We start from the raw sequence: 57,671 nt of genomic DNA on the forward strand, positions 1-57,671 counted from the left end.
TATTTCTGGTGGTGCATAAAGAGAGTCAATTGTTTCATGGAAAGCTTCTTCTTTTTGGTGAATATTCTGTTTTGTTGAATTCTATGGCATTAAGCATACCTTTCAAAATGTTTAAAGCCAAATTTGATTTTATGAGTTTAAATAAATCTGAAGCAGAAATAAAATCGAATTCAGAATTAAAAAAGTATTTCAAATACCTGCTGTCCAATTCAAGTGCATTTGAGTCTGTTTTGAACTTATCGGATTTTGAAAAAGATATTAATTCAGGTTTAATTTTCAATTCCTCAATTCCAATAAGTTACGGAGTAGGTAGTTCAGGTGCATTATGTGCTGCAATCTATAAGCATTATGGGAAGAATAGTGGATCCAATGAAACAGATTTAACAGAATTGAAGCGAAAATTGTCATTGTTAGAATCAGGATTTCATGGTAAAAGTTCCGGACTGGATCCATTGATCTCTTATGTCAATAATCCAATATTGGTTTCAGGAGATGATAAACTTTCTCTTGTTAATTTGCAGTTGGATAATTTTTTTGAAAATGTTGCTGTATTTTTAATTGATACTCAACAAAAGGGAGATACGGCACCTTTGGTAAATGATTTTTTACTGAAATGTGAGTCGATAGATTTTCGAAATAGAATTGTAGAAGAACTCATACCTGTTACCCAACAATGTATTCATTGTTTTTGCAATAATGATATTGACAATTTCTTTGAATCAATACAAATTCTTTCGTCATTTCAATATCAAAATTTTACAAATAAAATCCCAAATGGTTATAGGGTATTGTGGAAAACTGGCCTCGATTCCAACAAATTTTGGTTGAAATTATGCGGTTCCGGAGGAGGAGGTTACCTTTTGGGTTTTACAAGAAACATGGAGGAAACTGAAAAATTCTTATCGAAAATGAAATTCTCATATCTGCAAATTTCTCCTACTTCGATGAGGTAAGTATTGGAATGCTATAGCTTACCTTGGTCCCTGATTTACTTGGGTTAATATTTTTCATATCTACAATTTCAAAATTCATCTTTTTGGATGATTTAAAATTGTAAATTTTTACTCTATCTAAAGCGATGGAAGTAGCCAATGATTTATGATTCTTTTTTGAGGATTGCTTTTTAGCTTCTTCTATCCCGATTCCATTGTCAATAATATCAAACTTTATGGATTGTTCATCTTCTGTTTTAGTCACTTGCACGTTTATACATGCTTCAGGATTATTTCTTAGTTTTCCATGAATAAGTGCATTCTCGATAAAAGGTTGTGCCAGCATTGGAGGAACCATTACTTCATCTTGATCCAAGGTGGCATCAATTTCGAAATGATAAGCGATGTCATTCTCGAATCTTAGTTTCTGCAGTCCAATATAATCCTCTAATGTTTGTAATTCTGTACGTAAAGAAACGAATTCCTCTCTTGAATTCTCCAAAATTCCACGTACCAAACTAGCCAATCTTGAAAGATAATTGTTGGCATCATCATTTTTTTCGTCTAAGATAAAACACTGAATTGCCGTTAAGGAGTTGAATAAAAAGTGCGGATTCATTTGTGTTAGCAATACTTTCTGACGTAGATCCATGATTTTATGATCTGCTCTCAAGCGGTTAATTCTAAGCGAAACCAAAACAGCTACAACACCAAGAATCATGACAGCCAATAAAACAATAATCCAGGCATTTTTCTGACCCAATTCAAGGTTTTGAATTTGAGTTCGTTGCTGCAACAGTTCAAATTCCTGTTTTTTCTTTTCATTTTCATAAGCAGCAGCTAATTCAGCAAATTTATTTTCAATGCTTATTGTATTTAAAGAATCTTTTAACTGAACTCCTTTAGATTGATAATCATAAGCTTGTTTAAATTGCTTTTTATCTTTATACAATGATGATAGCTGAAAAAGAATATCTGGTAATAGAAGATGACTTTCTAATTTTTTTGCAAGGTCAAATGCCTCCAATAAGTATTTTTCGCTTAGGGTATAATTCTTCAATTCGAAATAGGTAGAGCCAAGTTGTAACTTTACATTTACAAGACCAGAAAAATTCTCAAGTTCAGTTCGGAGTTTTTCTGACTTCTTTAAATACACTAAAGCCGAATCAAGCTGTTTATTGGATTGATACAAGTAACCAATGTTGAAATACAACTTAGAATCAAAAAGTTTATTGTCAATTTTCGCATTTTCCTTTAGTGCAAGATTGTAATAATCAAGCCCTTTTGAGTATTCTTTTTGTTTTTCATAAACTGCCCCCAAATTGCAATAAGCTTTGGCAATTTCTAATGAATTACTATGCTTTTGGAAGTTTTTTAAAGCCAACAGGTAGTAATCCTCTGCATATTCTAGGTTCTTAATTAATTGATGCAGATTACCTAAATTATTGTACACGCTACCTAAACCTTTGTCATATTTTGCCTCTCTGTATATTTGAAGGTTTTCAAGATAATACTCTAGAGCTTTATCATACTGTCCTTGACTTTTGTATAAGAGTCCAATATTCCCAATAACCTTTCCAACATCTACTTTAGAACCAATAGCTTCGAATTGAGGAATGGCTTTATTGTAATAATGAAAGGAGGAATCGATATTGCCTGAATAAAAATAGTTAATACCTTGACACTTATAAGCTTTTGATAAGTATACAGGGTCTTCTATTTTTTCGGCTAATAAAATCGCTTCGTTACAAACTTTTATGCTTTTAGTTAACGAATTATTCCTTAACAAAGATGATGATGAATCAAGGTAAGTTGTTATTCTTTCTTGCAAGTTTTTGCTGCTAGTCTTCTCATCGTTATTAACCGAACAAAATGATGTAAAGGATATCAGTAAAAATACAACTGTTGATATTGTTTTTTGCATGCTTAATTCTGGTTAAGTGATTAATGGAATAGAGTAGGTAACTTTGGTTCCAGTTTCACCAAGATTAATTAAATCAATGATTTCAAAATTCATCTTTTTCGAAGACTTAAAATTGTAAATCTTAACACGATCAAGAGCAATAGAAGTAGCCAATGATTTATGGCTTTTTTGTTTTGACTGTTTTTTTGCTTCTTCTATTCCAATTCCGTTGTCAATAATACTAAATCTTATCGACTCTTCATCATCTGTTTTAGAGACTTTTACATTAATACAAGCTTCAGGATTATTTCTAAGTTTTCCATGAATTAAAGCATTTTCGATAAATGGTTGTGCCAACATTGGAGGTACCATTACTTCGTCCTGATCCAAGGTCGCATCAATTTCGAAATTGTAAGCAATATCATTTTCAAATCTTAATTTCTGAAGTCCGATATAGTCTTCTAAAGTTCTTAATTCGGTTCGTAATGAAACAAATTCTTCTCTTGAATTCTCCAAAATTCCACGTACCAAACTGGCCAATCTGGAAAGATAATTGTTGGCATCATCATTTTTATCATCCAAAATGAAACTCTGAATTGCTGTTAAAGAATTGAACAGAAAGTGAGGATTCATTTGTGTCAATAATACTTTTTGACGCAGATCCATGATTTTATGATCTGCCCTCAAACGGTTAATTCTTAACGAAACCAAAACTGCCACAACTCCAAGGATCATGACAACCAATAAAACAATAATCCATGCATTTTTCTGACCTAACTCAAGTTTTTGAATTTGAGTTCGTTGTTCTAGTAGCTCAAATTCTTTCTTTTTCTGTTCCGATTCAAATTTTGCAGTTACTTCAGCTAATTGTTCATCTCTAACTATTCCTTGTAGGGAATCTGTAAGTGAGTAATATTTTTTCAGATACGAAATGACCATTTCTGGACGCTCTAATTTTTCAAGAAGGCCGGAATAGTAAAGGTATGTCACGCTTAAATCCTCAGATAAATTCTGTTTCTTGCAAAATGTTTCTGCTTTTTTAAAATAAGTTTCAGCATCTTTGAGTTGCCCCAACTCTTGTAGTACAATGGCTTTTTTGATATAAAGTTTCCCAATTCCCCAAATATCATTTAGTTGTAGTCTAATATCTTCACACTTATTAAAATACTCTAAAGCTTGTAGAGGTTTATTCAATTTTTGATAACATTCACCAATATTTAATTGAATAATTGCCTTGTGCTGCAACATTCCATCCTTCTCGTTCAGTCTTAAAGCTTTAAGCTGATAGCTTAAGGATTCTTCAAATAATCCTTGTTCGAATTTAATAACACCAATATTGGTTAATACTCTTGAATAACGCTGAGTTTCATTTATTTTGAAATAGATCTCTTTTGCTTTAAGATAAAACTTTAATGCTTTGTTAGAATTCCCAAGTGTTTGGTATACCCCTCCAATATTTGTGTAAGCGGCAGCAATTCCTTTGGTATAATTTAAAGCCTCATATATTTCAAGTGCATTTAAATATTGTTGTAGTGCTTTATCGTATTTATTTGTTCTTCGGTAAACTACTCCGATGTTTGAATTCAAAATGGCAACATTTAGGCTGTCATCGATCGAAGAAAATTCCTCTTTTGCTTTGTTGTAGTGATAGTAAGCGGAGTCGAATAAACCTTGGTAGAAAAATGTAATTCCTTGAGATTTATGAGCGATGGCTTTAATCTCGGCCTTGTCTGTTTTTTTTGCTAATTCTATTGCTTTTCTTCCTATATCTGTGCTTGTATCATATGAAGAATCTCTTAAAGCTTTAGCTTGATTTAGAAGCTGCTTAATTTGTTCTTCGGATTGAATCTGTGGATTATCATTGAAAATACCAACAGCGTATATAAAGTTTGTAAAAACAACTAAATGAAGTAGTAAGCCTATTCGTCTCATGTTTTAGAGTATATTAATAGAAAATCATTGCAAAATATGAATATTCAATGAAAAACAGACAACTACTTAGCAAAAAGTAGATTTATGGTAATAAAAAAGCCTGATCATTGATCAGGCTTTCAGTATCCAAATTTAAATGGAATTAAAAATTGTATGTAATACCAACACCTGGTAACCAAGCTCTGTATTTGTATTCTCCTGCAAAACCTGAGTTGCTATCCACTCTGTCCACTTTTTCTCCTTCATTGTATAGTAATGAAGCATCTAAGCTAAGCTTGTTGTTAAGTTTATAAGAAAAACCTAATGAAATGCCTACTTTGTTCGCTCCTGGAGTTTCAGGAGTATAGTACATATCATTTGTTGGTGTTTCGTCGAAATATAAACCAGCATAAAGATCTAATTTTTCATTAGCAGTGTATCTTGCACCAAATCTCCAAGTCATTGTATTGTCCCAGTCTCTTGTACTTTCAGAATCGGCAAGAACAGGAATCATTACATTAGGGATGCTAGGATGAGGAATAGAAGTATTTTTTTCAAAATCAAAATTCAATGATTTGTATGCATTCCATTTAATAAAGTTTGCATCAGCAGAAACCAACCATTTGTCGTTGATCTGATATGCAAAACCAATATTTAAACTTGCAGGAAGTGGTAATGATGCTGCAACTCCTCCATCAGGGAAAAGTGCAGAAATACCTTCAGGAACAGTAAAATCAGCATCTGCATCAGAATATTCAAGATCAACATCTACTTGCGATCTGTATGAAATACCAATGTTTAATTTTTCAGTAGGTTGCAAGAAAACTCCAAGGTTATAACCATACTGAATGTTGTTTCCTGAAATATTTACTGAGCCAAAAACCGGATCAGCTGATCTACAAGAGGTCCTACATTTACCGCTCTGTTTAAATCTTCTTCTCCGTAAACAATATTTAGTCCTGCACCAACACTTAACCAGTCATTTATTTTATAAGAAACTGTTGGTTGAATATAAATTGCTTTTAAGGTAATGTCTTGAATTAATTGATTCCCAGACCAGTCATTTCCCCAATCCATAGTGTTTCCAAATGGAGTATATACCCCAAGACCAACAGCAAGCTTTTCGCTTACTTTCATTGATCCATATAAATAGAACGGAGTATTTGTTGGGTTATCTGTAGATTCAGTACCATTTAATCCTGTATATTCTGCTTTAGTAAAAGTGCCAAATCCACCTAATGAGAAGCTATATTTGTTACTTAATGTTGCCAATGCACCTGGGTTCCATTGCATGCTGCTTGCGTCAAAGTTTAATGCAGTACCAACATGTCCCATCCCAGTTTGCTTAGCTCCCTGAAGATTAACAGCATAACCTTCTGCTTTTACATTGTATGCCATTGCAATTACAGCGATGGCTAAACAAATTCTTTTAATCATAAGTTGATGTTTTAAAATTTCGATCTGAATATAATTTAAAAACTTTGTCTTGCAAGTGTAATACAATTAAGATCAGGAGGTTGAGGTGTGTAAATATCAGTAAATCAAAATCATGCAAATATTTAGATTTATCGATAAGAAAAAGGATGGATAATTTTCAATGGTCTTTTATTAAATTTTAATACTTTTATCTTGAATAAGATATCTTTATTCAATGATATGGATAGAAACTTGAATAAAAAAACATCTGGAAATTATACTTATCAGAGTTTTAAAGAGGGGTATAGAAGCGTAACTCCTTCTTTAATTAATCGTTCTTTTGAATGGAAGGATAAACAGATTAATATTCTGTTAGAGAGTGCGATGTTGGAATTGGGGGAGCTGAATGCATTCTCTAAATTTTTTCCAAACATAAATCGTTACATTCCTTTATTTGTAGCACAAGAGGCTGTTGCTTCCAATATGATAGAAGGGAGCAAATGTAATTTATCACAAGCTTTTGTGCCTGAAAACTCGAAAAGTTTCAAACGCATATATGAGCAAAAGGAAATTAGCAATCATATCGAAGCAATAAAATGGGGAGTTAAGGAGTTAAAACGCTTTCCTTTGAGTATTCGATTGGTAAAAGAAGCTCATAAGATACTGTGCTCCGATCTTCCTCAGATGGAGGATTACGGTGGAAAAATCAGACCATATTATCATTCAAATGATAAAAAATTTGAGGATGGATTTGAATATACACCTCCCAATAAGCATGAATTAAAGATTTTGATTAATGATGGTAAAAAATTCTGGAGAAATGAATCTCTAGAATTGCCTCAGTTAATTAAAATGGCTATTTCATTATATCAATTCGAAAATATACTGCCATTTCTTGATGGTAATGGAAGAACTGCACGAACCCTTATCCTTTTCGAAATGATGGAGTTAAATTTTGTGCGCAAACCTGTCTTTTGTTTATCAGTGTTTTTTGAACGTAATAGGTTGGAATATTATCATCGACTAAATCTAATTCGATCGAAAAATGATATAGAGCAATGGATTCGTTTTTTCCTGACTGGAATCAAAGAGTCAGCTCTCTATAGTAAAGAGATTTTGAGTAATATCAACTCAATGGAGGAAAGAAATCAGAAGTTGATCGAGGAGCAAATGGGTAAGAAAAGACATCAATCTGCCAAACAATTGATTACAGAGTTCTATTCCAAGCCATTTTTATCGGTAAATGATATCAAAGAAAAGTTGGGACTGAGCTTTCAATCAGCCAATTTACTCATAAAAGAATTTGAGAATATTGGATTGGTTAAAGAGCTGGTTGGAGCTAGAAGGAATAGACTTTTTTATTTGTGGGAGTATTTGCAGCTATTTGAATTATAGAAAAGCCGATTCAGTAAAGAATCGGCTTTTTATTATTAATTGTGATTTACCCTAATACCTCTTTCATTTTCTTGCCTATATCTGCAGGTGATTCAACTACGTGAATTCCAGCTGCAGCGAGAGCCTTCATTTTTTCTTCGGCAGTACCTTTACCGCCAGCAATAATTGCTCCGGCATGTCCCATTCGTTTACCAGGAGGTGCTGTTTGACCTGCGATAAATGCAACAACAGGCTTGTCTACATTCTCTGCAATGTAAGCTGCAGCAGTTTCTTCATCCGAACCTCCAATTTCACCAATTAGTACGATGGCTTCTGTTTTTGGATCTTCATTCAGCAATTTCACTGCATCAATATGACGGGTTCCAATAATAGGGTCACCTCCAATACCAATGGCAGTTGACTGACCAAAACCAGCTTCACCCAATTGGTGCACCGCTTCGTAGGTTAATGTACCCGAACGTGAGACGATACCAATGGTTCCTGGCTTGTGAATAAATCCAGGCATGATGCCAATTTTTGCTTCACCAGGAGTAATAACACCCGGACAGTTTGGACCCACTAAAGTTGTATTTGGATATTTCTTTAAGTATTCGTGAACTTCCAGCATATCAAGTGCAGGAATTCCTTCCGTAATACAAATCACCAAAGCAACGCCAGCCTCAGCAGCTTCCATGATCGCATCGGCTGCGAATGGAGGTGGAACAAAAATTACAGATGCATTGGCGCCAGTTTTTTCAACCGCACCTTTCATGGTGTTGTAAATAGGTACTTTATCCATAAACATTTGGCCTCCTTTTCCTGGAGTTACACCTGCTACAACATTGGTTCCATATTCAATCATTTGTTGGGTGTGGAACGCACCTTCTGAACCAGTGATTCCCTGAACCACTAGTTTTGTATTTTTATCAACTAGTACACTCATTATGCTTCGATGGTTTTTAGGGTGGATACAACTTTTTCTGCAGCATCTCTTAATTCGGTAGCTGCAATAATATTCATGCCTGATTCTTCAAGTAGTTTTTTCCCTTCCTCGGCATTTGTTCCTTGTAAACGAACTACTATAGGAACTTCTGTATCGATATTTTTAATGGCTTCGATAACACCTTTGGCAACCCTGTCGCAACGAACAATACCACCAAAAATATTAATCAATACTGCCTTTACATTCTTATCTGACAGGATAATTCTAAAACCTTTTTCAACAGTTTCAGCAGAAGCTCCACCACCAACATCAAGGAAGTTTGCAGCTCGCCACCTGTTAGTTTAATAATATCCATAGTTCCCATTGCCAAACCAGCACCGTTCACCATACATCCTATATTTCCTTCCAACTTGATGTAGTTCAAACCAGATCTACCAGCCTCAATTTCCAAAGGCTCCTCTTCGTCTAAATCACGAAGTGCTATAATATCCTTATGACGATACAAAGCATTGTCATCGAAGTTGGCTTTTGCATCCAAAGCTAAAACATCTCCTTCTTTGGTAACCACCAAAGGGTTAATTTCAAACAATGAAGCATCGGTTCCCATATAGGCTTTGTAAAGTGCCATAAAGAATTTAACAGCATTTTTAAAAGCATCTCCTGTCATGTTCAAAGCAAAAGCCATTTGTCTTGCCTGGAATGGACGCAATCCAACAGCAGGATCAACAGCAACTTTTACAATTTTTTCTGGAGTTTCTTCTGCTACTTTTTCAATTTCCATCCCTCCTTCGGTTGATACCATAAAGGTTACCATTGAAGTGGCACGGTCAAGAACTATACCTGCGTACAATTCTCTGTCAATGTTGGAAGCGGCTTCGATAAGTACTTTCTTCACTAGTTTTCCTTCAGGACCAGTTTGATGAGTTACCAAAGTCATACCTAGGATGTCGTTGGCATATTGAGAAACATCTTGTGCCGTTGGAGCAAATTTAACTCCACCACCTTTTCCTCTACCTCCGGCGTGAATTTGGGCTTTAACAACTACCGGTAAGCCAATTTCGGCTGCGGCCTCTTCAGCTTCCTTTACCGAGAATGCGATTTTGCTTTCTGGAACAGGAACACCAAACGAGCGTAAAATTTCTTTTGCTTGATATTCGTGAATCTTCATTCTATAAAAATTTTTTGTTAGGCTTGGAATGACCTGCAAAAGTTCTGCTGGTATTGTTTTACTTGATTTTGAACAGATTTAGGCAAGTCGGTTAATAATGATACAAATGTTTAATTTTTAGATGAACCTAAATATATAAATATCTGCATGGAATAAAAAGGTGATTTATCAGAAATTTAAAGATTTTCGCATCTTTAATTTACATTTTTGTGTAAGTTGTTGGAATTCATTGATAATACAAGGTGTTATTCTTTTTCGATGGGTTTATAGATTGTGACAATAAGTTTTGATGGTGGTAAAACTTTCGATAATTTATAAATAATAGAGTAACTTCATGGCAAATTCAAATTTGCATGTACCCAGTTGAACTTCGCTTAGATATTTTTTCACTTCTGATCCTGTTGGGGATTTTTCAAGGATTTTTTCTAACCTATTTTTTCCTGAACAAAGAAAATCGTATGGTTTTATCCAATCGTGTTTACGGGTTTCTATTATTAAGTCTTTCCCTTTTGATTTTTGATCATTGGTTGAATTATACAGGCTACATGACTCGGGTAATTTTCATTGATAATTTTTCTGAGCCGTTGAATTTTGCCATTGCACCTATTTGCTATCTATATATAAGATATAGTTTGAAACCTAATTTCAAGAGACGGGATTATTGGCACTTTGCGTTTTTTGCCTTTTATATTTTCTACTCTTTCTTCTATTTTTTACAGACAGATGAATTCAAATTTAATTCGTTTGTTTGGGTGAATCACCCTGATTGGGAAAGAATTCAAGTCATACAAAAATTTAGTGATGATCCTTTACAACTGCGAGCCCATATTAATCAGTTAACACTTTTGCACTTTGTAGTTTATTTGGGATTTTGTATTCAGGAAATCTTGAAAGAGGCAAAAAGCAAAAAGCTGCAATTTTGGAAATTGAAAAATCAACAATTAAGATGGTTACGAAATTTATGCCTTCATTTTTTTGTTGTGATTGTCATTTTTGTACTTACCAAATCTACGCTCGGGCGCGATTTGGGTGATCATTTTATTGCATCCTATATTACCTTAATTATCTACTTGGCCAGTATTAAGGTAGTGAATGATTCTCTCTTTTTCAAGAAAAGTAATATTATAAAAGCAGCGGAGAAATATTCCAAATCTTCGTTGAGTGAATCACAAAAAGATGCGATCTTAGATCAGTTGTGCCGTGTGATGAAAGATGAGGAGTATTTTGCAAACAATATGGCATCGCTCCCACACCTTTCCAAAAAGGTTGGATATGTTTCGCATCATGTTTCGCAAGTGATTAATGAGCGATTGGGAAAAAGTTTCTTTGAATGGATGGCCGAGTTGAGAGTTGAAAAGGCCAAGGAACTGCTTTCACAAAATGAAAATCAAAATATCACCATTGAGGAATTGGCCGAAAGAGTGGGATACAATTCAAAATCTTCATTCAATAAGGCATTTAAGAAGCACACTTCACAAACGCCTACTCAATTTAAGAACTCGCTGTAAATCAACATTAGATGTACTAGTGTCAAGTGTTTCCTTATCGGGAAACACGGCTTGCCTATAATCGGATTCGTCATTTTGATTCCTTCTGTCAGATCTTTGTTTCAAAGCAAAAGACAAATTGTAAAAATCGAATCAAAATGGAAAAATCAGAAAGAAGATACGAAATTGATTGGTTAAGAATTGTACTTATCGCAAGTGTATTTCTTTTCCATATTGGGATGTTTTTTAATCCTTGGCACTGGCATGTGAAAAACAATGTTCAATATCCACAGTTGGTTGAACTAATGGGTTTCCTTCATTGTTGGAGAATGCCCCTCTTGTTTTTGGTTTCTGGAGCAGGAACTTTTTTGGCCCTGGGCAAAAGATCTATATTGGAATACGCGAAAGAAAGGAACAAGCGATTGATGTTACCCTTCTTCTTCGGATTATTTGCTCTGGTTCCCATACAGGTTTACCTCGAAAAATTTACCGAGTATCCATCTCTTTGGAATTTTTATACGCATGTGTTCGATGGCGTATACCCTGAGGGAAATATGAGCTGGCATCATTTGTGGTTTATTTTGTATCTCTTTTTTCTCTCCATGATTGCGATTCCAATTATTAAATGGCTACGAAGTAATCGATCTCAGAATTTTCTAAGTTTGATTAATCGAATCGCATGTAAAAAGGGAGGAATGCTTCTATTCGTCATTCCAATTCTCATTTCTCAATTAATATTGCGTCAATTCTGGCCCAATAGTACCCATGGGTTTATTGATGATTGGGCTTATATGTTCCTGTATTTTCTCTATTTTATTTATGGATATTTATTTGCAAACAGTAAAGAAATGACGAAAAGTGTTATCTCTCATCGATACCTGAATGTTTTGGTTGCCATCTCTGTTTATATTTGCTATAGAGTTGGAGGCGAATGGATTGTTAATGATACAGTATACCGATATTTTCATACCATAATGGATATCATGCTTGCTTGGTCTACAGGGATTGCAGTTTTGGGTTTTTTCTGTAGATACATGAGATTCAATTCCCCATTTCGTAAACATGCCAATGAGGCCATTTATCCTTTTTATTTGCTACACCAGCCAATTATTTTATTGATAGGTTTTTATATTAAAGATATGGAAATGAACATTGTTGTTAAAGCTCTTTATCTTACCATAGCTTCTTTTGCAACAAGTGTTGGTATTTATTTATTACTAATTCGGCCGTTTAATTTTATGAGAGTTTTATTTGGACTTAAAGCACGAAAGAAAGAACAATTACAATTAAAGAGAGTTTAAATAAAATAGAGCAATTAAAAAATCAGTATAAAGTTCATTTGTTGGGTGAACTTTTTCTTATATAGAATGATTTCTCTTTTAAAAAAGGGAAAACATGTAAAAACTCCCATTTATCGATTTTTTTGAATATTCTCCCGATTAAATGTCTGCTGAACGCATTCTATTTTGTAATTTCAAACTCAAACAGAAAAAATGAGAACCATTTTACCATTTAGTGGCCATAGGTGGTAAATTTATTTCAGAGTTTAAATACTATTCTGGATATTTCTCGGAGCCAATAAATTGTTCTAATTTTAATTAAATCAATTTTAAAAACAGATAAAAATGAGTGGATACTTTAACAAGGTAAAAGATTACCTATTGAACTTAGAATACAACATTGTACAGGAAAATTTAGCAGAAGAACTATTCGTAGTTGAGAATCCTGATGGTGGAATTGCAAACCTGATTGTTGATTGTGAAGATCCGATTTTGATTATTGAAGGATTACTTTTCGAAATTAATGGAGATACGAATGATATTTATAAATCATTACTAATGAAAAACAGGGAAATTGTACATGGTGCTTTTACTTTAGACGAAACAGGTACTAAGGTATTGTTCCGTGATACTCTTCAACTGGAAAATCTGGATCAGAATGAATTGGAAGCTACTTTAAATTCATTGGAATTATTGCTGAGTGAATACTCGGAGGAGATTATTTCATTTTCAAAATTGTAAACGATAAAACATTAAAAAAAATGGGAATTTTTAGCAGACTATTTAATGTGGGTAAAGCAGAAGCTCACGCAGCTATAGATAAATTAGAGGATCCTATTAAGATGACCGAACAAGGGATCAGAGATCTTAAAAAGGATTTGGACAAGAGCTTACAAGCTTTGGCGGAGGTGAAAGCTTTAGCGATCAGAAGCAAAAGAGAATTAAACGAACAAAAGTCGTTGGGACAGAATTACGAGCAAAAAGCGATTCTTCTATTACAAAAAGCAGAAAAGGGTGATTTAGATGTTGCAGAGGCAGAACGTTTGGCAACGGAAGCACTTGCAAGAAAAGAGGAGGCAGTTGCAAATGTAGCACGTGCTCAAGAAGAGGTGACCCGATTCGATCAAAACATCAGTCAGCTTGATGCCAATGTAAAGAAGTTGAAATCAACGATTACTCGCTACGAGAATGAATTGCGCACTTTAAAGGCTCGCGCTCGTGTAAGTTCTGCAACTCAAAAAATCAACAAACAACTTTCTGGAATTGATAGTTCTGGAACTGTGTCAATGTTGGAAAAAATGAAAGATAAAGTTGCTCAGCAAGAGGCTATGGCTGAAGCTTACGGAGAAATTTCTGTAGAAAACAGAAGTTTGGATGAGGAAATTGATGCAACTTTAAATGAAACAAACGTTAAAGCTTCGAATGCCTTGGAAGAGTTAAAGGCTAAGATGAAGAATAAAGAATAGTAGTTTTATTTGACTATAAATGCAAAACTAACGCAAATAATGCCGATAGATTGCTATAATGCAATCATGAACGAAGTGAAATGAGTGGATATTTGGCTACTAATCGGTATTACAAATTGAACGAAATTAAAAATGGGATTAGCCGATTTTTTTAAAAGAAAAAAACAGCCATCGTACGACAGCACCAATATCCGGGTAACCGACCTGGATGTTGGTTTTGTTTTTGAATACGATCTTGAAAGTTGGGAAGTACAAGCTTGCTTTGAATACGATTGGGGTGATAATTTCTATACTCAGGAATTCAAGATTTTTAATGGTGCAAAAACCATGTTTTTAGCTGTTGAGGACGATGATGAGGTGTACCTTTCCATATCAGAAAAGATTAAAACAAGGCAACTGGGCGAAGAGGTACACGAATCACTGTTAGGAAAACAAAAAGCTCCAGCATCATTTGAGTATCAAGGGAAAAAGTATTTTATGGATAAGGAATCTCCTGGTTTTTTTAATGATGTAGCCAAAGGAGATGAATGGATTGAATTTATTTCCTGGGACTATGAAGATGAGTCAGGTGAGTTTGTGATTTGCATTGAACAATGGGATGAACAAGAGTTTGAAGCCTCTGCAGGAAAACGAATCAAAGAATTCGAAATCTCTAATATCTTACCTAAAGAAATTACGAATTAATAATTCGGAATTACGAGTTCCACGATTTTTTAATTGTAACGGATCTTTCGTAATGCGTAATTAAAAACGAAGTTATAATGAATAGCACAGCAAAAGTTGTACTTGGGATCATCGTATTGTTTTTTATTGTGAAAACATGTGGAAGTTGCGATTCTTCCACATCTCGCCAACGATCATCAGGCTCTCAAGTATCAAAAACATGGCAAAAATCACCGGTTGATGAGTTGATTAAAGAATTGAATGGAGAGCAAAATTTTTCTATCATTCTATTCGATATGGATGCAAGTGAATCAGGAAAAGATTACAGACATCAGTACCAGGTATTGATAGAAAAACCAGATACCATTCTTGAGAAGAAAACCGGATGGAGAGAAGTGAGTGAGACTTTTTTCTCACAGCACATTAATGATATGGGAATGGAAATTGCCTCAAAAAAGGATGGCAAGCTCACCAAGCAAGCTGTTCCGGCAGGTTATAATCATTATGTGGGCAATGAGAAGTACGGACGATGGGAAAATCGAGGAGGATCTTCTTTCTGGGCATTCTATGGGCAATATGCATTTATGTCGTCGATGTTTAATATGATGACTTACCGTCGATCATATTGGGACGATTACAACCGAGGTGGTTATTATGGTGGATCAAGAGGATATTATGGACCACAAGGTGGAAGTCCGGTTTATGGCACCAAAAGTTATACATCCTCAACATCAGGAAAGAGTAGTACCTGGGCAAGCAAACCTAATACTTTTAAAGATCGCGTAAGAAGTAAGGTGAGTCGCTCGTCAAGTCAATCTAGCAGATTTAGCTCTACACGTTCAAAATCTTCAAGTACTGTTAATAAGAGGACAAGCAGAAGTTCTTCCAGATACAAGTCCAGTCGTTCTACACGCTCACGTAGTGGTGGATTTGGTAAATAATATTGGTGTATAACTCATAGATTTAAAAATATGATTTCATTATCAGAGATTTCTTATATCATTTACGATGCTGTGGTTTATATCGCTGTGGCATTTGCCATTTTCCTGATTGGAAAATTTGTATATCAGCTGCTTCATCCTTCATTTAAGGTAAAAGAAGAATTGGTAAAAAAAGACAACTTTGCTTTTGCCATTGCACATGTTGGTTACTATGTTGGCTTGTTATTGGCTATTGGTAGTGCCATTGTTGGTCCTTCAAATGGATTAGTTAACGACATTATTGATATTGCAGTTTACGGATTGTTGGCAATTGTTCTTTTAAACTGTTCCATCTTCCTTTCGGATTATTTAATGCTTCGTAATTTTTCTATCCGTAAGGAAATTATTGAAGATCAAAATGCAGGAACAGGAATTATTGAAGGTGCTGTTTCAGTTGCATCAGGTTTAATTATTTTTGGTGCAGTTTCAGGCGAAAGTGGTGATATGTTGTTCGGAATTCTAACTGCAGTGGTGTTTTGGGCATTTGGTCAGCTGGCTTTAATTCTTACCACACGTTTCTACAATTGGATTACTCCTTACAATATTCACGAACATATCGAAAAAGACAATGTTGCTGTAGGTATTGGTTTTGCTGGTGCAATTATTGCCATTGGTAACCTTATTCGTTTTGGATTGGTAGGTGATTTTGAAGGGTGGCTTCCTTCCTTTGCCGAGACGGGATTTGAATTGGTGGTAGGATTAATTCTTCTTCCGGTAATGCGTTTAATTACTGATAAAATTTTGCTTCCAGGAGAGAGATTAACCGATGAAATTATCAATCAGGAACGTCCAAATATAGGAGCTGCTTTGGTAGAAGCTTTTGCATATATTGGCGGGTCGGTATTGATTACTTGGTGCCTGTAAGAAAGTACGAATTTGGAATTACGAATTACGAGGTTGATTCCAAATGAGATTCTTAATAAAGAATGGCGTAAATCGTAATTTGAAATTCGTCATTCGTAATTAGAAAGTTTGTGTTTAAGAGTAAGTCAACATTATTAAAGGCAGCAATTTTTGCTACCGGATTTTCTGGTGTAGTAGCAGAGTATATTCTATCTACACTGGCAACCTATTTTCTTGGTGATTCTACCCTGCAATGGGTTATGACCATTTCGTTGATGTTATTTTCCATGGGGCTTGGTGCTCGTTTCAGTAAGATTTTCGAAAAAAACTTATTGAAAGTGTTTTTGCTTCTCGAGTTTATACTGTCAATTCTGGTTTCATTCGCCCCTTTATTGGTTTATACGGCATCAGCATATACGCAAGCAATTGGAATAATAATTTATTCGTTGGCAGTATTGGTTGGTTTGCTAATCGGAATGGAAATTCCTTTGGTAATTAGAATTAATGATGAGTACGAGAAATTAAGATTTAACATTTCGAATATTCTTGAGAACGATTATTACGGTAGCTTATTAGGTGGCATATTTTTCGCTTTTATTGGTCTGCCTTTCTTTGGTTTAATTTATACACCATTTATTCTTGGGTTTGTAAATTTTGCAGTTTCAATTGTTGTTATGATTTTCTTATGGGATCTTTTTAAAACAAGTGAACGAAGAAATTTATCAGGGATAGCAGTTTTTATACTGGTATTTCTTACTTCAGGAACAGCCATTGCTGATAGAGTGATTAGTTATGGAGAGCAACTAAAATATGCCGATAAGGTGGTTTATGCCGAACAAACCAAATATCAACGCATTGTTATTACCCAGTGGAAAAATGATTATTGGTTATATCTGAATGGAAACCAGCAGTTGTGTACCCGCGATGAGGTGATGTATCATGAACCTTTGGTGCATCCAGCCATGAGTTTGCATCCAAATCCTGTTAATGTTTTGGTACTGGGAGGTGGAGATGGATGTGCGGTACGTGAAATTCTAAAGTATTCGAAAGTTGAGAAGATTACTTTGGTTGATTTGGATCCAGCCATGACTGAACTTGGGAAGACACATCCGATGTTAACCAAGTTGAACGAAAATTCACTTCATCACGAAAAGGTAGTTGTAAAAAATGCTGATGGCTATACTTTTCTGCAAGAGAATGAAGACTATTATGACATTATCATTATTGATCTTCCTGATCCTCGATCGGTAGAATTGGGTCGATTGTATTCCTATGAGTTTTACAAGCAATGTTATCGACACATGCGACCAGGCGGTGTAATCGTTACTCAAGCAGGAAGTCCGTATTTTGCTACGCGTGCTTTTTCGTGTATTGTGGAAACCATGAAAAGTGCGGGATTCGAAACTGTTCCAATGCACAACCAGGTGATTACACTTGGCGAGTGGGGTTGGAGTTTAGGCGTAAAACAAGCCAATGGTGATGTGAAGAAGAATTTAAGAATGCTCGAATTTGAGATACCGACTCGATGGATCAATAATGAGGCAATGGCTTTGATCACCTCCTTTGGGAAGGATTATTATCCATGGAAAAAGGATACGGTTCATGTCAATAGAATACACGAGCCAGTACTTTATAAGTATTATTTAAAAGGAAATTGGGATCTGTATTAGCAATTGGTAATTAATAATTAGTAATGAATAATACAGTAAAAGAACTAGTCAATGGAAACAAAATTACTAGCAGCAAAAATACACAACCTTAGGTTTTGGGTTACCGATTGTGATCCTATGATTTTAAAGGTGAGATTTCAGAACTACCTGGAAAAGGTGGGTTTTGTGATTTTGAATTGTTCTGATCATCATTTTCCTGTTCAGGGATATACCGCTTTATGGATGTTGGCTGAATCGCATTTAGCCATTCATACTTTCCCAGATAAAGGATACACCTATGTGGAGCTGAGCTCTTGTAATCAAGGTAAATCGGAGCATTTTAAGAAATTCATTGAAGAGAGCGATTTGCAAGTGAATTGGAATGGTAAAGGCATAGAAATTTGTACACCAGATGTCAATTAGTAGTTTAATTAGCTCAGATTTTTAAAAACTATGCGTAAAAAACTAATATATCTGGCGGCATTTCTGGTCTATGTGATGGCTATTCTCTCCATTCAATGGTTCGAAAGTCAATCGCCTGATTCGAATATAAAGACGATTGGAGATGCATTTTGGTATGCAATTGTAACGCTTACCACGGTTGGTTATGGCGATTTTTATCCGGTAACACTGCCGGGTAAGATTATAGGTTTGCTTGTAATTATTGGGAGCTTAGGAATATTAGGGTTTTTAATTGGTGAAATAACGGTAAGATTTAATCAGTATATGGAAAGGAAAAAAAGTGGTTTTTGGGGAACCGATTTCGAGAATCATTATGTGATTATTGGCTGGAATGAGTTTGCTCAAAAGGTAGCAAATGAAATTATTCATGCCGGACAAAAAGTGGCCATTGTTACCAATACTAAGTCAGATTTGGATTTAATTGCTGATCTATATGCATCGAAAGATGTTTTTTCTCTTTTTGCTGATTATTCGAATATTGAGGCTTACCAAAAAGTGAATGTATCGCAATCGAAGCGTGTATTTGTGAATTTTGAGAGCGATTCTGAGACCTTGGTTTTTGTAATCAACCTGAAAAAGCATTATCCACAGTCGAATGTGGTTGTGCGTTGTGCAAATCCTAGTTTAAAAGAAACTTTCCTAAATGCAGGAATCGATCATGTTATTGCACAAAATGAGGTAGCTTCCAAACTGGTTGCGTCCTATCTGTTCGAACCACATGTTGCCACTTATACCGAAGATTTAATAGCAACCAGCGTATCGGATGAGGATTCGGATATCCAACAATACCTGATTACTGAAAAGTGCCCTTTTGCAGGATCGGATTATATGGATGCTTTTCTAAAGCTGAAAGTCGATTTTAATGCCATCCTGATAGGTTTGGTACAAGATGGTAAAATCATCAAAAATCCTGTTAAAGGAACCAATGTGCAAGTCAATAACTACCTGATTTTAATATCGAGTGGAAATAGTAAAAAGGCTTTGGAAAACTTTTTTGGGGTAAAAGAGGGAGAGTAGACCCAGATTTTCAAAGTATTTGAAGTGATTAAACATGCCTTTGCAGCTGGTGTTGATTTAAATGAATGCAAAAGTGTTACTAGTAGAGGTGTTGATTTTTAATGCTTGTATGAGTAATTTTGTAAGTAATATATCAACACAAGAATATGAAAAGAATATTATTTATTGCATCCATTATTTTATTATTCTCTTGTTCGAAGGATGATCCTAAAAGGTTAATGTATGACATTACCTATACAGTTGTTGCTTCAAATGGAACTACGATTAATAAAGTGGAGTACATGGATGACAAGGGTGAAATTGTAGAGTTGTTTGATGTAACTTCACCCTGGACGATTGACATTAGAGTAAGAGCAGGTCTTGGGTTGGAAGCGGCAGCCTATGGTGATGTTCCTTATCAAGGTTCATTAAGTATCACAGCAAACTGGACACCAGAAGGAGGTGCAGAACAATCGGAAACTGATACGCTACCTAATGACGATCCTAATATTGTACTTATCAAAAATGGAAGAGTAGAAATTTCAGGGAGAACTTTGCCTGACTAATATACTTTTATTCAGGTTGATATCCAACATCATCGGGTAAATTAGGAGCTTGCGAGGCCATTACGGCCAACTGGTCAGCACGTTCGTTTCCTGGAATATTGGCATGTCCCTTAACCCAAACAAATTTTACATTGTGTTTTGGATATACTTGCAGAAAGCGCATCCATAAATCAGCATTTTTTTTGCCTTTGAATCTTTTCTTTACCCAGCCAAAAACCCATTTTTTTTCCACCGCATCAACAACATATTTAGAGTCGGAGTAGATGGTAACGTCGCAACCTGGGTTCTTAAGAGCTTCCAATCCCACGATAACGGCCATCAGTTCCATTCGGTTGTTGGTAGTAAGTTTGTATCCCTGATTCAAATCCTTACGATGTTTTCCCGATATTAAAACAACTCCGTATCCTCCCGGACCTGGATTTCCACTTGCTGCACCATCGGTAAACATTGTAATCTTTGTTGACATATTTTCTTGTTTAGGTTTTATAGATCAAAAGTAAAAAAAAATGAAAAGGGTTCACGCAAACAATTGGACTTTTCGACTCTCAGACTATTCCAGATTTTCATAAAAAAAGGATGCTCGAAAATTCGAGCATCCTTTGATATTATTTTGTGAGTGGTTAATTACTTCACAATAGTCAATTCGTCGATGATGTTTTTAGCACCAGCAAATTTATCGATGATAAATAGCGTGTATCGAACATCAAGGTTGATACATCTTTGAAGGTTTTCTTCGAAGTCGATATCACCAGACATAGCTTCTGAGTTACCATCGAATGCAGTACCAATTAATTCACCATTTCCGTTAATTACCGGAGAACCTGAGTTACCACCTGTAATGTCATTATTTGTTAGGAAACAAGTAGGTAATTTACCATTCTTATCTGCATACTGTCCGTAATCTTTAGCTTCATAAAGCTCTTTCAATTTTGCAGGAACCTGGAATTCGTGACTTGTTGGATCTTCTTTCTCCATTACACCTTTTAAAGTAGTGTAGTGGTAGTAGTAAGCACCATCTCTTGGCTCGTAACCACCAACATTACCGTAAGTTAAACGAATTGTTGAGTTTGCATCTGGAGCCATTAATTTCTTTTTGTTGATTTGTAGCAAACCATCAACGAACAAACGTCTTCCTTTGTTCAAATCTTCAGAACCATTGTATGCAGCTTTGTAAATTTTGTAGTATGCTTCCTGAATAGATGCACCAGTTTTGTATAAGAAGTCATTTTCCAATACTTCAGCTTCAGGAGCTTCAAGGAATTTGTCGAATTTAGCTTTTGTTGCGAATACTGAATTTGCATACACGTTTTCAGCAAATTTTTTGAAATCGTTGTTGTATTCTTTTTCGATTGTTTCAAAAATTGATGGACGGTTTTCCATTGCAATATGATCTGCATAGAATGCAAATAAACCAGCCATTAATTTTTGATCGGTAGGAGCGTTATAATCTTTATAGAATCTCTTACCTGAAGCTTTTAATGCAGCAATCGCTTTTTCAATTGCTTCAGCATCTTGAGTTTCTGCTTTCAGAAGTTTTAATAACTTACCTGCTCTTGAAGCAAAACCAGGAGCTTCGGCACCTCTATCCAAAGCTTCGCCAATGTATGAAGCTTGGTAAGCTGCATCTTTTCTTTCAGCATAAACTTTTTTAATCATATTTAAAGCTTCGCCATACTTCGCTGCACGTTTTGGTTTAGCGTTAGCCCACTCCAAGAATTCTTTTTCGATTTCTTTTTTGTGACCCATTGTGTTCAGCTTTTTCAATGCTTTGTTTTGCTCATTTGAGTATTTCCAGTAGTTCGCACTGCTAGCATGTTTCGAAGCGTATTGAATTCTTACCTTAGGATCTTTCAACATATCATTCATCATGATATCCAATTTTACTGTGCGGATATCGTAACGGTTCTTGTTGGTAATCTTCATGGTTTCTTCCAAACCATAAGAAGTTAGGTAACGATTTGTAGTTCCAGGGAATCCCATAATCATAGCGAAATCACCTTCTTCAACTCCTTTAATAGAGATAGGTAAGTGATGCTTAGGCTTCAAAGGTACGTTGTTTTCTGAGTAAGAAGCAGGTTTGCCATCAGCACCAGTATAAATACGGAACATTGAGAAGTCAGCAGTATGACGAGGCCACATCCAGTTGTCAGTATCACCACCAAATTTACCCATTGATTGTGGAGGAGCACCTACCAAACGAACATCTTTATAAATTTCGTATACGAAAACAAAATATTGGTTGCCATTGAACATGCTTTTAACATTAGCTCTCAAGTGAGTACCTTCTTCAGCTTTTTTCTCAATAGCTGTTGCAGCTTCTTCAATCGCTTTGTAACGATCTTCTTCCGACATATCGTCTTTTACTCCTTTTAAGACATCTTTTGTTACATCTTCCATTCTTACTAAAATAGAAGCAGTAATACCAGGATTGGTTAGCTCTTCTTTTTTGCTGTAAGCCCAAAATCCGTCTGATAAATAATCATGCTCAGGAGTTGAGTGAGATTGAATTGCTCCGAATCCACAGTGGTGGTTGGTTAAGAATAAACCTTGATCAGAAATAATCTCACCAGTACAGAAATGGCGGAATGGTCTTCCTTCGCTTCCTAAACCAACAATTGCATCTTTTAAACAAGATTCGTTTACTTTATAAATATCTTCAGCTGTAAGCTTAAAGCCTTTTTCCTGCATTTCTGCAGTGTTCTTTTTTAAAAGAGATAAAAGCCACATTCCTTCGTCTGCTCTTACAGTAGAGAAGCAAAGCAAAAGACTTAATCCCAATACTAATGATCTTAAGTTTCTCATTTTAGTTGAATAATTTTAAATATGCCCCAAGTTGTTGCTAATAAGTAAGCACTTGGAGCGTTTGTTGTGTCCAATTATTTTGTTGGCAAGCAAAGTTAGTATTATTCTATGTATTTTATAAATCCTATAGAAAATCCCAATTAAAGCTTGTTGTGTATTTGTCAGAAAATCAGCTATATATTCTCATGTGGTTTCGATAAAATTAGATGAACACATGGATTTTCTCGTTAAAATCGCGCTATAATAGACTGTTAATCATGTGTTTGTTAGAATTTTAGTTCCATTTGATCAGGTAGTAAACCAAAACTCTTACGATGAAATGGGCTAATTCCATGTTCACGAATTGCAATTCGATGTTTTTTTGTAGGATATCCCTTGTTGCTATTCCAGTCGTAATACGGAAAATCCTCATGTATTTTCATCATGAAATCGTCACGGTAGGTTTTTGCAAGTATTGAAGCCGCAGCAATTGATGCGTATTTTCCATCTCCTTTTATTACACAAGTATGTTTGAGATTCTTGTATGGATTAAATCGATTGCCATCAATAAGAAGATGCTCAGGTTTGGTTTTTAATTGATCAACAGCTCTGTGCATTGCAAGAAAAGAAGCATTAAGGATATTAATTTTGTCAATCTCTTCATGATCAACAATTCCTACTGCCCATGCAATAGCTTCCTTTTCTATGGTTTCTCTTAAGAGATATCGTTTCTTTTCTGATAATTTCTTCGAATCATTCAACATTTCATTGCTGAAATTGGTAGGAAGAATTACAGCTGCAGCAAAAACCGGGCCTGCAAGGCAACCTCGGCCAGCTTCGTCGCAACCAGCTTCAATGGTATTGTCATGTAAAAATGAATCAAGCATATCTGTTGAAAATTAAAATTTCGACAAATATAGTTCAAATACAATTTAGTAAGTCAGTTAAGTTATTCCTTATACTTAATGGTGCGTGCATTATCAATAAACTCTCTTTTAACTCTCCTAGGATCATTTATGATTTCATAAAATTCATCGAAATAATTTAGTACACGCTCTTTCTCCTTGTCATTTAGGTAAGGACAGCTTGTATATATTTCATAAAGCGCTTCTTTTTTCATTCGGAACTCCCTAAAAATATATTCCAAATCCTCGGCAGTTCTTTTGTATCCACGATACAACCTTTCATGGATGGATTTGATATTCAATTTTTCGTTCGGTACAGCGTAAGGAGCATTAACCAAGCTTGCCCAATCAAAATCATAAGGCACAGGTGTAGGTCTGGAAGTCGGTGTTTTGGCAATGAGTTTGATGTTATGAAGGGTTGGAACTCCCCAGTCGGTGTTGCCAACCATGTATTGAAATACCGCTAATTTGGTTACTTTCCCAATAAGCGTATGATCCTGATGAATTTTTTTCTCGTATCTGGGAATCTTACCATTTCTAACAGCCATATCTTCAAAGTCTTCTATGAAAAAGGCATATTTTTTCAATGGCCCCATTTGATTATCACTGTCCTTGTATGTAATCTCGGCAAGACGTACATTGAAGCTTTCAGGAGAAAACAAATTGTACGCTTTATATATCAGGTATTCCTGAATAAGCATTTGCTGATACCTTTCGTTTTTGTTTTGACAATGGGTAACCATTTTTAGTTTTCCTTGTCCGTGAAAAAGGGAATAACTGGCATCTACTTTGTTAAACTTTATGCGGATTGGAGGAAAAGGGCAAATACTTCTATCTTTTCTGAAATTACCTCTGGTTTTTAATTGTACACTCATGGAAACAATTGAATCTCCCAAGTGGTATGAAAGTCTTCCTTTATGATATTTATTTTTTTCACCAATATCTCTTACCAAAGTTTTTAAGTCTGTGGTGATCGATAATTTTATTAAAGTATCTGATTCAAAGAGGTTAGGAGCCTTGAATATGCTATCGCTATCCAGGTCGTTTTGAGACAGGCAAAGTGAATTTATGCTACTAAGGAGTATTAGTAGAAATGAAAACACGATATATCGGATTTTCGAATTCATATATACAGTGGGTTTGTTGGTTTGAGTTGTTTTTATTCCATGCCCTTATCGCTTAATTCTGCATCTGTTAGGATGTTATTACCTTCCACATCTTTATAGAAAATAGTTAGTCTGATGCTATTTTTAGATAGGTCAATTTGGCCAATTTTAAATCTATCGATTATTAGTCCGGTTCTTGCTTCTACATCTTCTCTTAATAAGTCATGTTTATCTGGATGGATCAAATCCATTCGATCGTAAATGATGGTTCTTCGAGCCATATGTCTGCGCATCCAAATTCGTTCCATGATATAAGTCGTAAGCATGAATGCTACATTGGTAACTAATATTTCACCCAAACTAACATCTCTTCTTGCCAAAGCGTTGATAATAGAAATGGTAATTACCAAAAATAGGTAAGTCATTTCCCGAATTGGGATGGTATCGGTACGGTAGCGAATAATACCGAAAATTGCAAAAAGACCAAGAGCAAAACCAAGTTGCAAGTCTATGTTCCCTAATAAGAAACAAAGGAAAAATACAGTAGTACTTATCATGATATAAGTAAAAACGTAGGTTCTTTTTCCTGTTGCCTTAAAATATACATAGTTGACAATAAAAATGGTTACAACCATGTTTAATACAAACCTAAGCAAAAGTTCAACCATGTTATTAGAAAGGATAACAGTGCTTGGTACATTTACAGTATCTAGACTAGTGAGTAGTTCCATTGTTTGTATGCTTTAACGTAATCTTTCTTTCTCTTTGTGTGCAAATATCCGATAATATTTTTGATTCTCAATCAATAAGGCTTGGTCAATGAAGTTTGGATCGCCAATAGGAACATCCATAGCAATGAGTTTAAAAGAATAAAATGGATAAACTCGCGCAACAGGTGTATGACCAAATATGATTACCATTGATTCATAAAAATCTAGTGTCTTAATTACTTCGGCAAGAGAAATTCTATCGTAACTTGGCGTTCTTGACAAATATCCTCTATACCATAAAGGACTATATGAATATAAGAATAAATCGACTAATGTAGTATCTTCAAGCTGAGTATAATTGTTTAAATGATATCGCATTTTAATATTCACATCGTCAATTTTCATTTTTTTCTCGAGAAATTTAGGCGAAATTCCTCCGTGAACAAAGAGCTGATCACCGATTCGCATCAGAGTGTTTTTAGAACGCAACCAGCTTCCTAGAACCGTGTACTTGTCGAAGAAATGCGAGTAATGGTATTTTAAGAAACGCGCTGCATGTTTGTATTTTGTATTTACGTATCGGTCATCAAACAATAAGGCCATCATTTCGTGATTGCCAATTATATAATGAACTCTTCCTCCAGCTTTTTTAGCCTGAATTTCCAGCTGAAAAATTAACCAAAGACATTCGGTTACTTTTTTTCCACGATCAAATACATCACCAGTGAACACGATGTGCCCATCCCCAAAAATCCAACGATTTCTGTCATCTATTACTTTGTTGTAACGAAGAATACTGATTAATGCATCGAATTCTCCATGAATATCACCTAGAACAATTATTTTATCAGCTTTTTCAAATATTCCTGATCTTGGTCTGATGTTTTTAGGAACGACATAAGTTAATGTATCGCCACCTGCAAAGCCTTTAAATATTAAGGTGTCATTTTTGTATCGATATGATCTGGATATTTTCTTGGTTTTGTTTTTAATGCTATCGTGTTGAATGTAAAAAACATCAACTCTATTATTTGAGATCTGTCTGATATGAGGTCCTTCAACATAGGAAGAAACCAACAGACTATCAGGCATAGTTTCTTGCTGGGAGTATCCATCCAAACTGCAAGAAATCAATACTAATAGAGTAATAAAAGGAAAATATATATTGAATAATCTCATTAAAATCAAACTAATTTAGAGTAGTTAAAGATAAGATTATTTTTTATTCTGAAAATTTGCTACAATTTAATTGATAGTTTCTTATAGTGTAAGAAAGAACTATTAGTTTTGCAGAAAATATATTTTTGAATGTACACGAAAGAGGAAAAGAGAGAGTTTAGGATTCAGTTTTGGGATGGTTTCAAACGATATTCGAAGAAGCAAGGTCGAAAAATGACTTCCTGGGTTTTGAAAGGGACACAAATAAAGGAAGCACAATTAAAATTTGATTTAAATGATGATGGTGCATTTGTGATGTTGCAAATAGACAGCAAGTTTGATGTTAAGCGTTATTCAGTGTTTGATAAATTTCTGAAGTACCGACCAGTTGTTGAAGATACTTGTGGAGGTGATCTGATCTGGGATAAGAACTATTTTATTGAAGGCTTTAAAGAAGTAAGTGTGATATATTTTCAGTTGAGAGAAGCATCTGTATATAAAAAGGAGAACTGGGAAGAATATTATCAATTTTTATTTCAGAAGATGTGTTTGTTGGAAGAAGCTTTCCTTGATATAAAGGAAGTGGTTCAGAATGATTAATTTTTTTTTAATGCATATCAATCTGATTAACAAGCTAAAAAGATTCTGAAAGTATTGTTTTTGTTGGATTTATTAAAAAAATATTACTAAAATTTTGTTTTGGAATAAAAGGCTCTTATCTTTGCAACCGCAAAACGAAAGAGATAAGTCTTAAGATATATTGCGGGGTGGAGCAGTTGGTAGCTCGTTGGGCTCATAACCCAAAGGTCGTCAGTTCGAGTCTGGCCCCCGCTACTAAAGTTTAGCTTTGATTTGGTCAAAGCTTATTTTTTCGTCGAAAGGTAAATGATATAAGACAGATAATTTCTAAAAATATATTGCGGGGTGGAGCAGTTGGTAGCTCGTTGGGCTCATAACCCAAAGGTCGTCAGTTCGAGTCTGGCCCCCGCTACTAAGTTTAAGGCTTTGGATTATTCCAGAGCCTTTTTTTGTTCCTTCTGATCTAAAAAACATACAATTTCGTTGATTTCTGTTACCTTTGCGTAAATCTTTTCAGATACTATCAGTATGAGTAGTTTAAATGAGAAAAAGCCTTTAATTGAAAAATTAAAGAATAAATACAGACTAACAATATCCAACGAAGCCACGTTTGATGAAGTATTGTCTATTCGATTATCACGATTAAATGTATTTACCGTTACAGGATTGTTTTCTGTTCTGTTAATAGTTTTGGTAACCTTACTTATTGCTTTTACACCTTTACGAGAGTATATTCCTGGCTATCCTGATGGAGAAATGAGAGAAAACATTGAGAATAATGACATCTTAGTGGATTCATTGATTCTTGAATTGGAGAAGCGCGATCGTTTTTTTCAAGGTGTTCGAAACATAGTGGAAGGAAATGATTTTGATAATGTGGTTCAAAGTGCTTCCGATTCCATTGTCGATCCAAAGTACAAGAATTTGAGCTTTACAAGAACAGAATCAGATTCTCTATTCCGTTTAGACCATGAGGAGGATGAAAAATACAACTTAACGCTCGAAAATGCTCCAAAATCAAGAGGATTATCAAATACACATTTCTTTTCACCCATAAAGGGGATGATTTCGAATCATTTTGATAGCAAATCACAACATTATGGAACTGATATTGTGGGAGGTGTAAATGAGCGTATATCTTCCGTTTTAGATGGAACGGTTATTTTTTCGGAGTGGACTTTGAATACAGGGTATGTTATTCAAATTCAACATTCCAACAACTTACTATCCGTGTATAAACACAATTCCGAGCTTTTGAAAAAAGCAGGAGAGCATGTGAAAGCAGGAGAGGCAATTGCGTTGTTGGGAAATTCTGGAGAGTTGACTTCTGGTCCGCATTTGCATTTCGAATTGTGGCATAACGGACAACCTTTAAACCCCGAAGACTATATAAAATTTTAAAAACAAAACTCTAATTATTAATGAGTAAGCATATTGCTATTCTGGGATCGACGGGTTCCATTGGAACCCAAACATTGGAAGTGGTAGAAGCAAATCCCGATGAATTTGTTGTAGATGTTTTAACTGCGAATAATCAGGTAGAATTATTAATAGAACAGGCAAAGAAATTTAAACCTGATGTTGTTGTTATTGCCAGTGAAGAGAAATATCCTCAGCTTGTGGAGGCTCTAAAAGATGAGTCAATAAAAGTTTATGCTGGTCATGAAGCCATTGCCCAAGTAGTTCAAATGGGTGCTATTGATGTTGTAGTAACAGCAATGGTTGGCTATTCTGGATTGTTGCCTACGATAAATGCCATTAAAGCCAGAAAGAATATTGCCTTGGCAAATAAGGAAACATTAGTAGTTGCCGGTGATATCATACAGAAATTAGCATTGGAATATGGTGTAAGTATTTACCCTGTTGATTCGGAACACTCGGCTATTTTTCAATGTTTACTGGGCGAATTCGATAATCAGATTGAGAAAATATACCTGACGGCTTCGGGAGGCCCATTTAGAGGTAGAGATAAAAAATTCCTTGAAAATGTCACTGCAAAGCAAGCGTTGAAGCATCCGAATTGGGATATGGGAGCTAAAATTACCATTGATTCGGCAAGTATGATGAACAAAGGTTTTGAAGCTATTGAAGCGAAATGGTTGTTTGATCTTCGTCCTGATCAGGTGGATGTGATAGTACATCATCAATCAATCGTTCATTCCATTGTTCAGTTTCAGGACGGATCGATGAAAGCACAAATGGGATTGCCTGATATGAAATTGCCAATTCAATTTGCTCTTACTTATCCAAAGAGATTGAAAACTGATTTTCCACGCTTTAATTTTTTAGATTATCCTGAATTGAATTTTGCTCCTGCCGATACAGAGAATTTTAGAAACCTGGCTCTTGCATACGAAGCTATGAATAAAGGTGGCAATTTGCCATGTATAATTAATGCTGCAAATGAAGTTGTAGTAGATGCTTTCCTAAAAGGTCAAGTTGGGTTCTTACAAATGAGCGATATTATTGAAGAAGTAATGAATAAAACTTGTTTTATTCAGAAGCCAAGCTACGAAGACTATGTCTTATCCGACTCAGAAGCGAGAAGATTAACGGAGACCATATTGTAAAAAATAATTATCTTAGGCAGCCTTTAGAAATTAACAATTAGTAATTAATAATTAGCAAGTAGAAAAATTTCGTATAGAGCAGTGTGAATTATTCACTTTAGATTTAGTACTTGTTACAAATAAAAATATGAATGGATGTATTGGTTAAAATAGGACAGTTTTTATTGAGTTTGTCTATTCTTGTGGTTTTACACGAGTTAGGACACTTTGTATTCGCAAAATTGTTCAAAACAAGGGTTGAGAAATTTTATATGTTTTTTAATCCTGGATTTTCACTTTTTAAATTTAAAAAAGGAGAGACAGAATATGGTATTGGTTGGATTCCTCTAGGGGGATACGTTAAAATTTCCGGAATGATTGATGAGTCGATGGATAAGGAACAAATGGCATTGCCTCCAAAACCATATGAATTTAGATCAAAACCAGCTTGGCAACGTTTATTGATAATGATTGGTGGAGTACTGGTAAATTTCATTTTGGCATTTGTAATCTACACCGCTGTTTTATTTGCTTGGGGAGAACAATATCTACCAGCTGAAAATGCAAAGTACGGAATTGTTTGTGATTCATTATCTGAAAGTATAGGCTTGAAGGATGGAGACATTATTGTTGCTCTGGATAATCAAAAAGTAGAGCGATTTTCTCAAATCATGCCAGAGATTATTCTTAATCGTCCTTCATCAATTCAGGTGATTCGCGATGGGGCAAATCTGGATGTTGCAATTCCAACATCATATATTCCAGCCTTAATTGAACGAAGCAGTAAAAAGTTTGGTGTTGATCCAACGATTAGTTTGCGTTATCCATTTCACCCAATGAAAGTTGGAAAAGTAGCTAAAGATTCACCGGCTAAATTGGCTGGCTTGCAGAAAGAAGATGAGATCGTAAGTGTAAATGGAGTTGATTTTACCTATTTCGATGAATACAAAGAATATCTAACTACCCAGGCAGGCAAAGAGATTAATGTTTTAATTTCAAGAAACAATCAGGAATTAAATTTAAAATTAACTACAACTGATAAAGGTTTAATAGGTTTTCAACCTTTGTTAGATCTTAGTGGATTTAAGTATGAGGCTGTAGAATATACATTTGCACAAGCTGTTCCTGCTGGTATTGGAAAAGGATTTAAAAAACTGAATGATTACCTAAAACAGTTTGGTTTAATCTTCGATAAAGATATCAAGGGATACAAGTCAATTGGAGGATTTGGTACCATTGGAAGCATTTTCCCATCTGTTTGGGATTGGCATGCTTTCTGGGAATTAACTGCATTTCTTTCTATAATTTTGGCTATTATGAATATTTTACCAATCCCAGCATTAGATGGTGGGCATGTGTTATTCTTGATGTATGAGATAATTACAGGAAGAAAGCCAGGCGATAAGTTTATGGAGTATGCTCAGGTTGCAGGAATGGTTTTATTATTTGGCTTACTTATTTTCGCAAATGCCAATGATGTGGTGAAATGGGTATCCAATTGGTAATTATTACATTAAAAATACTATATTAGCACTGTAAATACTAAAACTCAACTGATATGAATCTTTTTGTAATAGCGGGAATGATTGGTCCTTGGCAAATCGTAATAATTGTATTTGTAATCGTACTTCTTTTTGGAGGGAAAAAAATCCCAGAATTAATGAAGGGACTTGGTCAAGGAATGAAAGAATTTAAAAAGGCTACAGATCAAGACCAAGATAAGGACAATAACAAAGATAAAGAGTCGTTGGAAAAATAATTAAAAGGCAGGTAGTTCACCTGCCTTTTTTTAATGTCGGAATTTAATAAAATCACATCAACTAAAAAATTAGTTTAAAACTTGTAAAATCATTTGGATGCTACTTGTAAATTAATTATTTTCAATTCGAATTTAGAAATCCCTAAACCTTAAACTGCTCACTTGCATGAAGAATTTCATACTTGTTTTGTTAATGTCTCTTTTAGGCAGTTCTGTTGTCCCTGCTCAATCTTTATTTAGTATTCTACAAAAAGAGAAGCCAGAAAATTCAGAAGAAGTCAACCAAAGACTAATGCATTTTACTGATGAGATATTAAAAGAAACACTTCCAGAGAATGAAATTTTAGATGCGAACTATATTCCTGTTTTTTCAGATGAGATATACAAAGAACGAATGAAACGTTTAAATGATCTGACACCGATACAGTTGGATTATAAACCTGTTGTGCGCCGATTTATTGAAGCATATGCAGTTCGTCATCGCGAGAAAACAGGAAAAATAATTGAGCGCTCGGAATTGTACTTTCCAATTTTTGAAGAGTATTTGGACAAATATGATTTGCCATTAGAACTCAAATACCTTTCGGTTATTGAATCGGCTTTGGACCCCAAAGCAAGATCTAGATCGGGGGCGATAGGCTTGTGGCAGTTTATGTACAATTCGTGTAAAATGTTTGATTTAAGGGTTACTTCTTATGTTGATGAAAGAATGGATCCTGAGAAGTCAACGGAGGCAGCTTGCAAGTATTTGCAGTATTTGCATAGAATTTTTGGAGATTGGCAATTGGCAATTGCTGCCTATAATGGTGGTCCAGGAGTGGTGCGTGAGGCAATTCAACGTTCTGGAGGTAAGACTGATTTTTGGGAAATATCGCCATATTTGCCACAACAAACCCGAAACTATGTGCCTATTTTTATTGCTGCAAATTATATTTTGAATTATAGCAGAGAACACAATATAGTTGCGACGCCAAATCAATATCCTTATTTCCGTGTAGCACCAGTTAATGTAAAGAAGAGTGTATCATTTAAGCATGCTGCAGCAGTACTTGGTGTTCCTGTTGAGGAGATTCAAAAATTAAACCCTATTTATAAAAAAGATATAATTCCTGCAGGTGAATTACCTGCTCAATTGGTTCTTCCGGTTGAGAAGATTGGTTTGTTTATTGACAATGAAGAAGAAATTTATTCAATGAAGGATGAACCCAAGAAGTATCTTGAATTGCAAAAGGAGCTTTCTTCTACCAAAGGAAAATATATGATATATCATGTTGTTAAAGCAGGAGAGTATTTTCATAAAATAGCTATGAATTATTCTTGCACCACACACAATATTATGGAGTGGAATAAAATGAAGAATCATGATATTTATATCGGTCAACAATTAAAAATTTGGGTAAAACCATCGGAGCAAATATCCCAAAAACCACAAAGGGATCCACTATTGAAAAAGAGTAAATTTTTGCTTTATGAGGTACAAGAAGGAGATAGTTTGCAATCAATAGCCAATAGGTTCGAGGTAGAATCTGTTAAGGATTTGGTTAAGGTAAATAATATGAATCAATCTAATGTAGTAGAGCCAGGAATGGTATTAAAAATAGTTCAATACGAATAATAATTGAATTCCAAATAAACATCTAATTATGAAAAAGATAATAAATATAACGCTTCTTTGTGCGCTCGTTATTGTAAGTGCAGTATCTTGTAAGAAGACAACAAAAGGATTAAGACCAGTTGTAACGGGAGGTTCGGGTGAGGTTTTAGTTTTGATTAACAACGCATTGTGGGATAGTTCAGTGGGTGATACTCTAAGATCTGTTCTTAATGACACTCAATTGGGATTGCCACAAGATGAACCTGTTCTAGATATTATCCATATTAATCATAATGCTTTCAGTAGTATGTTTAAAACTCACCGTAGTATCTTAGATCTTAGAGTTTCTGCCAAAGTGGAAAAAAACAACCTTGCTGTTAAGGATGAACTATATGCCAAGACTCAATCATTCATGAAAATTGAAGCAAAAGACAATCAGTCAATGATTGAGTTGTTACAAAAGAACAGAAATAAAATTGTAGCTTATTTTCTTTTAGGTGAGAGAAATAGAAAAATCAAAACATTTAGAAGAAATGTAGTACAGGAAATTTTCGAGAAATTAAAATCAAAGTATCAATTTACACTTTCGTTTCCTGCTGGTTATGAAATTAATAAAGATGAGCCTGATTTTTTATGGATAAGCAATGAAACTCCAACAACCAGTCAGGGAATGTTTATCTATTCTTATGACTATCTTACAGAGGATTTGTTTTCAAAAGATCAGATCATTAAGAGAAGAAACAACTTATTAAAAAAATATGTTCCAGGGCCTACAGAAGGAAGTTATATGGGAACAGAAATGTCGTATCCAATTATTTCCAGACAATTTGATTTTGAAGGGAACTACGCCTATGAAACTCGTGGGCTTTGGAAAGTGGAGAATGATTTTATGGGTGGACCATTTGTGAGTGTAACCTTTCTAGATGAGAAAAATAATAGAGTGATCTGTTTGGATTCTTACGTTTATTATCCTAACAACAATAAGCGTGAGATGTTGCGTGAGTTGGAAGCAATTATGTATTCATACCAAAACATTAATAAATAAGAGATGAATTTGCCTGATTATAAAAACTTAAGCATTGAAACTTATCGCAATCGCGAAGAAATAATAAGACAAGTTGCTGCGCAAATTGAGAAAGATTTTGCTCAGTTTGGTTTGGAAGTGCAGTTTTCGGGCGAAGTGGATTATGCATATGAGGAATTGTTTTCTCAATTAAAGGAACATCTAATTTGGCTTTTGGATCGAGATTATCATCGATTGGTTTTATTACTTTATCAGATTGATTTAAGTGAAAAGCAAATTATGCAAGCTGAGGCTCAATATTCAGATGTGCCAAAATCAGATTTACTTGCCGAACTGGTTATTCTTCGAGAGTTGAAAAAAGTTCTGATTAGAAATTACTTTAAAGAGAATCCAGATAAATTATAAATGGAAACCGTAGCTTCAGAGCTACGGTTTTTCTTTTGGATAGATTTGAAGCAAAGAAAAGATTTTTAGTATTTTTACTTAACTTCAAAATTGGTTTTGATACAAAAAACTTTTCATATTAAACAGTAATACATGAACATAGATTTACATACAACGAATATTTCAGTAGAAACAAAGAATGTGTTCTACTTGACAAGCCTTAAAAATTATAAAAATCTTCCTCTTGCCGAAAATGAAATTCAGTATCTTATTCAGCAGGTTGAGAATGAAGATTTATTAATAGAAATCAATCAATATACAAGAAAAATTTTTGTACATGTAAGTGCAACAGAAGAGCTGATGTACAAAGATTATGAGAAAATGAGAAAGCTTGGCAACTCTCTTCATTCAAAAATTCAGGAAAGTAAAATTTCAGAACTTGTGGTTGTTGATTACTCTTTGAACAAAGAAGTAATTTTACCAATACTTGAAGGATTGTCTTTAAGCAATTATCAATTTATCAAGTATCTAAAGGATCCTAAAAAAATAAAGCATTGTCTTACTGAAGTTCATGTTCAGAGTGATGTGCTGGATGAAAAAGACATTGAAGAGCTGCAAGCAGTATGTGAAGCAGTAAAACATGCACGTAATCTGGTAAATGAACCTTTAAGTTATCTAACTGCTCAAAAATTGAGCGAGGAGATCAAGAGAATGGCTGATGAATCAGGTTTTTGTGTGGAAGTTTTTGAAAAGACTAAAATTCAAAGCCTAAAAATGGGAGGTCTTTTGGCTGTAAATAAGGGAAGCGTTGATGAACCAACTTTTTCGATTTTGGAATGGAAACCTGAAAATGCCAAGAATGCAAATCCGGTAATTTTTGTTGGAAAAGGAATAGTTTACGATACAGGAGGTTTGAGTTTGAAGCCAACCAAAGACAGCATGGATTTAATGAAATCGGACATGGGAGGAGCGGCTTCGGTGGCTGGGGTTTTATATGCAATTGCAAAAGCAAAACTTCCTGTTCATGTAATTGGTTTAATTCCTGCTACAGATAACCGTCCGGGAGGAAATGCTTATGCTCCAGGCGATATTATTAAAATGCATAATGGGCTAAGTGTAGAGGTGTTGAATACCGATGCAGAAGGAAGATTAATTCTTGCCGATGCTTTAAGTTATGCAAAAAAATATGATCCGGAATTTGTAGTTGATTTGGCAACTTTAACAGGAGCTGCTGCAGTTGCAATTGGCAAATATGGTGTTGTTGCCATGGGGAATGAAGAAAGTGCTGACAGGATGGAAGAGCTAAAAACTTCAGGAAACAAAACTTACGAAAGAGTGGTGGAGTTTCCATTTTGGGAAGAATACGGAGAATTAATAAAATCAGACATTGCAGATTTAAAAAATATTGGTGGTCGCGATGGAGGAGCAATAACCGCAGGAAAATTTCTGGAACACTTTACGGACTATCCTTGGGTTCATATCGATATTGCAGGTCCTGCATTCCTTGGTGCAACTGACAATTACCGAGGAAAAGGAGGCACAGGGGTTGGTGTGCGTTTGTTGTACGATTTTATAAAAAATTACCAATCATAAGGAATCATTAAAAAGATAGTTAGGATTAAGGGATTCTTTCTATTTTTGTAGTTGCAAGCTAAGTTTTCATTTGGGATACAATATCTTGCATTTATGAACTGAATAAGTTCTAATACCGTTTGGGATGTGATAAACTTGATTTTCACAAGTAGCACATACCAAACTAAATATCTTAACTCATGAAGAATACCAAAATAAAGGTCGGAATAACTCACGGTGATATTAATGGAATTGGTTACGAAGTAATCATTAAAACCTTAATGGATAATAGATTGTTGGAACTTTGTACTCCAATTATCTATGCTCGCCAAAAGTTGCAGCTTATCATCGTAAAGCACTAAACATCGATAATTTTAGCTTGAATAATATTAAAGAGGCAAATGAGGCTCAGCCAAAGCGTGCGAATATTATTAATTGTGTGGATGAGAATATTAAAGTAGAGCTTGGAAAATCTACAAGTGCTGCTGGAACGTCTGCTTTTCAAGCATTGGAATCTGCTGTTGCAGATTTAAAAAAAGGAGCAATTGATGTTTTAATTACTGCACCAATAAACAAAAAGAACATTCAGTCAAAAGATTTTGAGTTTCCTGGACATACAGAATATTTGGAAGCGAAATTGGAGTCGGGAAAATCATTAATGTTATTGCTAAGTGGTAAACTTAGAGTTGGAGTAGTTGCCGGTCATGTGCCAATTTCAAAAGTTCCTGAAAAAATTACCAAAGAGGCAATTCTAGAAAAGTTAGAAATTTTGAATGCATCATTGCTAAAAGATTTTGGAATTCAAAAACCTAAAATAGCTGTACTAAGTTTAAATCCACATGCTGGAGATAATGGATTAATTGGTACAGAAGAACAAGATGTTATTATTCCTGCTCTGGATACAGCAAGAGAGAAGGGAATTATGGCCTTAGGACCATTCCCTGCGGATGGCTTTTTTGGTTCGGATGATTGTACAAAATTCGATGCGATTTTGGCAATGTATCATGATCAGGGCTTAGCTCCATTTAAAGCATTGGCTTTTGATTCAGGAGTAAACTTTACGGCAGGGCTTTCGGAAGTAAGAACTTCACCAGCTCACGGAACTGCTTATTCTATAGCTGGAACAAATGTTGCTTCGGAAGTTTCTTTCCGCGAGGCATTGTATTTGGCATTGGATGTATACAAAAACAGACGCATGTATGAGGAAATAAGTAAAGACCCTCTTAAGCCTGCTGAAAATATGAAAAACGTACAATAAAGAATTAACAAAATTATAATGAGAGCGGTTAAGTGTTAATCGCTCTTTCTTTTTTTGTTAAAAGCCTATCTTTCATTATTAAAATTGCATAATTTTGCATATTTTAAAAACCTTAAATTCCAGAATAATCTAATTCTTAATTTATGTTTGAGTACATTAAAGGTGAACTCGCCGACTTAACACCAACATCAGCTATTATAGAAAATAATGGCATTGGATATTTTATTCATATTTCATTAAATACATACAGCCAGTTATCTGGGCATAAAACGGTTCAATTGTATCTTCATCAGGTGGTTCGTGAGGATGCTCATATGTTATACGGTTTTATAGACACCAGGGAAAGAGAAATTTTTCGTCATTTAATTTCTGTGTCTGGAGTAGGTGTAAATACTGCCAGGGTGATGCTTTCATCCTTAAGTCCTGTCGAAATTCAAACTGCAATCTTGTCGAATAATGCCAAAACTTTGCAAGGAGTAAAAGGTATTGGAGCAAAATCTGCTCAACGAATTATTATTGAGCTAAAGGATAAACTAGGTAAAGAATCGGAGATATTAGAAATTTCACTTCCTCAAGACAATACGAACAAAGAAGAAGCGTTATCTGCTTTAGTGATGTTGGGTTTTGCAAAGAATGCTGCATATAAAGTGGTTGATAAAATCTATACTGCTAATCCAACTTCAAGTGTTGAGGATTTAATAAAATTAGCTCTGAAACAATTGTAAACTAAGAACGTATTTGCTTTACTAACCTAAGGAAATCTAACTTAATTGAAAAAACTATTAAAATATAGCCTAAGTCTCTGTTTGGTAATATTTTGTTTTGTAATAAAGAGTAATCAACCAGTTAATGCATATCAGGTTGATTCTGAATTTTGTGCATTTCAACAGCAAGACACAATCCTGCGTTCAGGAAATAAAAATAAAAGGATTATAAATTCAAGATCACCTTTTATTAAGGATAATCCAAACGCAAAGAATGATTCTCTTCGTTATCCGTTTGATGATGAAAATGATAATCTTGAATATGATTCGCAACTGCAATCGCCATTGTATTTAAAGGATCCGAATAACATTAAAACTTCTATCAAGTACGATCCTGAAACTGGCAATTACATTTTGGTAAAAACCATTGGTGATATGAATTACCGTCGTGCAATTACCATGACAGCCGAAGAATATGAACAATATGTTGCAGAAAATTCCATTCGCGATTATTGGATGCAAAGAAGCAGAAACGAAGGTGCAGGAGGGAATAATGAATTGGTTCCTGATATGAATTTTGGTGGACAGTTTATTGATAAGATTTTCGGAAGCAATACAATAAAAATTAAACCTCAAGGATCGGCAGAGTTAACGTTTGGAATCAGTACTACCAATGTTGAAAATCCAACTTTACCGGAAAATTTGAGAAAGACAACCAGTTTTGACTTTGATGAAAAAATCCAAATGAACGTTACAGGTACAGTTGGAGAGAAGTTAAAGATGGATGTGAACTACAACACTGAGGCTACTTTTGATTTCGAAAACCAGATGCGTTTGGAATATACTGGTGATGAAGACGAAATTATCAAAAAGGTAGAAGCAGGTAATGTTTCCATGCCTATTTCAAATACATTGATTACAGGTGGTCAGAATTTATTTGGAGTAAAAACTCAAATGCAATTTGGAAAATTAGGCGTTACTTCTGTTTTTTCTCAACAAAAAGGTGAAACTGCTGTTGTTAATCTGGAAAATGGTGCGCAAAAAAATGAGTTTGAGATCTCAGTTGATCAATACGAAGCGAACCGTCACTTTTTCTTGTCAAAGTATTTTTACGATACCTACAATAAAGCATTGGAGAATTTACCTGTTATCAATTCGGCAGTGTCGATTAATAAGGTTGAAGTGTGGGTAACCAATAAAAGTTCTAATTTTCAGGATTCTAGAAATGTTGTTGCTTTTGTGGATATTGGTGAAAGTGCTGCAAATATTAGCAACACACTCTTTTCCCAAACAGGAACAGGAGTTTTACCAGATAACGACCTAAATAATGCATATCAGCAAATGACTGAGACCTACTCTGGCATTAGAGATATCAATCAGGTAACAGGAACGCTGGGACCTTTGGCACCTGGATTTACAAATGGTACAGACTATGAGAAAATAGAAAATGCGCGTAAACTTTCGCCTTCGGAATATACAATTAATGAGAAGTTGGGGTATATATCGCTAAACCAAGCTCTAAATGCTGATGAAATTTTGGCAGTTGCTTATGAATATACCCACCGAGGACAAGTTTACCGGGTTGGTGAATTTACCGCAGACGGAGTTAGTGCTCCGCAAACTTTGGTAATGAAACTTTTGAAAGGGACCAACCTTAGTCCTAATATGCCAACTTGGAAGCTGATGATGAAGAATATCTATAACATTGGCGCTTACCAGGTGAATCAGGAAGATTTTGTTTTGAACATCATGTTTCAGAACGATCAGGCAGGAACAAAAGTGAATTATTTGCCCGAAGGAGATATCAAAAATGAGATTTTGCTGAAAGTTATGAATTTGGACAGGTTGAATTCCCAACTAGACCCTGGTTCTGATGGGATGTTCGATTATATTAATGGTATTACTATTTACAGTAATAATGGTAGAGTTATATTTCCAATTATTGAACCATTTGGATCTTATTTAAGAGAGAAGATTGGGAATGATGCTATTGCAGATAAATATGTGTTTGAAGACCTGTATAAATTAACACAAAATGAAGCCCAGCAGATAGCAGAAAAGAATAAATACTCTTTAAAGGGTAGTTACAAATCGTCCTCGAGTTCTGAAATTTCATTGAATGCATTAAATGTTCAACCAGGATCGGTAAGGGTAAAGGCAGGTGGAAGAGAACTAATTGAAAATATTGATTATACAGTTGATTATACCTTAGGTCGAGTAAAAATTATCAACCAAAGTTTATTGGAGTCAAACACTCCAATTAGTATAGAATCGGAAAACAATTCACTGTTTAATATTCAAACCAAAACACTTCTTGGTGTTCAAATGGATTATCAGGTCAATGATAATTTTAATCTTGGAGCCACGGTAATGCACTTGTCCGAACAGCCTTTAACTCAGAAGGTGAATATTGGTGATGAACCAATATCAAATACCATTTGGGGATTAAATGGAAGTTATCAAACAGAATCGATGTTTTTAACCAGAATGATTGATAAGCTTCCATTTATTGAGACAAAAGAACCATCGAAAATCTCGGTTGAAGGTGAATTTGCACAATTAAGACCAGGACACAACAAATCAATTGGTAGTTCAGGTACTGCATACATTGATGATTTTGAAGGAACTCAGACTTCTATAGATATGAAGAGCTTGAGTTCTTGGGTATTGGCCAGTACACCGCAAAACAATGAGGAGCTTTTCAAAGAAGGAAATTTAAATCAAGATTTGGCATATGGATTTAACCGTGCAAAATTGGCATGGTATATTATTGACCCCTTATTTTTAAGAAATAATTCGGCTACACCGGGACACATAAAGGCGGATAAAGAACAGCAATCGAATCACTTTGTTCGTGAGATTTTCGAAGAAGAAATTTGGCCGAATAAAGAAAGAGCATCTGGTGTACCAACCAATATATCGGTGCTAAACCTTGCTTATTACCCTGATGAAAAAGGACCATATAACTACGATGTAGATGGACAAGCTGGAATTTCACAGGGGATGAATCCGGATGGAACATTGAGAGAGCCGGAAACTCGTTGGGGTGGTATCATGAGAAGAATAGAAACCAATGATTTTGAAGCTGCAAATATTGCATACATTGAGTTTTGGATGATGGATCCATTCGTGTATGATGAGACACATAAAGGAGGAGATTTGTATTTTAACCTGGGTAATGTTTCAGAGGATATTTTACGTGACTCAAGAAAATCATTCGAGAATGGATTACCTACAGATGAAAATGTTACCTTGGTTGATACTACAGTTTGGGGACGTGTTCCAAAAATCCAATCATTGGTAAATGCGTTTGACAACAATACGGAATCAAGAAAATATCAGGATGTTGGTTTGGATGGAATGAATACAGAGGACGAGGTAAGTTTCTTTCAGGATTACATTCAGGCCATTAGTTTATCAGCCAATTTAGGAACTGGTTCAGGTGCTTACAACAACGCAATAAATGACCCATCGAGTGATGATTATCATTACTTCCGAGGAAGTGATTATGATGCTGATAAAGTTGGGATTTTGGAAAGATACAAGAGATATAACGGACCGGAAGGAAATTCACCTACAGCAGAATTGTCAGCTGAACCATATCCAACATCAGCAACTACACTTCCTGATGTTGAGGATATCAATCATGATAATACTTTGAGTGAAACCGAAGCTTACTATCAGTACCGTGTACATCTTGCGCCAACAGAAATGGAAGTTGGAAAGAATTTTATTACAGATAAAATTACCAGTACCGTTGATTTAGCAAATGGAACACAAGGAACTGTTGACTGGTATCAGTTTAAGATACCTGTTAATAAGGTAGAAGGAACATTTGGTAATATCTCTGACTTTACCTCGATTCGTTTTATGAGGATGTTTTTGAGGGGGTTTGAAGAAGATGTAATCTTGCGTTTTGCAACTTTGGATTTGGTTCGTGATGATTGGAGAAAGTATGAGCAGGCTTTAAACGAAGATAAAGATGATGCTGTAGTTTCGGATGCTAACTTTGATATTACTGCAATTAATATTGAAGAGAATGCCTCGAAAGAACCGGTAAATTATGTGCTTCCTCCAGGAATAGATAGAGTTGTAGATCCTAGTAATCCGCAACTAATACAGCTGAATGAGCAAGCCATACTATTAAAAGTTACTGACCTTGAGAATGGAAAAGGAAAAGGAGCTTACAAAACACTTAGTATGGATGTTCGTAAATATGGAAAGCTAAAAATGGATGTTCATGCCGAAGAAATTAGTGGTTTGCCTCTAAGGGATAATGAACTTACAGCCTTTATCCGATTGGGATCAGATTATCAGGATAACTACTATGAATATGAAATTCCTCTGAAATTAACTGCTCCGGGAGTGTATAATGGGGATAGTGAAAATGATAGGTTAGTAGTTTGGCCGGATGAGAATAGGTTTGACTTTAAATTAAGGTTATTCCAAACCATTAAGCAAATACGTAATGATGCTATGAGGTCAGCGGGTTCAAGCGTTGATTACCTTACTGTTTATGACGCTGCTGTAAATGATTTATCCAGCGATAATGATCCTACAAAGGAAGGACATAGAGTTCGAATTAAAGGTAATCCGAATCTTGCCAATGTGAGAACCATAATGATAGGGATTAAAAACCCACTTGAAGATATCACAGGAAATGATGATACTCAGCCAAAATCAGTTGAAGTCTGGATGAATGAATTGCGTCTGACTGATTTTAATGAAGATGGAGGTTGGGCTGCAAATTTGAGATTAACCACCAAGTTGGCTGACTTGGGTACGGTAACATGGTCTGGAAGTCAAATTACTTCTGGTTTTGGAGGGATAGAAGATGGCGTTAATGAGCGTTATAAGGATGATATTTTCCAATATGATTTTTCTGCGAGTTTAGAATTAGGAAAGTTCTTTCCAGAAAAGTCTGGAGTGCGAATTCCAATGTACTATGCAATTTCCGAAGAAACAGTTAGTCCAGAGTATAATCCATTAGATCCGGATATTCCTTTGGATGTAGCATTAGAGAATGCCGATTCAAAATCTGAAAGAGACTCTATCAAGCATATTTCGCAGGAGTATACCAAGCGTAAAAGTTTTAACCTTACCAATGTTCGAATCGAAAAGAAGGAAGGTAAAGCGAAATTACTAGATGTTTCGAATTTGTCGATGACCTACTCATATAATGAAACTTATTCGCGAGATGTGAATACGGTTCGAGATTTGGAGAAAAATTATCGAGGTGTACTTAGCTATAATTATACTGAGCGTCCGAAAATAGTTCAGCCTTTTAAAAAGGTAAAAGCTTTCCAGAAGCCTATGTTTAGGTTGTTGAAAGATTTTAACTTTTACTATTTGCCAACTCAATTGTCTTTCCGTTCAGATATACAACGTTACTATCATGAAATAGAAAAACGAAATATTGAAGAGCCAGGATTAATGATTGATCCATCATACGATAAAGATTTTATTTGGTACAGATATTATGACTTTAAATACAACCTAACGAAAGGTTTAAAGTTTGATTTTTCTGCAACAAATACTTCACGTATCGATGAACCAGATGGAATGGTTGACAAGCACAGAGATCGTGATGCTTATGAAGTTTGGAAAGATTCGATTTGGAATAACTTAATGGATGGTGGGCGAAATATTAAATATCACCATAAGTTTAATGTGACTTATACGGTACCGATTAATAAGATTCCTTTGTTCAACTGGACTTCACTTAATGCACGTTATTCTGGAGCTTACGATTGGAATGCAGGAGCAATTACAGCTGATACAATTGAATTGGGTAATACCGTTCGAAATTCGAATAATATTCAACTGAATGGTCAATTAAAAATGACCAGTTTGTATGATAAAGTTGGCATTTTAAAGAACATCAATCGTAAATACAATTCAAATCGCAAGTATAAAAAGAAGACAAAATCATATAAGAAAGTTAATTACGAAGGCAAAGTTGATGAATTGAAAGCAGGAGAAGCTGTATCCATTTATCACAAATTAATGACAGAGGATATTACTGTTAGAGCCTATGACAAGTTAGGAAAAGAGATAAAAGTTAAGGTGAAACCTGTAACTGGAAATCGTGCCAAAATAACAGCATCTCGTAATGTTAAGGATGTAAGGGTCCGTGTTACAGGAAAAGTTTCTGAGAAAGATAACGTATTTACTGTTATTGGAGAAAACTTCCTGAGAACTTTAATGAGTGTTAGAAATATCAGTGTCAACTATTCTGAAATTAACTCTACAACTCTACCTGGATATTTGCCACAAACAAATTACTTTGGTGGGGAATCATATAATGGTACAAAAGCACCAGGATTTAGTTTCTTAACAGGTCAGCAGGATAAAAACTTTGCACGTAAAGCTGCTGATAAAGGTTGGATTACAAAAGATCCAACAATGAATGATCCATATGTGATGAGTCATACTCAAAATTTTTCAATTCGCAGTACGATTGAACCTTTTAAAGGATTTAAAATTGATCTTACTGCCAATAGAAATTATTCAAGAAATAGAAGCGAGTATTATATCTACGACGAGGAAACCGATAGGTTTAACAATAAGAATCTTGTAAAATCAGGGAACTTTAGCATGAGTTTCTTAAGTTTAAAATCGGCATTTTTTACCATAGGCAATACAGGTGATTATTCATCAGAGTATTTCAATAAATTCTTGGAAAATCGCAAGCTTGAATCTTTAAGGTTAGCTCAGCAGCGTTATGGCGCATCATATCAGGATGAAGAAATTAAGGATGCTAATGATGAAGGAACAGGATTTTACAAAGGATTTACTGCAACTTCTCAGGAAGTGCTAATTCCTGCTTTCCTTAAAGCCTATGGAAATGCAGGAAGTGGATTTAACAAATTGTTCCCAGGTATTGCGAAAATGAAACCAAACTGGAGAGTTTCATTTGAAGGTTTGTCTAAAATTCCATTTATCAGACGTTATTTCAAATCCATTAACTTAAGTCATGCATACACATCAACTTATGATGTAGGTTCCTATACAACAAACTTAGCTGCAGAAGTTGATGAAGATGGATTTCTTGAAATCAATAAGATCTCAGGTAATTTTTACAATTTGTACGATGTAAATTCAATATCGATAAACGAGCAATTTAATCCATTGATTAATGTTGACATGATCTGGAAAAACAATTTCTCAACTAGTTTTGAAATTAAACGTACCCGAAATTTAATTTTAAGTCTTTCGAACACTCAGCTAACCGAAGTAGCTTCAAACGAGTTAATTTTTGGGATGGGATATCGATTTGATAATTTCGGAATGATTATTGGATCTGGTTCTCGTCAGAAGAAATACAATTCAGACTTGAATTTAAGAGCAGATTTATCGGTTCGTAAAAACAGTACCATTATCCGAAAAATTGTTGATGAAGTAGATCAGTTAACTTCTGGTCAGAAGGTGGTTACATTAAAGTTTAGTGCAGATTATGTTTTGAGTAATCGTTTTAACTTGCGTTTGTATTACGATAGAATTGTGAATACTCCATATGTATCACTTTCTTATCCTACAACAACAACAGAATTTGGTGCGAGTATAAGATTTACATTAGCGAATTAATAAAGTGTTTAAGAGCAGTTAAAAGGCAAGAATATATTTTTAGAAGAATTAATATTAAATAGGTTTATTGTATGATATTGATCTAGAAGTTGATAAAACTCATATAATCATTAATACAATTACTCAATTGGGGGTATTTTATTATTGAAAAAAAACTGTAAATTTGAAGCAGTTTATAAACCTCTTTTAAAACAACATACTATCATGAATGTACCAGAAAATTTGAAGTACACTAAAGATCACGAGTGGTTACGTGTAGAAGGCGAAGAAGCTTTTATTGGTGTTACTGATTTCGCTCAGGGAGAACTAGGAGACATCGTTTTTGTTGAAGTAGAAACTGAAGGCGAAGAATTAGATAAGGAAGAAGTATTCGGAACCATCGAAGCTGTAAAAACTGTATCTGACATGTTTATGCCAGTTGCTGGTGAAGTATTGGAATTCAACGAGAAGTTGGAAGATGCTCCAGATCTAATCAACTCTGATCCTTATGGTGAAGGTTGGATCATCAAAATCAAATTAGATGATGCTACTGAGCTTGAAGAATTACTTTCTGCTGAAGCTTACAAAGAATTACTATAAGAGTATTCTGAAAATATAGAGAAACCCTCGCACAATTTGTGTGAGGGTTTTTTGTTTATTAAAAGTTGAAGGAAGCTCCGATTATTAAGAGAAACTTTTTGTCATGAAATGAGTCGTTAAATTCAGGCTGAATGTTGACTCCATTTGTAAAGCCATACTTAAAAAACTCCTTGGCTGAATCTTTCCCGAACATAAGAAAATGATTTTGTCGGACAAGAGGTAAGGTTTCCCATATTGAAATCTGACATTACTGGATGGTCAGGAAGGACTGAAGGATTGTACGGAGCACATAAAACATTCTTGATTAAAAGAAATGTTCCTGCTAAAACCTTTAAGGTGTCCTGTGTGTCGCTTATAATATTTAAATAATCAATTATACGACTCACTTGCTTTTCCCATGAATAAGAATTGATCATTTCCTTGGAACAAAAAAAGCAGCCCATATGGACTGCTTTTAAATATAATTGAATTGTTATTTACAATTTCTTTTGTATTTCTACTTCCTCGAATGCTTCTACCATATCGCCAACTTTGATATCGTTGTACTTGTCGATATTCAGACCACATTCGTAACCTTTTAGAACTTCTTTTGCATCGTCTTTGAAACGCTTCAATGAACCAAGTTCTCCAGTGTAGATTACAATACCGTCGCGGATCAGGCGGATTTTAGAGCTACGCTTGATCTTACCATCACGAACGATACATCCGGCAATGGTACCAACCTTAGAGATTTTGAATGTTTCAAGAACCTCAACAGTTGCCACAATTTCTTCCTTGATTTCAGGAGAAAGCATACCTTCCATGGCTGATTTCAACTCTTCGATTGCATCGTAGATGATTGAGTACAGACGAATGTCGATTTCTTCTTTCTCTGCCAATCTACGTGCTCCAACTGAAGGACGTACCTGGAAACCTACAATAATTGCGTTCGAAGCAGTTGCAAGCATCACATCCGATTCTGAAATCTGACCAACCGCCTTGTGAATTACATTCACCTGAATTTCTTCAGTAGAAAGTTTAATTAATGAGTCAGAAAGTGCTTCGATAGATCCATCCACATCACCTTTCACAATTACATTTAACTCCTGGAAGTTTCCGATTGCGATACGACGACCAATCTCGTCAAGAGTAATGTGCTTCTGAGTACGAAGTCCTTGTTCACGCTGTAACTGCTCACGTTTGTTGGCAATGTTGCGAGCTTCCTTCTCACTTTCCATCACGTTGAAGTTGTCACCAGCCTGTGGTGCACCATTTAAACCAAGAATCAATGCTGGTTCAGATGGACCAACTGTGTCGATCCTGTTGCCACGTTCATTGAACATTGCTTTTACGTGACCAGTGTAGCTACCTGCAAGTAATACATCACCTACTTTCAAAGTACCTGCTTGTACTAATAAAGTAGTAACGTAACCACGACCCTTATCAAGCGATGATTCAATTACTGAACCAACCGCACGTTTATTTGGATTTGCTTTGGCTTCTAACAATTCAGCTTCAAGCAATACTTTTTCCAGTAAGTCTTCGATATTGATACCGTTCTTCGCTGAAATTTCCTGACACTGATATTTACCACCCCAGTCTTCAACCAAGTAGTTCATGTTAGCCAATTCACCTTTGATTCTCTCAGGATCAGCTCCAGGTTTATCAATTTTGTTGATAGCAAATACGATTGGTACACCTGCTGCACTTGCGTGATTGATTGCCTCAATTGTCTGTGGCATTACGTTATCATCGGCAGCAACAATAATAATTGCAATATCGGTTACTTGAGCACCACGAGCACGCATCGCTGTAAAGGCTTCGTGACCTGGAGTATCAAGGAAAGTAATTTTTCTTCCATCATCCAATGCTACATTGTATGCTCCAATGTGCTGAGTAATACCTCCGGCCTCACCGGCAATTACGTTTGCATTACGGATGTAGTCCAAAAGAGAAGTTTTACCGTGGTCAACGTGACCCATTACCGTAACAATCGGTGGACGTTCAACCAAATCTTCGTCTTTGTCTTCTTCCTCTTCGATGGCTTCCTGTAATTCAACACTTACAAATTCAGCTTTATATCCGAATTCATCAGCAACAATGGCAATGGTTTCAGCATCCAATCGTTGGTTGATCGATACAAATAAACCAAGTCCCATACAAGTTGCAATAATGTTGGTTACCGGAACCTCCATCATTGTTGCCAATTCGTTAACAGTAACGAACTCGGTCAACTTCAATACGTTCTTTTCTGCTGCAGCTTGTTCAGCCAATTCAGCTTGCTTAGCACTTGCCAATTCTCTTTTTTCACGACGGTGTTTCGAACCTTTCGACTTACCACCTTTCGAAGTTAATCTTGCAAGTGTATCTTTAATTTGCTTTTGTACATCTTCTTCGCTAACCTCTTTCTTAACTGCTTTTTTCTTTTTCAGTTTTTTGAACTTGTTAGCTTGAGCACCTTGCTGTTTTCCTTGTGGTCTACTACCTTGCTGACCGCCTTGTTGTTTTCCTTGTTGAGCACCTTGCTGTCTTCCTTGTTGTCCAGCTTGCTGATTACCAACATTAACTTTTTCGCTATCCTTTTTAATTCTTTTGCGTTTTTTGCGTTGTTGGAGACCTTGTTTGTCTTTGTTGGTAGACTTCTTCTCAACAGGTAATTCAATTTTACCAATAACCGTAGGACCAGAAAGTTTCTGAGTAGAAGATTTAAATATTTCTTCTTTTTCTACTGGTTTTTCTTGAGCTGGTGACTCAGGAGTTTGTTCGTTAGCAGGTTGCTTTTGTTGAGGAGCTGACTTTTGCTTTTCTCTTCTCTCCACTTCTTTCTCCGCTTTTGTCTTTTTAGCAGGTCTTGTTTTCTGATTTAAAGAATCTAAATCAATTTTCCCTACTACTTTAAGCTCTTCCTTATTTTCTTGTTTTTCGGTTTGAGCTGCTTCCTCTTTTTTAGGGCTTTCCATTTTAACAGTTTGAGCATCTTTAGCAGGCGTAGCCGGCTCTGATGGTTTTTCAGTTACTTCTTTTTTAACGGTCTGAGGTTTTTCCTCAACCTTAGGAACTTCTGCTTTAGCAGGTTTCTCTTCAGGTTTCGAAGGAGCTTCGCTTTCTACTTTTTCTTGTTTTGCTTTAGGTTTTAACGCATCTAAATCGATTTTACCTACAACTTTAACAGGATTTTTTGCCGGAGCTTCTTCTTCAATTTTTTCAACAGTTGCTTCTTTTGTACCTTCTTCCGATTTCGGATCAATAGAAACAGTTTCTTTCTTTTCTCGGGTACTTTTCAAATTTACTTTCTCTGATTCTTTCTTAAGATTTAAATCAGAGCTATACTCTTTTGCCAAAATATCATATGCATCATCTGAAACTTTGGTGTTAGGATTAGAATCAATCTCAATACCTTTTTTGTTCAGAAAATCAACAATGGTAGATATTCCAACATTGAATTCTCTTGCTAGTTTACTAAGTCTTTTATTTTGATTGACTTTTGCCATATTTTGAAGTTAACTGTTAAAATGTGCCGTTTTCAATAATTTGTGAGGAACTGTTCTTAAAAAATCTTACTATTCAAATTCGGATCTAAAAATATCTAAAATTTCGTTAATAGTCTCTATTTCAAGGTCAGTTCTTTTCTCTAGTTCTTCAGCTGATAGTTCCAATACGCTTCTTGCAGTATCACAACCAATTTTCTTTAACTCATCGATAACCCATGCTTCGATTTCGTCAGTAAATTCTGAAAGATTTACATCTTCCTCAGCTTCTTCTTCTGTTTTCTCACGATATACATCAATCTCGTATCCGGTTAATTGGCTAGCAAGTTTAATATTTAAACCACCTTTACCAATTGCCAATGATACTTCTTCTGGATTCAAATAAACATCTGCGCGAGCATCTTCTTCGTTAATTTGGATAGAAGATATTTTTGCAGGGTTAAGAGCTCTTGTGATATACAATTGTTTATTGGCAGTGAAGTTAATCACGTCAATATTCTCGTTTCTTAATTCACGAACAATACCATGAATTCTTGAACCTTTCATACCAACACAGGCTCCAACTGGATCAATTCTTTCGTCATACGATTCAACAGCAACTTTTGCTCTTTCACCAGGTATGCGAACGATTTTCTTGATGGTAATCAATCCATCAAAAATTTCAGGAACCTCAAGCTCAAATAATCTTTCAAGGAATACCGGAGAAGTTCTAGAAATAATAATAAGTGGGCTGTTGTTTTTAACCTCTACACGAATAACAACAGCTCTGATAGACTCTCCTTTGCGGAAATAGTCAGAAGGGATTTGTTCTGTTTTAGGAAGAATCAATTCATTTCCTTCATCATCCAAAATCAAAATTTCCTTTTTCCAGATTTGGTAAACTTCACCAGTTACAATTTCACCAATTTTATCCTTATAGTTATTAAAGATATTATCTTTCTCTAATTCTAAAATTCTTGCAGAAAGGTTCTGACGCAATGTTAAAATAGAACGTCTACCAAAGTCAAGGAATTTAACCTCGTCGGTTACCTCTTCCCCAAGTTCATAATCTTCATCAATCTTCTTAGCTTCCGAAAGAGAAATCTGAAGATTTGAATCTTCTACTTCTCCATCCGCAACTACTTCACGGTTTCTCCAGATTTCAAGGTCACCTTTGTCTGGGTTGATAATAATATCGAAATTTTCATCTGTACCATAGTTTTTTAAAAGAAGATTTCTAAATACATCTTCCAAAACACTCATCATGGTAGCACGATCGATGTTTTTCAATTCTTTAAATTCTGAAAAAGTCTCAATAAGATTCATGTTATTCAGCTGTTTACTTGTTAAAAAGTAATGATATCTTTTGTTGATTTAATTTGATCAAAAGCAAAATTGAGGGTATTAACAACAATTTGTTTCTTCTTTTTACCTTCAACTTTCACCTTCTCTTCAACTTCAATTTCTATCTCGTTTTCACCTACGGTGATTAAATTTCCTTTGTATTTTACACCTTCGGTGGTAAGTACTTCAACTTCTTTCCCAATGTTTTTGTGGTATTGTTGAATTACTTGAAAGGGTTGACCAATTCCTGCTGAAGCTACTTGAAGTTCAAAGTCTTCAACATCGCGGTCAAAGTTCTTTTCGATTGCACGACTTAACTCAATACAGGTGCTAATAGGTACACCGTCCATGCTATCAATCATTACTGAAATTGCATTACTTGTAGAAACAGTAACCTCCACAACAAACAAATCTGTGTTGGCAATTTCTTTCTCAACAATTTCAAGTACAATTTTTTTATCAATCATATATCGGTTAATGTCAATAAAATAGGGGACTTCCTGCCCCCTAAAGTACACGTTATTCTTACTTTTCGATGCAAAATTAGAGATAAATGTTTTAAAAAACAAATGGCATACCCCTAAATTATTGTATTCTAACTGCTAAAGAAAATTTTTTTTGATATTTATTCAACAAATTTTCAAAAAATAAGATCTAAAATAATGGATAATAAACAGTCCGTTAAATAATTATCAAATTGCTCTCATAAATTCTCACAGAATTTTAAAATGAATGATTTTTGATGAAATTTTTAGGAGTAGGCATTTATAATGGGTTTTTATACATTTGTTTACAACTAATATTCATTTGTTTATGCCAGAACAATTTACTCTAAAGAAAAAAATTGTAAATGACCCAGTACATGGTTTTATTCATATTCCTTCAGGGATTTCGAATGAATTGGTGGAGCACCATTATTTTCAGCGACTGAGAAGAATAAAACAATTGGGTTTAACTTATTTGGTTTTTCCCGGAGCTTTTCAAAATCGTTTTCAACATGCATTGGGAGCTACCCATTTAATGGGGATGGCCATTGAGGTATTGCGATCAAAAGGCAATGAGATTACAGATAAAGAAGCAGAAGCAGTTCACGCTGCTATTCTTTTACACGATATTGGTCACGGTCCTTTTTCGCATGCTTTAGAATACAGTATAGTAAATGGGATAACCCATGAAAAACTTTCGGAATTGTTTATGAGCCGCTTAAATAAACAGTTTGAGGGGGAATTGGATACAGCAATTAAGATTTTTAAAAATGAGTATCCCAAAAAGTTTTTAAATCAGTTGGTTTCGAGCCAGCTTGATATGGATCGACTGGATTATTTAAGGCGTGATAGCTTCTTTTCTGGCGTTACTGAAGGAGTTGTTGGATCGGCCAGAATTATTAAGATGTTAGACGTTCGAAATGATAATTTGGTAGTAGAGGAGAAGGGAATTTATTCTATTGAGAAGTTTTTAATTGCTAGACGTTTGATGTATTGGCAGGTTTATTTGCACAAAACAGTGATTGCTGCAGAAGAGATGTTGGTGTACATCTTAAAACGTGCAAAATATTTAGCCGAACGAGGCGAGGAATTGTTTGCTACCCCAGCATTACGATATTTTCTTTATAACAAAATAGGAATTGAAGCCTTTGAAAGTGAAGATGCTTTGCTTGATGGAAAAAATGCATTGGATATTTTTGCAGCCTTGGATGATGATGATATCATGGTTTCAATAAAAGTATGGTCGAATCATTCGGATAAGGTTCTTGCGTATTTGTGTAAATGTATACGAGATCGTCAATTGTTTAAAATTGAAATACAGAAAACTCCGTTTTCAGATGAGTATATCAATAAGGTAAGGTCAGGCATTAAAGAATATTTTGGTTGCTCAGAACATGCTCTTGATTTTATTGTGATTAATGGAATGATTAGTAATAATGCTTATACATCCGATGATCACATAAACATCCTTCATAAAGATGGCTCGGTATGCGACATTGCCGAAGCATCGGATATGATGAATATTGATGTGCTTTCGAAAACGGTAAAAAAATTCTACCTGTGTTACCCAAAGATTAATATTGAAACACTAAAAAGTTTAGGCGATTAAATTACAATTGTATAAGGCTTTGTAATGTTTAATTTGCGTTCTGTAAGCATCAAATAATCAGCTATAAATGAATTTATAATGTGGTCTGAAAAGTAAAAAAATTTTATGTGCATGAAATAATTGTTAGATTTGCAGAAATTTTTTTCGTATTAATCAGATATATTGGACGATGTGTGCTCAGTGAAAAAACGAGTTTTTATACTATTTAAAAAGCTTGTTATCTGATATAAAACCAGAACAAATGAATTTTACAGCTCAAGATATTGCAGAGTTTCTACAAGGTGAAGTTGATGGAGATGGATCAGTTGCCGTAAACAATGTATCCCGTATTGAGGAAGGCAAGCCAGGGACTCTTTCTTTTTTGGCAAATCCCAAGTATGAACACCATATTTACACCACAAACTCTTCTATTGTTTTAGTAAACAAGAATTTTAAAGCAGCTAAAGAAGTGAAAGCTACTTTAATTCGTGTGGAAGATGCATACCAGGCTTTGGCCCAGTTGTTGGAAATGTATGAGCAGAGTAAACCGCAAAAAGTAGGCATTGAAGAACCTTCTTTTGTAAGTAAATCTGCTACAATAGGAGAAAAAATTTATGTTGGTGCATTTGCTTACATTGGTAGCAATGTAAAAATTGGTGATAACGTAAAAATCTATCCGCACACATATATAGGTGATAATGTAATTATTGGTGACAATACCATTCTTAACTCAGGAGTTAAGGTGTATGAAAACTGTAAAATTGGAAATTCCTGTATCGTTCATTCAGGTTCGGTAATTGGAGCCGACGGTTTCGGTTTTGCACCATCTTCAGCGAATGATTACAAGAAAGTTCCACAGGTTGGTAATGTGATTTTAGAAGACCATGTTGAGATTGGGGCTAACACTTGTGTTGACCGTGCAACCATGGGATCAACCATTATCCGTAAAGGAGTGAAGTTGGATAACCTGATTCAGGTTGCTCATAATGTTGAGATTGGTGAAAATACTGTAATTGCATCGCAAACAGGTATTGCAGGAAGTTCTAAGGTTGGCGAACATTGTATGTTTGGTGGTCAGGTTGGAATTGCGGGTCACTTGTCGATTGCTGACGAAGTGAAGATTGCTGCACAATCGGGTATTGGACGAAATATTAAGAAAAAAGGAGAGGTTCTTCAAGGATCGCCTGCTTTTGAATTCGGACCATATCAAAAATCATATGTGCTATTTAAAAATCTGCCAAAAATGAGAGAGCAGATTATGGATTTGGAGAAGCAAGTAAAGAAGCTGGAAGAGGAAAAATAGGGAGATTCCATTTTCCGGAAACAGAAAAAATATTGAAAGTTTATGGCTGATAAGCAGAGAACATTAGCAAAAGAATTTACTTTAACAGGAAAAGGACTGCACACTGGATTGGAAGTATCAATCAAGTTTGTGCCTGCTGCTGAAAATCATGGATACAAGTTTAAGAGAGTTGACCTTGAAGGGGAGCCTGTAATTGAAGCCAGCGCAGAATATGTGGGGGATACATCAAGAGGAACTGTTCTTGAAAAAGGAGAATGCAAAGTACAAACCATCGAACATGCTTTATCGGCATTGTATGGAATGGGGGTTGACAACTGTATGATTGAGATGAATTCTCCAGAGCCTCCAATTTTAGATGGAAGTGCAAAGTTCTATGTAGAAGGAATTGAAAGCGTAGGAATTGTTGAGCAGGATGCGAAGCGTGAATACTATGTTGTTAAAGAACCAATTGTTTACAAGGATGAAGCTCGTGGGTCGGAATTAACAATTCTTCCAGATAGTGAATATAGTGTAGATACTATGATTTCATTTGACTCGAAAGTGTTGAGTAATCAATACGCACGATTAACATCATTGAAAGATTATAAAGATGAAATTTCGATGTGTCGTACTTTTGTTTTTGTGCGAGAATTGGAATTTTTATTGAATAACAATTTGGTTAAAGGAGGAGATCTTGATAACGCAATTGTTATTATGGACCAAATGATGGAACAAAAAGAGTTGGATCGTATTGCCGATCTATTTGACCATCAGCGTGTAGAGGTGAAGGAAGGGATTTTAAGTAATCTGGAGCTTTACTTCCATAATGAATGTGCTCGACACAAACTATTAGACGTGATTGGTGACCTTGCTTTGTGTGGTAAGTTCATCAAAGGAAAAGTAATTGCTTCCTGTCCAGGTCACGGCCCAAATACTCAAATGGCAAAATTATTAATCAAACGAATAAAAAAAGAAATGGGAAAAGATTCAGTTCCGGCTTATGATCCAAACAAACAGCCTGTTTTAGACATTAATGGGGTAATGAAATTGTTGCCTCACCGTCCTCCATTCTTGTTGGTTGATAAAATTATCGACATACAGGATGATACTATTGTTGGTGTAAAGAATGTTTCTATGAACGAACCTTTCTTTGTAGGACACTTCCCAGGAGAACCAGTAATGCCAGGTGTTCTTATGGTAGAAGCTATGGCGCAATGTGGTGGTATTCTGGTATTAAGTCAGGTAGAAGATCCTGAAAATTACTCTACTTACTTCTTAACTCAGAACAACATCAAGTTTAGAAAAAAAGTGGTTCCTGGAGATACCCTGATTTTTAAATTGCAATTTTTATCACCAATTCGTAGGGGAGTTGCTAACATGCGCGGTTTAGCATTTGTTGGCGATACTGTTGTTGCTGAAGGTGAGTTTATGGCTCAAATCGCAAAGAATAAATAAAATTTAACTACTACAAGGCAAACTTCGGGTGTGGTAGGAGTTTGTTTAACACGTAATAAATAAAAAAATGAAGCAACCGTTAGCATATGTACATCCTGAGGCAAAAATCGCTGATAATGTAGTGATTGAGCCATTCGTAACCATCGATAAGGATGTAGTAATTGAAGAGGGTACAAGAATTGGTTCCAATGCAACCATTTTGGAAGGAACAAGAATTGGTAAAAACTGTAATGTATTTCCTGGAGCAGTAATTGGTGCTGTACCACAGGATTTAAAATTCCGTGGTGAAAAAACTACAGTTGAAATTGGAAACAACACAACCATTCGCGAGTGTGTTACCATAAACCGTGGTACTGCGGCAAAAGGCAGAACCATTGTTGGTGATAACTGTTTGTTGATGGCTTACGTACACATTGCACACGATAGTATTGTGGGTAACAACTGTATTATTGGTAATGCTACTCAGATTGCAGGTGAGGTTGTAATCGACGATTTTGCAATTTTAAGTGGTTTGGTGGCTGTTCACCAGTTCGTACACATTGGTTCTCACGTTATGGTATCGGGTGGATCATTGGTTCGTAAAGATATTCCTCCATATGTGAAAGCTGGTCGTGAACCGGTTTCTTATGTTGGTGTAAACTCAATCGGATTACGTCGCCGTGAGTTTGGTAACGAAAAAATCCGCGAAATTCAGGATGTTTACCGTTACTTGTACCAAAAAGGTATGAACAACTTTACAGCATTGGAAGCTATCGAAGCTGAAATGCCTGCTTCACCAGAGCGTGATGAGATTATTCTGTTTGTGAAGAACTCGAAGCGTGGTATCATGAGAGGATACTTCCCTGAGTAAATCATCAAATAGCTAGGATATATAAAAAAGTGAGATCTTCCTTTGAGGATCTCACTTTTTTTTGTTTCTGAAGATGTGTAACCGATTTATTTCATGGGGCGTCTTAAAATGAAAAATCAGATAAACAGAATGAGAAAAGTTTTAATTCTAGCATTGCTATTGACTGTATGTTCTAATGCCTTTTGTGATAAGAATACCATAATTCAGAAAGGAAAGTTAAAATATGATTTTTCTTTTGCAGAGTTGGCAATCCAATATCTCGAAACAGGCGACACATGTATTTTGTCCAAAATATCTCGTTTAGAGGCTGTCGAACATATTATGAATCATGCCAAGAAATTCAATTATAATGTCCCTAAATCTTCGAATAGAAAATTGGTTGAATACTTACTTCACCCTTTAGAAAAAGAAAAATTAAATCTGGATCGGTTTAAAAGAAATCTAAAAATTGCAAAAGAACAGGTATTACAGGATGATTTCATTCATGAGCGATGTAAAGAATTTTTGCCGGATGAATTCCAATTTACGGGAAGCTTATTTTTTACTTACGGTTACGATTTGGGAGTTGTATTCGGTAAAAATGCTAGTATTAATCTTAATCATTCGCATTACCTAAATCAACCTGGTGAAATTCGATATTACATGTTGCATGAGCTGCATCATGCAGGTTTTTTTGAATGTAGCAATAAACCTATGCCTCATTTAGATTTAAAGAAATATTCAGATGCAGTTGATCTTATCACTTTGGCAACACAATTAGAGGGTGTGGCTACCTATGTGCCACTAAAAGTAAGATTAAAAGAAAATGCCATGAATTCGGATGCTGACTATGTTTGTTTGAATGATTCCTTAATGATGCAGAATTTGGAAAAGGAGTATTTTCAAATCTATTACCATTTTTTTAATCAACCCGGTAAAGATTTTAAAGACAGT

At 35.2% G+C, this 57,671-nt stretch carries 49 protein-coding genes, 2 tRNA genes and 1 pseudogene (2 of these 52 cut by a window edge); 35 read left to right on the forward strand and 17 right to left on the reverse strand.

The window, feature by feature from the left end; translation table 11 throughout:
* Positions 1–19, forward strand: the end of a protein-coding gene (locus tag JCM15579_RS10045) for a diphosphomevalonate decarboxylase (RefSeq protein WP_054719463.1). The gene continues 1,031 nt to the left of window position 1, outside the view; only the last 19 of its 1,050 coding nucleotides appear in the window; its start codon lies beyond the left edge, outside the window; the stop codon is at positions 17–19.
* A gap of 112 nt (positions 20–131) precedes the next feature.
* A complete protein-coding gene (locus JCM15579_RS10050) occupies positions 132–953 on the forward strand; it encodes a GHMP family kinase ATP-binding protein (RefSeq protein ID WP_157471428.1) in 822 nt (273 codons plus the stop codon).
* Here JCM15579_RS10050 and JCM15579_RS10055 read toward each other — a convergent pair.
* From JCM15579_RS10055 to JCM15579_RS21915, 4 genes are all read right to left on the reverse strand, one after another.
* Positions 937–2,856, reverse strand: coding sequence for a tetratricopeptide repeat-containing sensor histidine kinase (locus JCM15579_RS10055; RefSeq protein WP_054719469.1), 1,920 nt, complete (start codon positions 2,854–2,856; stop codon positions 937–939). The genes JCM15579_RS10050 and JCM15579_RS10055 overlap by 17 nt on opposite strands.
* Before the next feature lie 12 nt (positions 2,857–2,868).
* On the reverse strand, positions 2,869–4,767 hold the full coding sequence (locus JCM15579_RS10060) for a tetratricopeptide repeat-containing sensor histidine kinase (RefSeq protein WP_054719471.1): 1,899 nt from the start codon (positions 4,765–4,767) through the stop codon (positions 2,869–2,871).
* A 142-nt stretch (positions 4,768–4,909) separates the two neighbouring features.
* Positions 4,910–5,725, reverse strand: a complete 816-nt coding sequence (locus tag JCM15579_RS21910; protein ID WP_083464627.1) for an OmpP1/FadL family transporter — start codon at positions 5,723–5,725, stop codon at positions 4,910–4,912.
* Complete coding sequence (locus JCM15579_RS21915; RefSeq protein WP_054719474.1) at positions 5,614–6,183, reverse strand: OmpP1/FadL family transporter; 570 nt, start codon at positions 6,181–6,183, stop codon at positions 5,614–5,616. Before JCM15579_RS21915 ends, JCM15579_RS21910 begins: the two co-directional genes overlap by 112 nt.
* Positions 6,184–6,375: 192 nt before the next feature.
* Here JCM15579_RS21915 and JCM15579_RS10075 point away from each other — a divergent pair, with 192 nt between their 5' ends.
* Positions 6,376–7,557 (forward strand): Fic family protein, encoded by a 1,182-nt coding sequence (locus tag JCM15579_RS10075; protein WP_157471429.1) that lies wholly within the window; start codon positions 6,376–6,378, stop codon positions 7,555–7,557.
* Between the two features lie 46 nt (positions 7,558–7,603).
* Here the strand turns inward: JCM15579_RS10075 and sucD are convergent, their stop codons facing one another.
* The 3 genes and pseudogenes from sucD to sucC all read right to left on the reverse strand — a co-directional run bounded on the left by sucD (position 7,604) and on the right by sucC (position 9,647).
* On the reverse strand, positions 7,604–8,479 hold the full coding sequence (gene sucD / locus JCM15579_RS10080) for a succinate--CoA ligase subunit alpha (RefSeq protein WP_054719479.1): 876 nt from the start codon (positions 8,477–8,479) through the stop codon (positions 7,604–7,606).
* Positions 8,479–8,745: pseudogene (locus tag JCM15579_RS22430) on the reverse strand (hypothetical protein); the annotation flags it as partial. The gene sucD and the pseudogene JCM15579_RS22430, both read right to left, overlap by 1 nt.
* Complete coding sequence (gene sucC, locus JCM15579_RS10085; RefSeq protein ID WP_305067100.1) at positions 8,718–9,647, reverse strand: ADP-forming succinate--CoA ligase subunit beta; 930 nt, start codon at positions 9,645–9,647, stop codon at positions 8,718–8,720. The pseudogene JCM15579_RS22430 and the gene sucC, both read right to left, overlap by 28 nt.
* Positions 9,648–10,627: 980 nt before the next feature.
* Here sucC and JCM15579_RS20430 point away from each other — a divergent pair.
* The 11 genes from JCM15579_RS20430 (at position 10,628) to JCM15579_RS10140 (ending at position 20,039) form a co-directional block, all read left to right on the forward strand.
* Positions 10,628–11,155: a helix-turn-helix domain-containing protein gene (locus JCM15579_RS20430; RefSeq protein WP_172677414.1), complete on the forward strand. Its 528-nt coding sequence runs from the start codon at positions 10,628–10,630 to the stop codon at positions 11,153–11,155.
* A gap of 137 nt (positions 11,156–11,292) precedes the next feature.
* Positions 11,293–12,435 (forward strand): acyltransferase family protein, encoded by a 1,143-nt coding sequence (locus JCM15579_RS10095; RefSeq protein ID WP_054719483.1) that lies wholly within the window; start codon positions 11,293–11,295, stop codon positions 12,433–12,435.
* A gap of 324 nt (positions 12,436–12,759) precedes the next feature.
* A complete protein-coding gene (locus tag JCM15579_RS10100) occupies positions 12,760–13,155 on the forward strand; it encodes a CesT family type III secretion system chaperone (protein ID WP_054719486.1) in 396 nt (131 codons plus the stop codon).
* A 20-nt stretch (positions 13,156–13,175) separates the two neighbouring features.
* The gene (locus tag JCM15579_RS10105; RefSeq protein WP_054719489.1) at positions 13,176–13,880 is read left to right on the forward strand and encodes a PspA/IM30 family protein; all 705 of its coding nucleotides are present in this window, start codon (positions 13,176–13,178) and stop codon (positions 13,878–13,880) included.
* A gap of 132 nt (positions 13,881–14,012) precedes the next feature.
* A complete protein-coding gene (locus JCM15579_RS10110; RefSeq protein WP_054719493.1) occupies positions 14,013–14,564 on the forward strand; it encodes a DUF4178 domain-containing protein in 552 nt (183 codons plus the stop codon).
* A gap of 77 nt (positions 14,565–14,641) precedes the next feature.
* Positions 14,642–15,484, forward strand: coding sequence for a hypothetical protein (locus JCM15579_RS10115; protein WP_054719496.1), 843 nt, complete (start codon positions 14,642–14,644; stop codon positions 15,482–15,484).
* A gap of 30 nt (positions 15,485–15,514) precedes the next feature.
* On the forward strand, positions 15,515–16,387 hold the full coding sequence (locus JCM15579_RS10120; protein WP_054719499.1) for a DUF350 domain-containing protein: 873 nt from the start codon (positions 15,515–15,517) through the stop codon (positions 16,385–16,387).
* Positions 16,388–16,497: 110 nt separating this feature from the next.
* Complete coding sequence (locus tag JCM15579_RS10125) at positions 16,498–18,036, forward strand: polyamine aminopropyltransferase (protein WP_054719502.1); 1,539 nt, start codon at positions 16,498–16,500, stop codon at positions 18,034–18,036.
* Between the two features lie 51 nt (positions 18,037–18,087).
* Positions 18,088–18,438: an S-adenosylmethionine decarboxylase gene (locus JCM15579_RS10130; protein ID WP_083464628.1), complete on the forward strand. Its 351-nt coding sequence runs from the start codon at positions 18,088–18,090 to the stop codon at positions 18,436–18,438.
* A 30-nt stretch (positions 18,439–18,468) separates the two neighbouring features.
* Complete coding sequence (locus JCM15579_RS10135; RefSeq protein ID WP_054719504.1) at positions 18,469–19,494, forward strand: potassium channel family protein; 1,026 nt, start codon at positions 18,469–18,471, stop codon at positions 19,492–19,494.
* A 146-nt stretch (positions 19,495–19,640) separates the two neighbouring features.
* Entirely contained in the window at positions 19,641–20,039 is a 399-nt protein-coding gene (locus JCM15579_RS10140; protein ID WP_054719507.1) for a hypothetical protein, read from the forward strand.
* A 7-nt stretch (positions 20,040–20,046) separates the two neighbouring features.
* Here the strand turns inward: JCM15579_RS10140 and rnhA are convergent, their stop codons facing one another.
* From rnhA to JCM15579_RS10170, 6 genes are all read right to left on the reverse strand, one after another.
* Positions 20,047–20,505: a ribonuclease HI gene (gene rnhA / locus JCM15579_RS10145; protein ID WP_054719509.1), complete on the reverse strand. Its 459-nt coding sequence runs from the start codon at positions 20,503–20,505 to the stop codon at positions 20,047–20,049.
* Positions 20,506–20,663: 158 nt separating this feature from the next.
* Positions 20,664–22,841 carry a S46 family peptidase gene (locus tag JCM15579_RS10150; RefSeq protein ID WP_054719512.1) on the reverse strand — a complete coding sequence of 726 codons (2,178 nt, stop codon included), beginning with the start codon at positions 22,839–22,841 and terminating at the stop codon, positions 20,664–20,666.
* A 266-nt stretch (positions 22,842–23,107) separates the two neighbouring features.
* Positions 23,108–23,707, reverse strand: coding sequence for a ribonuclease HII (rnhB, locus tag JCM15579_RS10155; protein ID WP_054719515.1), 600 nt, complete (start codon positions 23,705–23,707; stop codon positions 23,108–23,110).
* A 62-nt stretch (positions 23,708–23,769) separates the two neighbouring features.
* Entirely contained in the window at positions 23,770–24,852 is a 1,083-nt protein-coding gene (locus JCM15579_RS10160; RefSeq protein ID WP_157471430.1) for a hypothetical protein, read from the reverse strand.
* Between the two features lie 32 nt (positions 24,853–24,884).
* On the reverse strand, positions 24,885–25,562 hold the full coding sequence (locus tag JCM15579_RS10165; RefSeq protein WP_083464629.1) for a DUF4956 domain-containing protein: 678 nt from the start codon (positions 25,560–25,562) through the stop codon (positions 24,885–24,887).
* 12 nt (positions 25,563–25,574) lie between these two features.
* A complete protein-coding gene (locus tag JCM15579_RS10170) occupies positions 25,575–26,720 on the reverse strand; it encodes a metallophosphoesterase (RefSeq protein ID WP_054719523.1) in 1,146 nt (381 codons plus the stop codon).
* Positions 26,721–26,849: 129 nt separating this feature from the next.
* Between JCM15579_RS10170 and JCM15579_RS10175 the strand changes: the two genes are divergently transcribed.
* The 16 genes from JCM15579_RS10175 (at position 26,850) to gcvH (ending at position 46,288) form a co-directional block, all read left to right on the forward strand.
* A complete protein-coding gene (locus tag JCM15579_RS10175) occupies positions 26,850–27,299 on the forward strand; it encodes a DUF4268 domain-containing protein (RefSeq protein ID WP_054719526.1) in 450 nt (149 codons plus the stop codon).
* 161 nt (positions 27,300–27,460) lie between these two features.
* Positions 27,461–27,533: transfer RNA gene (locus JCM15579_RS10180), tRNA-Met, on the forward strand.
* Positions 27,534–27,617: 84 nt separating this feature from the next.
* Positions 27,618–27,690, forward strand: a tRNA-Met gene (locus tag JCM15579_RS10185).
* Between the two features lie 116 nt (positions 27,691–27,806).
* Positions 27,807–28,679 (forward strand): M23 family metallopeptidase, encoded by an 873-nt coding sequence (locus tag JCM15579_RS10190; RefSeq protein ID WP_054719529.1) that lies wholly within the window; start codon positions 27,807–27,809, stop codon positions 28,677–28,679.
* A gap of 20 nt (positions 28,680–28,699) precedes the next feature.
* Positions 28,700–29,848, forward strand: coding sequence for a 1-deoxy-D-xylulose-5-phosphate reductoisomerase (locus JCM15579_RS10195; protein ID WP_054719532.1), 1,149 nt, complete (start codon positions 28,700–28,702; stop codon positions 29,846–29,848).
* A gap of 131 nt (positions 29,849–29,979) precedes the next feature.
* Entirely contained in the window at positions 29,980–31,332 is a 1,353-nt protein-coding gene (rseP, locus tag JCM15579_RS10200; RefSeq protein WP_054719534.1) for an RIP metalloprotease RseP, read from the forward strand.
* Between the two features lie 53 nt (positions 31,333–31,385).
* On the forward strand, positions 31,386–31,586 hold the full coding sequence (gene tatA / locus JCM15579_RS10205) for a twin-arginine translocase TatA/TatE family subunit (RefSeq protein WP_054719537.1): 201 nt from the start codon (positions 31,386–31,388) through the stop codon (positions 31,584–31,586).
* 166 nt (positions 31,587–31,752) lie between these two features.
* Positions 31,753–33,201, forward strand: coding sequence for a lytic transglycosylase domain-containing protein (locus JCM15579_RS10210; RefSeq protein ID WP_054719540.1), 1,449 nt, complete (start codon positions 31,753–31,755; stop codon positions 33,199–33,201).
* Positions 33,202–33,229: 28 nt separating this feature from the next.
* Positions 33,230–34,225: a DUF4837 family protein gene (locus JCM15579_RS10215; protein ID WP_054719543.1), complete on the forward strand. Its 996-nt coding sequence runs from the start codon at positions 33,230–33,232 to the stop codon at positions 34,223–34,225.
* A 3-nt stretch (positions 34,226–34,228) separates the two neighbouring features.
* The gene (locus JCM15579_RS10220) at positions 34,229–34,609 is read left to right on the forward strand and encodes a hypothetical protein (RefSeq protein WP_054719546.1); all 381 of its coding nucleotides are present in this window, start codon (positions 34,229–34,231) and stop codon (positions 34,607–34,609) included.
* A gap of 132 nt (positions 34,610–34,741) precedes the next feature.
* Positions 34,742–36,181 (forward strand): leucyl aminopeptidase family protein, encoded by a 1,440-nt coding sequence (locus JCM15579_RS10225; RefSeq protein ID WP_054719549.1) that lies wholly within the window; start codon positions 34,742–34,744, stop codon positions 36,179–36,181.
* A 179-nt stretch (positions 36,182–36,360) separates the two neighbouring features.
* Positions 36,361–36,522, forward strand: a complete 162-nt coding sequence (locus JCM15579_RS21435) for a hypothetical protein (RefSeq protein ID WP_245625870.1) — start codon at positions 36,361–36,363, stop codon at positions 36,520–36,522.
* A 17-nt stretch (positions 36,523–36,539) separates the two neighbouring features.
* Positions 36,540–37,418: a 4-hydroxythreonine-4-phosphate dehydrogenase PdxA gene (gene pdxA, locus JCM15579_RS10230; protein ID WP_245625871.1), complete on the forward strand. Its 879-nt coding sequence runs from the start codon at positions 36,540–36,542 to the stop codon at positions 37,416–37,418.
* Positions 37,419–37,561: 143 nt separating this feature from the next.
* Positions 37,562–38,143: a Holliday junction branch migration protein RuvA gene (gene ruvA / locus JCM15579_RS10235; protein ID WP_054719551.1), complete on the forward strand. Its 582-nt coding sequence runs from the start codon at positions 37,562–37,564 to the stop codon at positions 38,141–38,143.
* A gap of 45 nt (positions 38,144–38,188) precedes the next feature.
* Entirely contained in the window at positions 38,189–45,709 is a 7,521-nt protein-coding gene (gene sov, locus JCM15579_RS10240) for a T9SS outer membrane translocon Sov/SprA (RefSeq protein ID WP_083464630.1), read from the forward strand.
* A 204-nt stretch (positions 45,710–45,913) separates the two neighbouring features.
* The gene (gene gcvH / locus JCM15579_RS10245) at positions 45,914–46,288 is read left to right on the forward strand and encodes a glycine cleavage system protein GcvH (protein WP_054719555.1); all 375 of its coding nucleotides are present in this window, start codon (positions 45,914–45,916) and stop codon (positions 46,286–46,288) included.
* Positions 46,289–46,446: 158 nt separating this feature from the next.
* Here the strand turns inward: gcvH and JCM15579_RS10250 are convergent, their stop codons facing one another.
* The 4 genes from JCM15579_RS10250 to rimP form a co-directional block, all read right to left on the reverse strand.
* The gene (locus JCM15579_RS10250; protein ID WP_054719557.1) at positions 46,447–46,731 is read right to left on the reverse strand and encodes a hypothetical protein; all 285 of its coding nucleotides are present in this window, start codon (positions 46,729–46,731) and stop codon (positions 46,447–46,449) included.
* A 33-nt stretch (positions 46,732–46,764) separates the two neighbouring features.
* Positions 46,765–49,758 (reverse strand): translation initiation factor IF-2, encoded by a 2,994-nt coding sequence (gene infB, locus JCM15579_RS10255; RefSeq protein WP_054719560.1) that lies wholly within the window; start codon positions 49,756–49,758, stop codon positions 46,765–46,767.
* Between the two features lie 69 nt (positions 49,759–49,827).
* Complete coding sequence (nusA, locus tag JCM15579_RS10260; protein WP_218186129.1) at positions 49,828–51,060, reverse strand: transcription termination factor NusA; 1,233 nt, start codon at positions 51,058–51,060, stop codon at positions 49,828–49,830.
* Positions 51,061–51,080: 20 nt separating this feature from the next.
* On the reverse strand, positions 51,081–51,545 hold the full coding sequence (rimP, locus tag JCM15579_RS10265) for a ribosome assembly cofactor RimP (RefSeq protein WP_054719565.1): 465 nt from the start codon (positions 51,543–51,545) through the stop codon (positions 51,081–51,083).
* A gap of 346 nt (positions 51,546–51,891) precedes the next feature.
* Here rimP and JCM15579_RS10270 point away from each other — a divergent pair, with 346 nt between their 5' ends.
* The 5 genes from JCM15579_RS10270 to JCM15579_RS10290 form a co-directional block, all read left to right on the forward strand.
* Positions 51,892–53,172, forward strand: coding sequence for an HD domain-containing protein (locus JCM15579_RS10270; protein ID WP_054719568.1), 1,281 nt, complete (start codon positions 51,892–51,894; stop codon positions 53,170–53,172).
* A gap of 241 nt (positions 53,173–53,413) precedes the next feature.
* The gene (gene lpxD / locus JCM15579_RS10275; protein ID WP_054719574.1) at positions 53,414–54,454 is read left to right on the forward strand and encodes a UDP-3-O-(3-hydroxymyristoyl)glucosamine N-acyltransferase; all 1,041 of its coding nucleotides are present in this window, start codon (positions 53,414–53,416) and stop codon (positions 54,452–54,454) included.
* A 42-nt stretch (positions 54,455–54,496) separates the two neighbouring features.
* Positions 54,497–55,888 carry a bifunctional UDP-3-O-[3-hydroxymyristoyl] N-acetylglucosamine deacetylase/3-hydroxyacyl-ACP dehydratase gene (locus JCM15579_RS10280; RefSeq protein WP_054719576.1) on the forward strand — a complete coding sequence of 464 codons (1,392 nt, stop codon included), beginning with the start codon at positions 54,497–54,499 and terminating at the stop codon, positions 55,886–55,888.
* A 67-nt stretch (positions 55,889–55,955) separates the two neighbouring features.
* Positions 55,956–56,738: an acyl-ACP--UDP-N-acetylglucosamine O-acyltransferase gene (lpxA, locus tag JCM15579_RS10285; RefSeq protein ID WP_054719578.1), complete on the forward strand. Its 783-nt coding sequence runs from the start codon at positions 55,956–55,958 to the stop codon at positions 56,736–56,738.
* 129 nt (positions 56,739–56,867) lie between these two features.
* Positions 56,868–57,671, forward strand: the 5' portion of a protein-coding gene (locus tag JCM15579_RS10290; RefSeq protein ID WP_054719580.1) for a DUF5700 domain-containing putative Zn-dependent protease. It continues 171 nt past the right edge of the window; the window shows 804 of its 975 coding nt (coding positions 1–804); it begins with the start codon at positions 56,868–56,870; the stop codon falls past the right edge of the window.

The organism is Marinifilum fragile JCM 15579 (assembly GCF_001310955.1).
In the GTDB taxonomy this organism is placed as follows: domain Bacteria; phylum Bacteroidota; class Bacteroidia; order Bacteroidales; family Marinifilaceae; genus Marinifilum; species Marinifilum fragile.

Coding starts and splice junctions, on each gene's coding strand:
- sucC (WP_305067100.1), bottom strand. CDS start 9,647: ATGAAGATTCACGAATATCAAGCAAAAGAAATTTTACGCTCGTTTGGT.
- JCM15579_RS21915 (WP_054719474.1), bottom strand. CDS start 6,183: ATGATTAAAAGAATTTGTTTAGCCATCGCTGTAATTGCAATGGCATAC.
- JCM15579_RS10135 (WP_054719504.1), top strand. CDS start 18,469: ATGCGTAAAAAACTAATATATCTGGCGGCATTTCTGGTCTATGTGATG.
- JCM15579_RS10190 (WP_054719529.1), top strand. CDS start 27,807: ATGAGTAGTTTAAATGAGAAAAAGCCTTTAATTGAAAAATTAAAGAAT.
- JCM15579_RS10055 (WP_054719469.1), bottom strand. CDS start 2,856: ATGCAAAAAACAATATCAACAGTTGTATTTTTACTGATATCCTTTACA.
- JCM15579_RS10280 (WP_054719576.1), top strand. CDS start 54,497: ATGGCTGATAAGCAGAGAACATTAGCAAAAGAATTTACTTTAACAGGA.
- rseP (WP_054719534.1), top strand. CDS start 29,980: ATGGATGTATTGGTTAAAATAGGACAGTTTTTATTGAGTTTGTCTATT.
- JCM15579_RS10225 (WP_054719549.1), top strand. CDS start 34,742: ATGAACATAGATTTACATACAACGAATATTTCAGTAGAAACAAAGAAT.
- tatA (WP_054719537.1), top strand. CDS start 31,386: ATGAATCTTTTTGTAATAGCGGGAATGATTGGTCCTTGGCAAATCGTA.
- JCM15579_RS10105 (WP_054719489.1), top strand. CDS start 13,176: ATGGGAATTTTTAGCAGACTATTTAATGTGGGTAAAGCAGAAGCTCAC.
- nusA (WP_218186129.1), bottom strand. CDS start 51,060: ATGAATCTTATTGAGACTTTTTCAGAATTTAAAGAATTGAAAAACATC.
- JCM15579_RS10215 (WP_054719543.1), top strand. CDS start 33,230: ATGAAAAAGATAATAAATATAACGCTTCTTTGTGCGCTCGTTATTGTA.
- JCM15579_RS10100 (WP_054719486.1), top strand. CDS start 12,760: ATGAGTGGATACTTTAACAAGGTAAAAGATTACCTATTGAACTTAGAA.
- JCM15579_RS10220 (WP_054719546.1), top strand. CDS start 34,229: ATGAATTTGCCTGATTATAAAAACTTAAGCATTGAAACTTATCGCAAT.
- JCM15579_RS10050 (WP_157471428.1), top strand. CDS start 132: ATGAGTTTAAATAAATCTGAAGCAGAAATAAAATCGAATTCAGAATTA.
- JCM15579_RS21435 (WP_245625870.1), top strand. CDS start 36,361: ATGAAGAATACCAAAATAAAGGTCGGAATAACTCACGGTGATATTAAT.
- JCM15579_RS10150 (WP_054719512.1), bottom strand. CDS start 22,841: ATGAGAAACTTAAGATCATTAGTATTGGGATTAAGTCTTTTGCTTTGC.
- JCM15579_RS10195 (WP_054719532.1), top strand. CDS start 28,700: ATGAGTAAGCATATTGCTATTCTGGGATCGACGGGTTCCATTGGAACC.
- ruvA (WP_054719551.1), top strand. CDS start 37,562: ATGTTTGAGTACATTAAAGGTGAACTCGCCGACTTAACACCAACATCA.
- JCM15579_RS10170 (WP_054719523.1), bottom strand. CDS start 26,720: ATGAGATTATTCAATATATATTTTCCTTTTATTACTCTATTAGTATTG.
- JCM15579_RS10270 (WP_054719568.1), top strand. CDS start 51,892: ATGCCAGAACAATTTACTCTAAAGAAAAAAATTGTAAATGACCCAGTA.
- JCM15579_RS10160 (WP_157471430.1), bottom strand. CDS start 24,852: ATGAATTCGAAAATCCGATATATCGTGTTTTCATTTCTACTAATACTC.
- JCM15579_RS10120 (WP_054719499.1), top strand. CDS start 15,515: ATGATTTCATTATCAGAGATTTCTTATATCATTTACGATGCTGTGGTT.
- JCM15579_RS10140 (WP_054719507.1), top strand. CDS start 19,641: ATGAAAAGAATATTATTTATTGCATCCATTATTTTATTATTCTCTTGT.
- lpxD (WP_054719574.1), top strand. CDS start 53,414: ATGAATTTTACAGCTCAAGATATTGCAGAGTTTCTACAAGGTGAAGTT.
- JCM15579_RS10115 (WP_054719496.1), top strand. CDS start 14,642: ATGAATAGCACAGCAAAAGTTGTACTTGGGATCATCGTATTGTTTTTT.
- rnhB (WP_054719515.1), bottom strand. CDS start 23,707: ATGCTTGATTCATTTTTACATGACAATACCATTGAAGCTGGTTGCGAC.
- JCM15579_RS10250 (WP_054719557.1), bottom strand. CDS start 46,731: ATGGGCTGCTTTTTTTGTTCCAAGGAAATGATCAATTCTTATTCATGG.
- gcvH (WP_054719555.1), top strand. CDS start 45,914: ATGAATGTACCAGAAAATTTGAAGTACACTAAAGATCACGAGTGGTTA.
- sucD (WP_054719479.1), bottom strand. CDS start 8,479: ATGAGTGTACTAGTTGATAAAAATACAAAACTAGTGGTTCAGGGAATC.
- JCM15579_RS10210 (WP_054719540.1), top strand. CDS start 31,753: ATGAAGAATTTCATACTTGTTTTGTTAATGTCTCTTTTAGGCAGTTCT.
- lpxA (WP_054719578.1), top strand. CDS start 55,956: ATGAAGCAACCGTTAGCATATGTACATCCTGAGGCAAAAATCGCTGAT.
- infB (WP_054719560.1), bottom strand. CDS start 49,758: ATGGCAAAAGTCAATCAAAATAAAAGACTTAGTAAACTAGCAAGAGAA.
- rimP (WP_054719565.1), bottom strand. CDS start 51,545: ATGATTGATAAAAAAATTGTACTTGAAATTGTTGAGAAAGAAATTGCC.
- JCM15579_RS10130 (WP_083464628.1), top strand. CDS start 18,088: ATGGAAACAAAATTACTAGCAGCAAAAATACACAACCTTAGGTTTTGG.
- JCM15579_RS10060 (WP_054719471.1), bottom strand. CDS start 4,767: ATGAGACGAATAGGCTTACTACTTCATTTAGTTGTTTTTACAAACTTT.
- JCM15579_RS10110 (WP_054719493.1), top strand. CDS start 14,013: ATGGGATTAGCCGATTTTTTTAAAAGAAAAAAACAGCCATCGTACGAC.
- rnhA (WP_054719509.1), bottom strand. CDS start 20,505: ATGTCAACAAAGATTACAATGTTTACCGATGGTGCAGCAAGTGGAAAT.
- JCM15579_RS10175 (WP_054719526.1), top strand. CDS start 26,850: ATGTACACGAAAGAGGAAAAGAGAGAGTTTAGGATTCAGTTTTGGGAT.
- JCM15579_RS10165 (WP_083464629.1), bottom strand. CDS start 25,562: ATGGAACTACTCACTAGTCTAGATACTGTAAATGTACCAAGCACTGTT.
- JCM15579_RS10095 (WP_054719483.1), top strand. CDS start 11,293: ATGGAAAAATCAGAAAGAAGATACGAAATTGATTGGTTAAGAATTGTA.